This is a genomic window from Pseudoxanthomonas broegbernensis, from assembly GCF_014202435.1.
Lineage (GTDB): Bacteria > Pseudomonadota > Gammaproteobacteria > Xanthomonadales > Xanthomonadaceae > Pseudoxanthomonas > Pseudoxanthomonas broegbernensis.
Genome location: NZ_JACHGU010000004.1, coordinates 57,672 through 113,312, shown reverse-complemented (window position 1 = coordinate 113,312; position 55,641 = coordinate 57,672). Strand labels below are relative to the sequence as shown.

50 protein-coding genes (1 of these 50 cut by a window edge) are annotated in these 55,641 nt (G+C 72.4%); 25 read left to right on the top strand and 25 right to left on the bottom strand.

The annotated features are described in order from the left end of the window. From HNR76_RS09680 to HNR76_RS09670, 3 genes are all read right to left on the bottom strand, one after another. Positions 1 to 441, bottom strand: partial view of a TonB-dependent receptor gene (locus HNR76_RS09680; RefSeq protein WP_162310617.1) — the 5' end (the start) only. 2,565 nt of this gene lie to the left of the window's left edge; 441 of the gene's 3,006 nt are visible here — the first part of the coding sequence; it begins with the start codon at positions 439 to 441; its stop codon lies beyond the left edge, outside the window. 447 nt (positions 442 to 888) lie between these two features. Then, positions 889 to 1,365 carry a tRNA (uridine(34)/cytosine(34)/5-carboxymethylaminomethyluridine(34)-2'-O)-methyltransferase TrmL gene (gene trmL / locus HNR76_RS09675; RefSeq protein ID WP_162310618.1) on the bottom strand — a complete coding sequence of 159 codons (477 nt, stop codon included), beginning with the start codon at positions 1,363 to 1,365 and terminating at the stop codon, positions 889 to 891. Positions 1,366 to 1,447: 82 nt separating this feature from the next. Continuing rightward, a complete protein-coding gene (locus HNR76_RS09670; RefSeq protein WP_162310619.1) occupies positions 1,448 to 1,819 on the bottom strand; it encodes a hypothetical protein in 372 nt (123 codons plus the stop codon). A 240-nt stretch (positions 1,820 to 2,059) separates the two neighbouring features. Here HNR76_RS09670 and HNR76_RS09665 point away from each other — a divergent pair, with 240 nt between their 5' ends. From HNR76_RS09665 to HNR76_RS09650, 4 genes are all read left to right on the top strand, one after another. Continuing rightward, positions 2,060 to 4,921, top strand: coding sequence for a M16 family metallopeptidase (locus HNR76_RS09665; protein ID WP_162310620.1), 2,862 nt, complete (start codon positions 2,060 to 2,062; stop codon positions 4,919 to 4,921). Between the two features lie 217 nt (positions 4,922 to 5,138). Then, on the top strand, positions 5,139 to 5,462 hold the full coding sequence (locus HNR76_RS09660; protein WP_162310621.1) for a DUF4156 domain-containing protein: 324 nt from the start codon (positions 5,139 to 5,141) through the stop codon (positions 5,460 to 5,462). A 96-nt stretch (positions 5,463 to 5,558) separates the two neighbouring features. Further along, positions 5,559 to 6,575 carry a 3-oxoacyl-ACP synthase III gene (locus tag HNR76_RS09655; protein ID WP_162310622.1) on the top strand — a complete coding sequence of 339 codons (1,017 nt, stop codon included), beginning with the start codon at positions 5,559 to 5,561 and terminating at the stop codon, positions 6,573 to 6,575. Positions 6,576 to 6,641: 66 nt separating this feature from the next. Then, positions 6,642 to 7,559 carry an alpha/beta fold hydrolase gene (locus HNR76_RS09650; RefSeq protein WP_162310623.1) on the top strand — a complete coding sequence of 306 codons (918 nt, stop codon included), beginning with the start codon at positions 6,642 to 6,644 and terminating at the stop codon, positions 7,557 to 7,559. 32 nt (positions 7,560 to 7,591) lie between these two features. Here HNR76_RS09650 and HNR76_RS09645 read toward each other — a convergent pair whose 3' ends face one another. Next, positions 7,592 to 8,020 carry a YkgJ family cysteine cluster protein gene (locus HNR76_RS09645; RefSeq protein WP_162310624.1) on the bottom strand — a complete coding sequence of 143 codons (429 nt, stop codon included), beginning with the start codon at positions 8,018 to 8,020 and terminating at the stop codon, positions 7,592 to 7,594. Between the two features lie 259 nt (positions 8,021 to 8,279). On the opposite strand from HNR76_RS09645, the gene oleC reads away from it, so the two are divergent. The 5 genes from oleC to ubiB all read left to right on the top strand — a co-directional run bounded on the left by oleC (position 8,280) and on the right by ubiB (position 13,557). Continuing rightward, positions 8,280 to 9,965: an olefin beta-lactone synthetase gene (oleC, locus tag HNR76_RS09640; RefSeq protein WP_162310625.1), complete on the top strand. Its 1,686-nt coding sequence runs from the start codon at positions 8,280 to 8,282 to the stop codon at positions 9,963 to 9,965. Beyond that, positions 9,962 to 10,969, top strand: coding sequence for a 2-alkyl-3-oxoalkanoate reductase (gene oleD / locus HNR76_RS09635; protein ID WP_162310626.1), 1,008 nt, complete (start codon positions 9,962 to 9,964; stop codon positions 10,967 to 10,969). The genes oleC and oleD overlap by 4 nt, the downstream gene beginning before the upstream one ends. Positions 10,970 to 11,038: 69 nt before the next feature. After that, positions 11,039 to 11,197: a DUF1328 domain-containing protein gene (locus HNR76_RS09630; protein ID WP_162310627.1), complete on the top strand. Its 159-nt coding sequence runs from the start codon at positions 11,039 to 11,041 to the stop codon at positions 11,195 to 11,197. Between the two features lie 72 nt (positions 11,198 to 11,269). Next, complete coding sequence (locus HNR76_RS09625; RefSeq protein WP_162310628.1) at positions 11,270 to 11,902, top strand: ubiquinone biosynthesis accessory factor UbiJ; 633 nt, start codon at positions 11,270 to 11,272, stop codon at positions 11,900 to 11,902. Beyond that, a complete protein-coding gene (ubiB, locus tag HNR76_RS09620) occupies positions 11,899 to 13,557 on the top strand; it encodes a ubiquinone biosynthesis regulatory protein kinase UbiB (RefSeq protein WP_162310629.1) in 1,659 nt (552 codons plus the stop codon). Before HNR76_RS09625 ends, ubiB begins: the two co-directional genes overlap by 4 nt. Positions 13,558 to 13,693: 136 nt before the next feature. Here the strand turns inward: ubiB and HNR76_RS09615 are convergent, their stop codons facing one another. Then, positions 13,694 to 16,480, bottom strand: coding sequence for a M16 family metallopeptidase (locus HNR76_RS09615; RefSeq protein WP_162310630.1), 2,787 nt, complete (start codon positions 16,478 to 16,480; stop codon positions 13,694 to 13,696). An 81-nt stretch (positions 16,481 to 16,561) separates the two neighbouring features. Here HNR76_RS09615 and HNR76_RS09610 point away from each other — a divergent pair, with 81 nt between their 5' ends. From HNR76_RS09610 to HNR76_RS09600, 3 genes are all read left to right on the top strand, one after another. After that, positions 16,562 to 17,263 (top strand): pseudouridine synthase, encoded by a 702-nt coding sequence (locus HNR76_RS09610; RefSeq protein WP_162310631.1) that lies wholly within the window; start codon positions 16,562 to 16,564, stop codon positions 17,261 to 17,263. An 83-nt stretch (positions 17,264 to 17,346) separates the two neighbouring features. Beyond that, complete coding sequence (arfB, locus tag HNR76_RS09605) at positions 17,347 to 17,778, top strand: alternative ribosome rescue aminoacyl-tRNA hydrolase ArfB (RefSeq protein WP_162310632.1); 432 nt, start codon at positions 17,347 to 17,349, stop codon at positions 17,776 to 17,778. A 4-nt stretch (positions 17,779 to 17,782) separates the two neighbouring features. After that, positions 17,783 to 18,388 (top strand): lysophospholipid acyltransferase family protein, encoded by a 606-nt coding sequence (locus HNR76_RS09600; RefSeq protein ID WP_162310633.1) that lies wholly within the window; start codon positions 17,783 to 17,785, stop codon positions 18,386 to 18,388. Between the two features lie 195 nt (positions 18,389 to 18,583). Here the strand turns inward: HNR76_RS09600 and HNR76_RS09595 are convergent, their stop codons facing one another. Both HNR76_RS09595 and HNR76_RS09590 read right to left on the bottom strand, forming a co-directional pair. After that, entirely contained in the window at positions 18,584 to 19,294 is a 711-nt protein-coding gene (locus HNR76_RS09595) for a hypothetical protein (protein ID WP_162310634.1), read from the bottom strand. Positions 19,295 to 19,387: 93 nt separating this feature from the next. Continuing rightward, positions 19,388 to 20,350, bottom strand: coding sequence for a LysR family transcriptional regulator (locus HNR76_RS09590; RefSeq protein ID WP_162310635.1), 963 nt, complete (start codon positions 20,348 to 20,350; stop codon positions 19,388 to 19,390). A 116-nt stretch (positions 20,351 to 20,466) separates the two neighbouring features. Here HNR76_RS09590 and aceB point away from each other — a divergent pair, with 116 nt between their 5' ends. The 3 genes from aceB (at position 20,467) to HNR76_RS09575 (ending at position 24,843) form a co-directional block, all read left to right on the top strand. Further along, the gene (gene aceB, locus HNR76_RS09585; RefSeq protein ID WP_162310636.1) at positions 20,467 to 22,161 is read left to right on the top strand and encodes a malate synthase A; all 1,695 of its coding nucleotides are present in this window, start codon (positions 20,467 to 20,469) and stop codon (positions 22,159 to 22,161) included. Positions 22,162 to 22,283: 122 nt separating this feature from the next. Next, entirely contained in the window at positions 22,284 to 23,591 is a 1,308-nt protein-coding gene (aceA, locus tag HNR76_RS09580) for an isocitrate lyase (protein WP_162310637.1), read from the top strand. 223 nt (positions 23,592 to 23,814) lie between these two features. Continuing rightward, a complete protein-coding gene (locus HNR76_RS09575; protein WP_246429088.1) occupies positions 23,815 to 24,843 on the top strand; it encodes a GGDEF domain-containing protein in 1,029 nt (342 codons plus the stop codon). A gap of 48 nt (positions 24,844 to 24,891) precedes the next feature. Here the strand turns inward: HNR76_RS09575 and HNR76_RS09570 are convergent, their stop codons facing one another. After that, positions 24,892 to 26,400, bottom strand: a complete 1,509-nt coding sequence (locus HNR76_RS09570; RefSeq protein WP_162310639.1) for a YifB family Mg chelatase-like AAA ATPase — start codon at positions 26,398 to 26,400, stop codon at positions 24,892 to 24,894. Between the two features lie 10 nt (positions 26,401 to 26,410). Then, the gene (gene ubiK, locus HNR76_RS09565) at positions 26,411 to 26,692 is read right to left on the bottom strand and encodes a ubiquinone biosynthesis accessory factor UbiK (RefSeq protein ID WP_162310640.1); all 282 of its coding nucleotides are present in this window, start codon (positions 26,690 to 26,692) and stop codon (positions 26,411 to 26,413) included. Positions 26,693 to 26,883: 191 nt separating this feature from the next. On the opposite strand from ubiK, the gene HNR76_RS09560 reads away from it, so the two are divergent. Then, positions 26,884 to 27,222, top strand: coding sequence for a P-II family nitrogen regulator (locus HNR76_RS09560; protein ID WP_162310641.1), 339 nt, complete (start codon positions 26,884 to 26,886; stop codon positions 27,220 to 27,222). Positions 27,223 to 27,249: 27 nt separating this feature from the next. Here the strand turns inward: HNR76_RS09560 and HNR76_RS09555 are convergent, their stop codons facing one another. Then, positions 27,250 to 27,912, bottom strand: a complete 663-nt coding sequence (locus HNR76_RS09555; RefSeq protein WP_162310642.1) for an RIO1 family regulatory kinase/ATPase domain-containing protein — start codon at positions 27,910 to 27,912, stop codon at positions 27,250 to 27,252. 195 nt (positions 27,913 to 28,107) lie between these two features. Further along, a complete protein-coding gene (gene speE / locus HNR76_RS09550) occupies positions 28,108 to 28,974 on the bottom strand; it encodes a polyamine aminopropyltransferase (protein WP_162310643.1) in 867 nt (288 codons plus the stop codon). Between the two features lie 164 nt (positions 28,975 to 29,138). Here speE and speA point away from each other — a divergent pair, with 164 nt between their 5' ends. Continuing rightward, a complete protein-coding gene (gene speA, locus HNR76_RS09545) occupies positions 29,139 to 31,028 on the top strand; it encodes an arginine decarboxylase (protein ID WP_162310644.1) in 1,890 nt (629 codons plus the stop codon). Between the two features lie 147 nt (positions 31,029 to 31,175). On the opposite strand, the gene HNR76_RS09540 is transcribed toward speA, so the two are convergent. From HNR76_RS09540 to HNR76_RS09505, 8 genes are all read right to left on the bottom strand, one after another. After that, entirely contained in the window at positions 31,176 to 31,925 is a 750-nt protein-coding gene (locus HNR76_RS09540; RefSeq protein WP_162310645.1) for an SDR family NAD(P)-dependent oxidoreductase, read from the bottom strand. 79 nt (positions 31,926 to 32,004) lie between these two features. Next, positions 32,005 to 32,748: an SPOR domain-containing protein gene (locus tag HNR76_RS09535; protein ID WP_162310646.1), complete on the bottom strand. Its 744-nt coding sequence runs from the start codon at positions 32,746 to 32,748 to the stop codon at positions 32,005 to 32,007. Positions 32,749 to 32,791: 43 nt separating this feature from the next. Continuing rightward, positions 32,792 to 34,480, bottom strand: coding sequence for an arginine--tRNA ligase (gene argS, locus HNR76_RS09530; protein ID WP_162310647.1), 1,689 nt, complete (start codon positions 34,478 to 34,480; stop codon positions 32,792 to 32,794). Between the two features lie 72 nt (positions 34,481 to 34,552). Next, the gene (radC, locus tag HNR76_RS09525) at positions 34,553 to 35,227 is read right to left on the bottom strand and encodes a RadC family protein (RefSeq protein WP_162310648.1); all 675 of its coding nucleotides are present in this window, start codon (positions 35,225 to 35,227) and stop codon (positions 34,553 to 34,555) included. A 221-nt stretch (positions 35,228 to 35,448) separates the two neighbouring features. Further along, positions 35,449 to 36,159, bottom strand: coding sequence for an RNA polymerase sigma factor (locus tag HNR76_RS09520; protein WP_162310649.1), 711 nt, complete (start codon positions 36,157 to 36,159; stop codon positions 35,449 to 35,451). A 121-nt stretch (positions 36,160 to 36,280) separates the two neighbouring features. Continuing rightward, a complete protein-coding gene (gene folE / locus HNR76_RS09515) occupies positions 36,281 to 37,006 on the bottom strand; it encodes a GTP cyclohydrolase I (RefSeq protein WP_162310650.1) in 726 nt (241 codons plus the stop codon). Between the two features lie 88 nt (positions 37,007 to 37,094). Further along, positions 37,095 to 37,514, bottom strand: coding sequence for a DUF2231 domain-containing protein (locus tag HNR76_RS09510; protein ID WP_162310651.1), 420 nt, complete (start codon positions 37,512 to 37,514; stop codon positions 37,095 to 37,097). 4 nt (positions 37,515 to 37,518) lie between these two features. Further along, on the bottom strand, positions 37,519 to 37,857 hold the full coding sequence (locus HNR76_RS09505) for a hypothetical protein (RefSeq protein ID WP_162310652.1): 339 nt from the start codon (positions 37,855 to 37,857) through the stop codon (positions 37,519 to 37,521). 385 nt (positions 37,858 to 38,242) lie between these two features. Between HNR76_RS09505 and coaBC the strand changes: the two genes are divergently transcribed. Genes coaBC through HNR76_RS09490 form a run of 3 tightly spaced genes read left to right on the top strand, consistent with a single transcriptional unit; the run spans position 38,243 to position 42,309 of the window. After that, on the top strand, positions 38,243 to 39,475 hold the full coding sequence (coaBC, locus tag HNR76_RS09500) for a bifunctional phosphopantothenoylcysteine decarboxylase/phosphopantothenate--cysteine ligase CoaBC (protein ID WP_249065630.1): 1,233 nt from the start codon (positions 38,243 to 38,245) through the stop codon (positions 39,473 to 39,475). Between the two features lie 11 nt (positions 39,476 to 39,486). Beyond that, a complete protein-coding gene (gene dut / locus HNR76_RS09495; RefSeq protein ID WP_183982239.1) occupies positions 39,487 to 39,945 on the top strand; it encodes a dUTP diphosphatase in 459 nt (152 codons plus the stop codon). 15 nt (positions 39,946 to 39,960) lie between these two features. After that, the gene (locus HNR76_RS09490) at positions 39,961 to 42,309 is read left to right on the top strand and encodes a phosphomannomutase/phosphoglucomutase (protein ID WP_162310655.1); all 2,349 of its coding nucleotides are present in this window, start codon (positions 39,961 to 39,963) and stop codon (positions 42,307 to 42,309) included. Between the two features lie 45 nt (positions 42,310 to 42,354). On the opposite strand, the gene HNR76_RS09485 is transcribed toward HNR76_RS09490, so the two are convergent. Next, on the bottom strand, positions 42,355 to 43,011 hold the full coding sequence (locus tag HNR76_RS09485; protein WP_162310686.1) for a hypothetical protein: 657 nt from the start codon (positions 43,009 to 43,011) through the stop codon (positions 42,355 to 42,357). Between the two features lie 58 nt (positions 43,012 to 43,069). Beyond that, complete coding sequence (gene pyrE / locus HNR76_RS09480; RefSeq protein WP_162310656.1) at positions 43,070 to 43,729, bottom strand: orotate phosphoribosyltransferase; 660 nt, start codon at positions 43,727 to 43,729, stop codon at positions 43,070 to 43,072. A gap of 310 nt (positions 43,730 to 44,039) precedes the next feature. Between pyrE and HNR76_RS09475 the strand changes: the two genes are divergently transcribed. From HNR76_RS09475 to HNR76_RS09460, 4 genes are all read left to right on the top strand, one after another. Then, positions 44,040 to 44,279 carry a transcriptional regulator gene (locus HNR76_RS09475; protein WP_162310657.1) on the top strand — a complete coding sequence of 80 codons (240 nt, stop codon included), beginning with the start codon at positions 44,040 to 44,042 and terminating at the stop codon, positions 44,277 to 44,279. A gap of 223 nt (positions 44,280 to 44,502) precedes the next feature. Continuing rightward, positions 44,503 to 45,327 carry an exodeoxyribonuclease III gene (locus tag HNR76_RS09470; RefSeq protein ID WP_162310658.1) on the top strand — a complete coding sequence of 275 codons (825 nt, stop codon included), beginning with the start codon at positions 44,503 to 44,505 and terminating at the stop codon, positions 45,325 to 45,327. Beyond that, entirely contained in the window at positions 45,324 to 46,658 is a 1,335-nt protein-coding gene (locus HNR76_RS09465; protein WP_162310659.1) for an AmpG family muropeptide MFS transporter, read from the top strand. The genes HNR76_RS09470 and HNR76_RS09465 overlap by 4 nt, the downstream gene beginning before the upstream one ends. Before the next feature lie 76 nt (positions 46,659 to 46,734). Next, positions 46,735 to 46,962, top strand: a complete 228-nt coding sequence (locus HNR76_RS09460) for a hypothetical protein (RefSeq protein WP_162310660.1) — start codon at positions 46,735 to 46,737, stop codon at positions 46,960 to 46,962. 117 nt (positions 46,963 to 47,079) lie between these two features. Here the strand turns inward: HNR76_RS09460 and HNR76_RS09455 are convergent, their stop codons facing one another. Next, positions 47,080 to 48,192: an anhydro-N-acetylmuramic acid kinase gene (locus HNR76_RS09455; RefSeq protein WP_162310661.1), complete on the bottom strand. Its 1,113-nt coding sequence runs from the start codon at positions 48,190 to 48,192 to the stop codon at positions 47,080 to 47,082. Positions 48,193 to 48,323: 131 nt separating this feature from the next. Beyond that, positions 48,324 to 49,748: a peptidoglycan DD-metalloendopeptidase family protein gene (locus HNR76_RS09450; protein ID WP_162310662.1), complete on the bottom strand. Its 1,425-nt coding sequence runs from the start codon at positions 49,746 to 49,748 to the stop codon at positions 48,324 to 48,326. A 172-nt stretch (positions 49,749 to 49,920) separates the two neighbouring features. On the opposite strand from HNR76_RS09450, the gene tyrS reads away from it, so the two are divergent. Further along, complete coding sequence (tyrS, locus tag HNR76_RS09445) at positions 49,921 to 51,147, top strand: tyrosine--tRNA ligase (RefSeq protein ID WP_162310663.1); 1,227 nt, start codon at positions 49,921 to 49,923, stop codon at positions 51,145 to 51,147. Positions 51,148 to 51,165: 18 nt separating this feature from the next. Here tyrS and HNR76_RS09440 read toward each other — a convergent pair whose 3' ends face one another. Both HNR76_RS09440 and putA read right to left on the bottom strand, forming a co-directional pair. Continuing rightward, entirely contained in the window at positions 51,166 to 52,338 is a 1,173-nt protein-coding gene (locus tag HNR76_RS09440) for a GGDEF domain-containing protein (RefSeq protein ID WP_162310664.1), read from the bottom strand. 79 nt (positions 52,339 to 52,417) lie between these two features. After that, positions 52,418 to 55,639, bottom strand: a complete 3,222-nt coding sequence (gene putA, locus HNR76_RS09435; RefSeq protein ID WP_183982209.1) for a bifunctional proline dehydrogenase/L-glutamate gamma-semialdehyde dehydrogenase PutA — start codon at positions 55,637 to 55,639, stop codon at positions 52,418 to 52,420. Positions 55,640 to 55,641 lie beyond the last annotated feature (2 nt).

The following is a 55,641-nucleotide window of genomic DNA, read 5'->3' as shown; positions in this document are numbered from 1 at the left end:
CGAGACCGACTCGGAGGCCAGGTTGCTGAACTCGAAGGCGCGGCCGCCGGTGACGGTCGGCATCTGCCGGCCGTTGAGCAGCACCAGGTTGAAGTCCGGGCCGACGCCGCGCACGGTGGCGCGCGAGCCTTCGCCGTTGTTGCGGTCGATCGACACGCCGCTGATGCGCTGCAGCGATTCGGCCAGGTTGGTGTCCGGGAACTTGCCGATGTCCTCGGCCACGATGCCGTCGACCAGGCCCTGGGAATCGCGCTTGAGGTTCATCGACGACTCGAGGCTGGCCCGGATGCCGGTGACCACCACGGTGTCCAGTTCGCTGATCTCGCCTTGCGGGCCGGCGGCCGCGGACGGCTGCTCCTGCGCGATGGCCGGCGATGCCAGTGCCAGCAGCAAGGCGGTCGTCAACAGCCGCTTCTTGGGTATGGCGTGCAACTGCTTCATGAAACGTCCCTCCCCGGGATACACGAATAGAAATTGAGTTGTCATGGCGCGGACCGTTCGTCTCCGCGCGGCCGCATTTGGAAACAACCGTGACAGCGTTGTCAAACGTAAGGAGGGAATACGACGTAGAAACAAACGATGTACCGCTAACATCGATTCAGGATGGTGCGTTGCAGCAGGAATTTTGCGCAAAACCCCCGAAAATTTAATTCAAGTAATTGATTTTTATATATTAAGTGGAACTTCCAATTCCACCATCCGAGCCCCGCGGCGGACCGTTCCCGCTGTCGTCCGAGCCCATTTCCACCGCCAACAGACGCCAAGGTACTGACAGCGCTGGAAGCAAAAAATGATAACGGTATCTTCTGGTGGACAAGCCACGCCCGGCCGCGCTCCGGCAGGCCGGAGCCGGGGGAAGAGACGCATGCCGGGAAGGGAAAGCCGGCGCTACCGGCTGCCGGCGAAGCCGGCCTGCCGCCAGGCCTCGAACACCACCACCGCCACCGCGTTGGAAAGGTTGAGGCTGCGGTTGTCCGGTCGCATCGGCAGGCACAGGCGCTGGGCCTGCGGCACCGCCTCCAGCACGTCGGCCGGCAGGCCGCGGGTCTCCGCGCCGAACAGGAAGGCGTCGCCGTCGGCGTAGCGGGGCCGGTCGAAGCGGACCTGGCCCCGGGTGCTCAGGGCGAACAGGCGCGGCGGCCGGATCGCGTTCAGCGCCGCCGCCAGGCTGGCGTGCACCCGCACCCGGGCGAACTCGTGGTAGTCCAGGCCGGCGCGGCGCAGCCGCTTGTCGTCCATCTGGAAGCCGAGCGGCTCGATCAGGTGCAGCCGCGCGCCGGCGTTGGCGCAGAGCCGGATCGCATTGCCGGTATTGGGCGGGATCTCGGGCTGGTACAGCAGGACGTCGAAGACGGGCGCGTGCATCCGGCCCATTCTAGCCAAGGGCGCCGTGGGAACCCGCCGCCGCCCGTGACGTCCGGCCGGCGGGTGCGGCATCGCGCGATGGCTACGGGCGCGCCTGCCTGGCCAGGTCCGACGCCAGGTGGGTGGTCAGCGTCCCGGCCTGGCGGGCGGCGAGGGTCGCCGCATGTTCGGCCAGTTGCTTGGCGGTGGGCCGTACGTAGACGGTGGCCAGAGTGACCACGCGCTCGCGCACCGACGCCAGCGCGGCGTGCCGCGGGGCATCGGGGCGGACCTGGACGGTCTCCAGGGTGACGATGTGGTCGACCCTGGGCGTGGCGGCGTCCGGCCGGACCTGGACCGCCGGCAGGTCGACCACGTGGTCGACCCGCAGTTCGGCGGCCGAGGCGAGCAGGGAGGGGGCGGCCAGCGACAGGGCCAGCGCGAGGGACAGGATCTTGGCTGCTTGGGCGTTCATTATGCGTTCTCGTGTTCTTGAGAGGTGGTGTTGTAGTAAAGTAAAACACCAGAACATGGTGAGCGCAAGCCCCTCGACCGCTGCCGGGAGTGCGATTGGGGGTTGGTTCAGCCGGCGCATCCGGCCAGCGCACCCGCCGTGGAGGAGACGCCGGCCCGGCGGCATGCCTTGTGGCCTATGCACGAGGCCGCGGGCGCTGGTTAGGATCGGCCCAACCCCTTTCATGCAAGGAGCGCCACCATGACGGTATCCCGCAGGCCACGTCCGGCCGCCCTGGTCCTGGCCATCGCCGCCTCGCTCGGCCTGGCGGCGCTGGCGCCCCCGCCCGCGAAGGCCAAGGACGCCGCTGCCGGCGCCGCGCAGGCGCTGATCCCCTACGAGGAATTCACCCTGCCCAACGGCCTGCGCGTGGTCGTGCATACCGACCGCAAGGCGCCGATCGTGGCGGTGAACGTCTGGTACCACGTGGGCAGCAAGGACGAGCCGGCCGGGCGCAGCGGCTTCGCCCACCTGTTCGAGCACCTGATGTTCAACGGCTCGGAGAACCACCCGGGCGAATACTTCGAGCCGTTCGAGCTGGTCGGCGCGACCGACATGAACGGCACCACCTGGCTGGACCGCACCAACTACTTCCAGAACGTGCCCACCACCGCGCTGGACCTGGCGCTGTGGATGGAGTCGGACCGCATGGGCCACCTGCTGGGCGCGATCGACCAGAAGACCCTGGACGAGCAGCGCGGCGTGGTCCAGAACGAGAAGCGCCAGGGCGAGAACCAGCCCTACGGCCAGGCCGACGACGAGATCTACCGCGCCCTCTACCCCAAGGGCCACCCGTACCACCACAGCACCATCGGCTCGATGAACGACCTCAACGCGGCCTCGCTGGAGGACGTGAAGCAGTGGTTCCGCGCCTGGTACGGCCCCAACAACGCGGTGCTGGTGCTGGCCGGCGACATCGACCTGGCCACGGCCCGGGAGAAGGCCGCCCGCTATTTCGGCGGCATTCCCGCCGGCCCGGCCCTGCCGCGGGTGCAGGCCGGTCCCGCCCGGCGCGATGCCACGCGCGCGACCATGACCGACAAGGTGCCGCAGGCGCGCATCTACCGCGCCTGGAGCGTGGACCGCTACGGCAGTACCGACCTGGAATACCTGACGGTGCTGGCCCGGGTGCTGGGCGGCAGCAAGAGTTCGCGCCTGGACCGGCGCCTGGTGTTCGACGAGAAGCTGGCCGACAAGGTCAGCGCCTACGTGCAGCCGTTCGAGCTGGCCTCCACCTTCTACGTCAGCGCCGACGTCAAGCAGGGCGTGGACCCGGCCCGGGTGGAGGCGATCATCGGCGAGGAGATCGCCCGGCTGCTGGCCGAAGGCCCCACCGCCGCCGAACTGCAGCAGGCGCAGACCGTACTCAAGGCGCAGGTGGTGCGCGGGGTGGAGCGCATCGGCGGCTTCGGCGGCAAGGCCGATGCGCTGGCCGAATGCGCGGTCTATACCGGCAATCCCGGTTGCTACCGCGACAGCCTGGCGGCGATCGAGCGCGCCACCGCGTCCGACCTCCAGCGCGCCGGCCGTGCCTGGCTGGGCGACGGCTCGCACACCCTGGTGGTGCTGCCGGGCGAGCGCACCGTGCTGGAGGAGGAGCCCTCGCCCACGCCGGCGCCGTTCGATCTGCCCAGGCCGGACGCGAAATACGCCACGACCGATGGCAAGGTGGACCGCAGCGGCGGCGTGCCGATGCCCGAGCGCTTCCCGGACCTGAAGTTCCCGGCGCTGGAGCGGGCCACGCTGAGCAACGGCACCGCGGTGATCCTGGCCCGTCGCGACGCGGTGCCGGTGGTGCAGTTCAGCTACGAGTTCAAGGGCGGTTTCGCCGCCGACCGCGGCCGCAAGCTGGGCACCTCCAGCTTCACCATGGCCATGCTCGACGAGGGCGCCGGCGAGCTGGACGCCCTGGGCTTCGCCAACCGCGCCGAGTCGCTGGGCGCCAGCCTTGCCGCCGGCGCCTCGCTGGACGGCGCCAACGCCTCGCTGTCGGCGCTGAAGGAGAACCTGGACGCCTCGCTGGGCCTGTACGCCGACATGCTGCGGCGCCCGCGCTTCGAGCAGAAGGAGATCGACCGCGTGCGCGCCACCTGGCTGGCCGGCATCGCCCAGGAGAAAGCGCGCCCGAACGGCGCCGCCCAGCGCGTGCTGCCGCCGCTGCTGTACGGCGAAGGCCACCCCTATGCGATCCCGTTCAGCGGCAGCGGCACCGAGGCCTCCATCGCCGCGCTGACCCGCGACGACCTGGCCGCCTTCCATCGCCAGTGGGTGCGCCCGGACGGCGCCACCTTGATCGTGGTGGGCGATACCACCCTGGCGGAGGTGGTGCCGCTGCTGGAGAAGCATTTCGGCGACTGGAAGGCCGGCGCCCCGGCCATCGCCGCCGAGGCGATCCCGGCGGTGCAGCGCCCGGCCCGGCCGGCGGTCTACCTGATCGACCAGCCCGGCGCGGTGCAGGCCACCCTCCTCGCCGGCCAGGTGGTGCCCTCGACCAAGGACCCGGGCAGCATCCGCTTCGACGTGGCCAACTCGGTGCTGGGCGGCGAGTTCTCCTCGCGCCTGAACATGAACCTGCGCGAGGACAAGCACTGGGCCTATGGCGCCTACAGCTTCGCCTCCGGCGCGCTGGGCCAACGGCCGTGGATGGCCTTCGCCCCGGTGCAGATCGACCGGACCGCCGAATCGCTGGCCGAGCTGGACCGCGAGGTGCGCCAGTACGCCAGCGGCAAGGCGCCGCCGAGCGCGGCCGAGGTCGCCAAGATCCAGGCCACCGAGATCCGCAGCCTGCCCGGCGCCTACGAGACCGGTCGCGCGGTGATGGGCGCCATCGGCGGCATCGTCCGCTACGACCGCCCGGACGACTACGTGGTCCGGCGCAAGGCCGAGATCGAGAGCCTGACCGTGGACCAGGTGAAGCAGGCCGCCACCGCCCTGGACCCGGACCGGCTGGTCTGGGTGGTGGTGGGCGACCTGAAGCAGGTCGAGCAGCCGGTGCGCGCGCTGGGCCTGGGCGAGGTTCGGGTGGTGGACGCGGACGGCCGGCCGGCGGCCGCGGCGGAATAGGCGCGGCGTCCGCCAGGCCGGCGCTGCGCATCGGCGACGCTGGCCGAGGCGCAGGTTCGCGCAGGAATGCGCCTCCGGCCCGTCGCCGTCGCCGTCGCCGGTGCGACGGTGCGACGGCGCGGCCGGCCTTTGCCACGGGCTTCCCGCTCGGACATCATTCATCCGTCGGCCGGCAGGCTTGCGGCCGACCGCCTCTTCACCGCCCGGGACCCGATCCATGTCGATTTTCCGCCTGCCCGTCCTGCTCCTCCTGGTCGTTCCCCTGGCCGCCTGCACCTGGGTATCGCTCCAGCCCGAGGCCCGGGCGGTGCGCGTGATCCCCGCCGGGGCGGCGCCGGCCGGCTGCGCCAAGCAGGGCGACATCGAGGTTTCGGTCAAGCACAACGTCGCCCTGTACGAGCGCAATGCGGTCAAGGTCCGCGACGAACTGGAGACCCTGGCGCGCAACGAGGCGCCCGGCCTGGGCGCCAACGTCCTGCAGCCGCTGGGCGAGCCGGCCGCGGGCAGCCAGCGTTTCGCCGCCTGGCGCTGCGCCCCCTGAGAGGCCCGCGCCCCGGCGCTTCCGTACTCGAAGGTGCGGTAACCACGGCCAACCGGTAGAATTGTCGGCCCTTTCGCCGATCGGCGCGCCCCTGCCATGCTTTTCAAGAACGTCTCCATCGCGGGACTTGCGCACATCGACGCGCCGCACACGCTGACCTCGCAGGAAATCAACGTACGGCTCAAGCCGACGCTGGACCGGCTGGGCATCCGCATCGACGTGCTCGGCGACATCGCCGGCATCCACGCGCGCCGCATGTGGGACGACGGCCAGCAGGCGTCCGACGTGGCCACCCTGGCCGCGCGCAAGGCCCTGATCGACGCCGGCATCGGCGTGGAGAAGATCGGCCTGCTGGTCAACACCTCGGTCAGCCGCGACTACCTGGAGCCTTCCACCGCGTCCATCGTCTCCGGCAACCTCGGCGTCGGCGACGAGTGCATGACCTTCGACGTCGCCAACGCGTGCCTGGCCTTCATCAACGGCATGGACATCGCCGCGCGCATGCTGGAGCGCGGGGAGATCGACTACGCCCTGGTGGTCGATGGCGAGACCGCCAACCTGGTCTACGAGAAGACCCTGGAGCGCATGGCCTCCCCGGACATGACCGAGCAGCAGTTCCGCGACGAGATGGCCGCCCTGACCCTGGGCAGCGGCGCGGCGGCGATGGTGCTGGCGCGCCGCGAGCTGGTCCCGGACGCGCCGCGCTACAAGGGCGGGGTGACCCGCTCGGCCACCGAGTTCAACCAACTGTGCCGCGGCAACCTGGACCGCATGGTCACCGACACCCGGCTGCTGCTGATCGAGGGCATCAAGCTGGCCACCAAGACCTTCGCCGCGGCCAAGCTGGCGCTGGGCTGGGCGGTGGACGAGCTGGACCAGTTCGTCATCCACCAGGTCAGCCGCCCGCACACCCAGGCCTTCATCAAGTCGCTGGGCGTGGACCCGAAGAAGGTCATGACCATCTTCGGCGAGCACGGCAACATCGGCCCGGCCTCGGTGCCGATCGTGCTGAGCAAGCTCAAGGAGCTGGGCCGCCTGAAGAAGGGCGACCGCATCGCCCTGCTGGGAATCGGCTCCGGGCTGAACTGTTCGATGGCCGAGGTGGAGTGGTGATGCGGGACGCGCGCCGGAAGTGAGCGCGAGGGCCGGCCCGTCCGGCCCTTCGCACAGGTGGAGGCCATGACGGACTTTCCCGGTTACCCCCCCGGCCCGAAGCGCTTCGAGGTGCGTCCGGGCATCGCCATGTCCTACCTGGACGAAGGCCCGCGCGACGGCGAAGCGATCGTCGCCCTGCACGGCAACCCGTCGTGGAGCTACTACTGGCGCACGCTGGTGGCCGGGCTTGCGGACACGTACCGCGTCATCGTCCCCGACCACGTCGGCATGGGCCTGTCCGACAAGCCGGACGACCGGCTCGCCGCCACGCCGCGCTACGACTACACCCTGCGCTCGCGGGTGGACGACCTGGAGGCGCTGCTGCGCCACGCCGGCATCGACGACGCCACCCCGGTGACTCTGGCCGTGCACGACTGGGGCGGGATGATCGGCTTTGGCTGGGCGCTGGCGCACGCCGCGCAGGTGCGGCGGCTGGTGATCCTCAACACCGCCGCGTTCCCGATGCCGGCGGCCAAGGCGATGCCCTGGCAGATCGCGCTGGGCCGCGACTACTTCGTCGGCGAGGTGCTGATCCGCACCTTCAACGCGTTCTCCGCCGGGGCCTCGCACCTGGGCGTGAGGCGGAAGATGCCCCCCGAGGTGCGCCGCGCCTACGTGGCCCCGTACGACTCGTGGAACAACCGCATCTCCACCGTGCGCTTCATGCAGGACATCCCGCTGTCGCCTAAGGATGCGGCCTGGCCGCTGCTGGAGGCGGCGGGCAAGGCGCTGCCGTCCTTCGCCGACCGCCCGGCCTTCATCGGCTGGGGGCTGAAGGATTTCGTGTTCGACCGTCACTTCCTGGAACGCTTCCGCGCCGACCTGCCGCAGGCGCAGGTGCACGCCTTCGACGATGCCGGCCACTACGTGCTGGAGGACAAGCACGAGGTGCTGGTGCCGGCGATCCGCGCGTTCCTCGATGCGCATCCGCCCACGCCGTAGGCCCGGGCGCACGGCCCCGCCCGCCCGCCGGCCTATGCGGCGATCGGGGTGAGCGGCGGCGAGGAAGGGCTGTTGCCGTTGTCGTCGGGATGGCTGTCGTCGTTGCCGGCGTCGTCGCGCCAGCGCCAGTCGCCGGCGTTCAGCACCGGCAGCCCGTGGGCGAGGCGAGCGCGGTCGCACTGCGGGCTGGGCGCGCCGAATTCCCAGGACGCATCCACCTGCCGGCACACCGACGGGCGATGCGGATGGATGCTGCAGCGCGAGCGCACGCCGATCTCCGCGTCTAGGGCCACGCAGCGCACCGGCGCCGAACGGGTACCGCGCATGCACAGCCGGTGCGGGTCCAAGCGCTCGGTCAGCTCCGCCGGCACCCCGCCCTGGGCGAACTCGTCCGATTCCATCCAGTGGAAGGCGACGCGGTACTGCGTGCAGCAGGCGCCGCAGGTCAGGCAGGGGTGCATGGGAGCCGGGCCTTGCGCGGCAGCAGCGGGGGAAGGATCGCGGATTCTTTTCCGGCCCGGCCCGATGCGCAAGAGGCGGGCCGGGCCGGGCCGGGGCGGCCGGGCGCCGGTGCGGCGGACCGGGCCGTGCCTGTGAATGCCGGCCGGGTTCGGCCATGCACGGCCGCCATGCGCGTGCCGCCGCCCGCCGTGCGGCGCATCTTCCTGGCGCCGCCTGCGCGCGCTGCCCGCCGTGGCCGGCGCGGGCGATAATCCGGGCATGAGCGATCCCTGCAACATCGCCGCGGCGCTGCCCCGGCTGGCGGCCGCGGCGCCGGACCGGGTGGCGATGCACTGCCCCGGGCGCGATGGTGGCTACGCCTTGGTGATGACCTACGCCCAATTGGACGCGCGCAGCAACGCCCTCGCCGCTGGCCTGGCCGGCCACGGCATCGGCCGCGGCATGCGCACGGTGGTGATGGTGCGGCCCTCGCCGGAATTCTTCGCGCTGATGTTCGCCCTGTTCAAGGCCGGCGCGGTGCCGGTGCTGGTCGATCCGGGCATCGACCGGCGCGCGCTGAAGCAGTGCCTGGACGAGGCGCGGCCGCAGGCCTTCGTCGGCATCCCGCTGGCGCACGTGGCGCGCCTGGCGCTGGGATGGGCCCGGTCGGCGCGGTGCCTGGTCACGGTCGGCCGCCGTTGGGGCTGGGGCGGGACCACCCTGGCGAGGATCGAGCGCGCCGGCGCGGCCGCGGGCCCGCAACTGGCCGATACCGCGCCGGACGAGGTCGCCGCGATCCTGTTCACCAGCGGCTCCACCGGCGTACCCAAGGGCGTGGTCTACCGCCATCGCCACTTCGTCGCCCAGATCGACATGATGCGCCAGGCCTTCGGCATCCAGGCCGGCGGCGTGGACCTGCCCACCTTCCCGCCGTTCGCGTTGTTCGACCCGGCGCTGGGGCTGACCTCGGTGATCCCGGACATGGACCCCACGCGCCCGGCGCGGGCCGACCCGCGCAAGCTGCATGCGGCCATCGCCCGCTTCGGCGCGACCCAGTTGTTCGGCTCGCCGGCGCTGATGAAGGTGCTGGCCGACCATGGCGCACCGCTGCCGACGCTGCGCCGGGTCACCTCGGCCGGTGCGCCGGTGCCGCCGGAGGTGGTGGCCAGGATGCGCGCGCTGCTGCCGGACGATGCCCAGTTCTGGACGCCCTACGGCGCCACCGAGTGCCTGCCGGTGGCCGTGATCGAGGGCCGCGAGCTGGAGCGGACGCGCGCGGCCACCGAGGCCGGCGCCGGCACCTGCGTGGGCCGCCCGGTGCCGCCGAACGAAGTCCGGATCGTCGCCATCGACGATGCGCCCATCGCCGACTGGTCCGGCGTGCGCGAACTGGCGCCCGGGCAGGTGGGAGAGATCACCGTCGCCGGCCCCACCGCCACCGACGGCTACTTCAACCGCGAGGCGGCCACGCGCGCGGCCAAGATCGCAGAGCGCCGGGCCGACGGCAGCGTGCGCGTGGTCCACCGCATGGGCGATGTCGGCTACTTCGACGCCGAGGGCCGGCTGTGGTTCTGCGGCCGCAAGACCCAGCGGGTGGAGGCGGCCGATGGCCCGCTGTACACCGAACAGGCCGAGCCGGTGTTCAACGTGCATCCGCAGGTGCGCCGCACCGCGCTGGTCGGCGTCGGCGCGCCCGGCGCGCAGGTGCCGGTGCTGTGCGTGGAACTGGCGCCGGGCGTGCGCGCGGCCGGGTTCGCGCGCATCGAGGACGAATTGCGGCAGATCGGCGCGCGCCACCCGCATACCGCGCGCATCGGCCGGTTCCTGCGCCATCCGGGCTTCCCGGTCGACATCCGCCACAACGCCAAGATCGGGCGCGAGGCGCTGGCGCGATGGGCCGCCGCTTCCACCCCCCTCGCGCGCGGCGCCGGGGAGGGAAACAAACAGGAAGGCGAGGCCCGATGAAGATCCTGGTGACCGGCGGCGGCGGTTTCCTCGGCCTGGCGCTGTGCCGCGGACTGCGCGCGCGCGGGCACGAGGTGGTCAGTTTCCAGCGCCGGCACTCGCCGGAACTGGCCGCGCTGGGCGTGGGCCAGGTGCGCGGTGACCTGGCCGACGCCAACGCGGTGGCGCACGCGGCCGACGGCGTCGACGCGGTGTTCCACAATGCCGCCAAGGCCGGCGCCTGGGGCAGCTACGACAGCTATTTCCAGGCCAACGTGGTGGGTACGCGCCACGTGATCGCGGCCTGCCGCGCGCACGGCATCGGCCGCCTGGTCTACACCTCCACCCCCAGCGTCACCCACCGCGCCACGCATCCGGTGGAGGGGCTGGGCGCGGACGAGGTGCCCTATGGCGAGGACTTCCAGGCGCCCTACGCGGCGACCAAGACCCTCGCCGAGCGCGAGGCGCTGGCCGCCAGCGACGCCGCGCTGGCGGTGGTGGCGCTGCGTCCGCGCCTGATCTGGGGGCCGGGCGATGCGCAGATCCTGCCGCGGCTGGTGGAGCGCTCGCGCGCCGGGCGCCTGCGCATCGTCGGCAGCGGCGACAACCTCGTCGACACCACCTACATCGACAACGCCGCGCAGGCGCACCTGGATGCGCTCGAACGCCTGCAGCCTGGCGCGGCCTGCGCCGGCAAGGCGTACTTCATCTCCAACGGCGAGCCGCTGCCGATCCGCGAGGTGCTCGACCGCCTGCTGGCCGCGGCCGGCGCGCCGCCGGTGACCAGGACGATTTCGTTCAAGGCCGCCTACCGGATCGGCGCGGCGTGCGAGCGGCTGTGGCCGCTGCTGCGCCTGCGCGGCGAGCCGCCGATGACCCGCTTCCTGGCCGAGCAGCTCAGCACCGCGCACTGGTACAGCATGGAGCCTGCACGGCGCGACTTCGGCTACGTGCCGCAGGTGTCCTTCGACGAAGGACTCGCCCGGCTGAAGGAAGCGTGGGCGAGGGCGGGCGCCGTCACCTGACGACGACCGCCGTCCCGGCACCATGCATGGCAACCGCCCCGAGCGGCGCTCACCAAGGGATCGCCTCACATGCTGCACTACGCCGTCGTCTTCTTCGTCATCGCCGTCATCGCCGCGCTGCTGGGTTTCAGCGGCATCGCCGGCGCCGCCACCAACATCGCCTGGATCCTGTTCGTGGTGTTCCTGGTCCTGGGCGCGGTTTCGCTGCTGCGCGGCCGCCGGGCCTAGCGCTCGCGGCACCTTCCGGGGGGAGCGTCCCGGCGCAGCGCACCCCCGGTGGCGGCCGGTAGAATGCCGGCCATGTCCACGCCTCTCGATGCCCTCAAGCCGCTGGCCGGCCGTGCCCTGGAAACCGCACTGAACCGGGCGGTGGCGCTCGATCCCGATACCCGGGACGCGCTGTCGGCGATGGATGGCCGGCGTGTGTCGCTGGCACTGGAGGCACCGCCGCTGGCGCTGGACATCAGCGTCCATGGCGGCCACCTGCAGGTCGGCCCGCCGCTGCGCGAGGCGGACCTGGCCGTGCGCGGCACCCTCGGCGGGCTCCTGGGGCAGCTTCCGTTCTTCGCCGATGTAGCGCGCGGGCGCCCGTCCGGACGGCTGCATATGTCCGGCGACGCCGACCTGGCCCGCCGCCTGCAGCGGATGGCCGCCGGTTTCGACCCGGACTGGCAGCAGCCGTTCGTGGCCGCGTTCGGAGAAGTGATCGGCGTACAGGTGGCCAACGCCGCCGCCGCCGCCTTGCGCGGCGCGCGCAGAACCGCCGCCGGGCTGGCCCGCTCCGGTGCCGAGTACCTCACCGAGGAGGCGCGCGAGGTGGTGGCCGCCGCCGAGTTGTCCGCCTTCCACGACGACGTGGACGCGCTGCGCGACGATGTCGAACGGCTGGCCGCGCGCGTGGCCCGGCTGTCCGCCGCGGAGCGCATATCGTGAGGGCCGCGCTGCGCGCCTGGCGCATCGGCCGGGTGGTGTTGCGCTATCGCCTGGACGCGCTGCTCGACGGTACCGCCGCCGGGCGCTGGCTGCGCCTGGGCAAGCCGTTCGTGCCGCGCGCGGCGGCCGACGTGGCCGCGCGCCCGCGTGGCGCGCGCCTGCGCCTGGCGCTGCAGGAACTGGGGCCGATCTTCGTCAAGTTCGGGCAGATCCTTTCCACACGCCGCGACCTGCTGCCGGCGGACATCGCCGACGAGCTGGCCCTGCTGCAGGACCAGGTGGCGCCGTTCGACGGCGACGCGGCGCGCGCCATCGTCGAGCAGGCGCTGGGCCGGCCGGTGGCCGAGGCCTTTGCCGCGTTCGATACCGTGCCGCTGGCTTCGGCCTCGGTCGCCCAGGTGCACGCCGCGCGCCTGCACGGCGGCCGCGAGGTGGTGGTCAAGGTGCTGCGCCCCGGCATCGAGCGGCAGATCGACGCCGACCTTGCCCTGCTGCGTTCGCTGGCCGCCCTGGTCGAGCGCACCCATCCCAACGCCGACAAGATCCGCCCACAGGCGGTGGTGGCCGAGATCCAGGCCACCCTGGCCGCCGAGCTGGACCTGCAGCGCGAGGGCGCCAACGCCAGCGTGATGCGCAGGCTGTGGAAGGACTCCCCGGACTTGTACGTGCCCGAGGTGGTCTGGAGCCACACCGCGCAGCGGGCGCTGACCATGGAGCGGGTCAGTGGCATTCCCTCCGACGACATCGCCGCGCTGGACGCGGCCGGCATCGACCGCCGGGTGCTGGCGGCCAAGGGCGTGCGCGTGTTCTACACGCAGGTGTTCCGCGACAACTTCTTCCACGCCGACGCGCACGCCGGCAACATCTGGGTCGACGACGACCCGGCGCGGCGCGACGACCCGCGCTTCGTCGTGCTCGACTTCGGCATCGTCGGCCAGCTCTCGGCGCGGGACCAGTACTACCTGGCCGAGAACTTCATGGCCATCTTCCAGCAGGACTACCGCCGCATCGCGCAGTTGCACGTGGAGGCCGGCTGGATGCCGGCCACCGTGCGCATCGACGAGCTCGAGGCGGCCGCGCGCGCGGTGTGCGAGCCGTACTTCACCCGGCCGCTGAGCGAGGTCTCGCTGGCGCAGGTGCTGGCCAAGCTGTTCCGCACCGCGCAGCGCTACGAGCTGACCCTGCAGCCGCAACTGATCCTGCTGCAGAAGACCCTGCTCAACATCGAGGGCGTGGGCCGCCAGCTCGACCCGCGCCTGGACATCTGGGCGGTGGCCCGCCCGGTGCTCGAGCGCATCCTGCGCGAGCGCTACAGCCCGCGCCGGCTGCTGCGCGAACTGCGCACGCGCGCCCCGGAACTGATGACCCGCGCCCCGGACATGCCGCGCCTGCTGCACGCCTGGCTGGAACAGCAGGTGCAGGGCCGGCACGCGGTGGAGGTGCGCTCGCACGACCTGGCCGAACTGGCGCATGCGCTCAAGGTGATGCAGCGGCGTTCGGTGGCCGCCATCCTCGGCAGCGGCCTGCTGCTGGTGGCCGCGGTGCTGTACGCGCTGGAGGCCGGCGGCCCGCGGCTGCTGGGCGTGCCGGCATCGGCCTGGATCGCCGGGATCGGCGGCCTGTGGGCGCTGCTGGCGGCGCTGCCGCGGCGCTAGCGCGGGGATACCGCCCCCCTCCGTAGGAGCCGGCTTCAGTCGGCGGCATGCGCCGCATGCACAGGGTCGGCACATCGGCGGCGGTCGCCCGCCCCCCGGCCCCCGCATGGCGGCGCCGCATCGCCGGGCGCGGCCGCTAGGGCGCGGCCACGGCCTCCGGCACGTCCTCCACCGCCGCGGCGAAGTCGCCGGCGGCGATCGCGCTCAGCGCGTCCGGGCGCAGGTGGCGGCGGATGGCGGCATTGACCTGCTCCAGGGTGAGGGCGCGGTACGTGTCGTCCAGGTCGGCGGTGAAGCGCATCGTGCGGCCGAAGAACGACTGGTCGCGCAGCATCGCCGCGACGGTGGCGTCGCTGCCGCGGGCCTGCTCGCGCTCGGTCATCAGGCCGGACACGCCGTCGCGCAACTCCTCGGCGGTGATGCCGTCGGCCACCAGGCGGACCAGTTCCTCGCCGATGGCCGCCTGCACCCGGTCCATGTTCTGCGGCGCGGCGATGGCCTGGATGGCGAAGGCGCCCGCGTCGTCCTGTCCATCCAGGCTGTCGTCGGCGCTGAGCGCGCTGGAGACGCCGTAGCTCAGGCCCTCCTTCTGCCGGATGCGGTCGCCCAGCCGCGACTTCAGCGCGCCGCCGCCGAACACGCGGTTGGCCACGACCATGGCCGGGTAGTCCGCATCGGTGACCCGCAAGGCCAGGTTGTGCCGCGCCAGCAGCACGGCGTTGGGCTTGTCGGGTGCGGGCAGGCGCTCGCGCAGCGGGGCCACGTCGGTGTGGCGCGTGTCGATGGGCGCGTACGGGTGCGCGCTGCGCCAGCCGGCGAACAGCGCCTGCAACTGCGCCTGCATGGCCTCGGCGTCGAAGTCGCCGACGATGGCGATCTCGCCCTGCGCGGTGCCGTAGAAATCGCGGTGGAAGGCGACCAGGTCCTCGCGGGTGAGCGCGCGCACCTTGGCCAGCGATTCGTCCAGCGTGTCCACGTGCAGCGGGTGGCCGGCCGGCCACGGGTCGAAGTGCAGCGCCAGCGCCTGGCCGGCGATGCTGCCCGGTTCCTTGCGCGAGGCTTCCAGGCCGGTGATGGCCTGCAGCCGCAACTGCTCGAACTCGTCCTGCGGGAATGCCGGTTCGCGCAGCAGCGTGGCCATCAGCGCCAGCGCCTCGGGCAGGTGCTCGCGGCGGCTGAGCAGCGACAGGTCCGCACCCTGCAGGCCGCCGCCCACCCCGCCCTTGGTCTGCAGCGCTTCCAGGCGGCGGTCGATCTGCACCCGGTCCATGCCCTGCGAGCCGCGCATCAGCATCGCGCCGACCAGCCCCGCGACGTGGCCGCGCCCGGCCAGCGAGGCCGCGTCCCCGAACCGGAAGCTGCCGGTCGCCACTACCGTGCCGCCACGGGTGCGCTTGGGCAGCAGCGCCACCTTCAGGCCCTCGCCCAGGACGACGCGCCGGGTACGTGCCTCGATGTTGGCGGGGGTGGCCTCGAAGTGCTCGCCCGCATCCACCGCCTCCCGCCCCGCGTAGCCGGCCACCACGTCCGCCGCCGCCGGCGCGGACGGCACTTCCACGCGGTCGGGCGCGTCGGTGGGCACGAAGCGGGCCAGGGTGCGGTTGCTGGCGCGCAGGTAGGCCGACGCGACCCGGTTGACGTCCTCGGCCGTCACCGCGGCGATGGCGTCGCGGCTGGTGAACAGCAGCCGCCAGTCGCCGGCGGCGATGGACTCGGACAAGCCCATGCCCACCGCGTTGACGTCGGTGAAGTACAGCGCGTAGTCGTTGGCCAGGCGTTGCCGCGCCTGGGCCGTCTCCTCCTCGGTGACCGGCTGCGCGGCGATGCCCTCCAGTTGCGCGAGCAGCGCCTCCTGCGCCCGCTGCGGGTCGCCCTCCCTCGGCTGCACCGCCACCGCGGTGAGCAGACCCGGCGCGGCGCGCGCCTCGGCGCTGGCGCCGATGCCGGCGGCGATGTGCGGTTCCACCAGCGCCCGGTGCAGGCGGCCGCCGGGCGTGTGGCCCAGCACCTGGACCAGCACGGCCAAGGCGGCGCTGTCGGCATGGGCGCGGGCGGGAATGTGGTACGCGGCGGCGACCAGGCGCAGGTCGCCGCTGCGGCGCACGGTGACCTCGCGCTCGCCGTCCTGCGCCGGCTCCACGGTCGGCGCCTGCGGCAGCGCGGCGGTGGGTTTGCGCAGCGGCCCGAACGCGGCGCGCACCTGGCCCAGCACGGCCGCCGGGTCGATCCGGCCGGCGATCACCAAGGTGGCGTTGTCGGGGCGGTACCAGGTGCGGTAGAAGGCGCGCAGCCGGCCGATGTCCATGGCCTCCACGTCGGAGCGCGCGCCGATGGTGGAGCGGCCGTAGGCATGCCACAGGAACGCGGTGGAGCGCAGGCGCTGGATGAGCACGGCGGACGGATTGTTCTCGCCGGCTTCCAGTTCGTTGCGGACCACGGTCATCTCGCTGTCCAGGTCGGACTGCGCAAGGCGCGAGTCGACCATGCGGTCGGCCTCCATGCGCAATACCCATGCCAGAGTGTCCTCGCTGGCCGGGAACGAGGCGAAGTAGCTGGTGCGGTCCAGCGAGGTGGTGGCGTTGAAGGCGATGCCGCGGCGCTTCATTTCCCCGCTGATGTCGGCGTGGGCCGGCGTGCCCTTGAACAGCAGGTGTTCGAGCAGGTGGGCCATGCCGGTCTGGCCGTGGTCCTCGTGCGCGGAGCCGACGCCGTAGACCAGGTTGACGGTGACCGCCGGCTTGGTCGGGTCGGGGAACAGCAGCACGCGCAGGCCGTTGTCCAGGGTGTATTCGCTGATGCCCTCGATGCTGGGGCCGGCGGTCATGCCCTTCGGCGGCGCGGGAGCCTGCGCCGCGGCCGGGACGGCCGACAGCGCAAGTGCGAAGGCCAGTGCGAATGCGAGAATCGGTCGGGTGGGAATCATCCGTGGTTTCCATGGGCAGGCATGGGCAAGCCCGTCGCCCGACAGTTTCGCAGATGCCGCCCAGCGGCGCGGAGAGGATGCATGCGGTTGCCGGTGCTGTACGAGGACGCGTGGCTGGCGGTGGTGGACAAGCCCGCCGGGCTGATGGTGCACGACAGCGTGCTGGCCGCCGGCGAGACCGACTTCGCCGCCGACCGCCTGCGCGCGCAGTTCGGCCGTCCGATCCATCTGGTCCACCGCCTGGACCGCGCCACCAGCGGCTGCCTGCTGCTGGCCTTCGACCGCGAGGCCGCCTCGGCACTGGGCAGGGCGGTGATGGCCCAGCGCCTGCACAAGCGCTATCTGGCGGTGTGCCGCGGCTGGCCGGAACAGGACTTCGCCATCGACCACCCGCTCGACGGCGGGCCGGGCAAGCCGCAGAAGAAGGAGGCGGTCACGCGCTTCCGCAGGCTGGCGACCGGCGAGCTGGAGGTGCCCGCCTCCGGCTTCCCCACCTCGCGCTACGCGCTGCTGGAGTGCGCGCCGCAGACCGGCCGCTTCCGCCAGATCCGCCGCCACCTCAAGCACGCCTCCCACCACCTGATCGGCGATACCAGCCACGGCGACGGCCGCCACAACCGCATCTTCCGCATGCGCGGCGTGCACCGGATGCTGCTGCATGCGTGGGTGCTGGGCTTCCCGCATCCGCACGACGGCCGCGCGCTGCGGGTGCAGGCGCCGCTGGACGCCGAGTACGGCAGGGCGCTGGACCTGTTCGGTTGGCAGCCGCCTTCGCCGCTGTAGGAGCGGGCCCGACCGCGACCCGGCGCCCGCGTCCCCGGCGCCCAGGTTCGCCAGCGGGCCGGGCACGTACATACAATCGTTCCATGCCCGCCGACGCACTCATCATCAGCCCCGGCCTGGCGATTCCCGAAGCGGAGATCGTCGAGCGCTTCGTGCGCGCCAGCGGCGCCGGCGGGCAGAACGTCAACAAGGTCTCCAGCGCGGTGGAGCTGCGCTTCGACGTCGCCGGCTCGCCCTCGCTGCCGGAAGCCCTGCGCGCCCGGCTGCTGGCGCGGCGCGATCGCCGCCTCACCGACGAGGGCGTGCTGGTGATCGACGCCCAGCGCTTCCGTACCCAGGACCGCAACCGCCAGGATGCACGCGAGCGGCTGGCCGCCTTCGTCGCCGCCGGGCTGTCGGTGCCCAAGCCGCGCATCCAGACCAAGCCCACGCGCGGCTCCCAGCAGCGCCGCCTGCAGGGCAAGCGCGAGCGCAGCCAGATCAAGCGCGGGCGCAGCACGCGCGGCTGGGACTGACGCCATGGCCGCGCGCGCGCCGCTGCTGCCGGCGATCCCGCCGAGCATGCCGCAGGTCGGGCGCCAGCACCGCCTCTCCCGCTGGATCGGTCGCAGCGTGCTGCGCGTGGGCGGCTGGCGCGTGGCCGGCACCCTGCCGGATGTGCCCAGGCTGGTGCTGATCGCCGCGCCGCATTCGTCCAATTGGGACGGGGTGTGGGGCATGGCCGCCAAGCTGGCGCTGGGCTTCGACGTGCGCGTGCTGGGCAAGGACTCGCTGTTCTGGTGGCCGCTGTCGCCGCTGCTGCACCGGCTTGGGGTGATCCCGGTGGACCGCAGCCGGCCGCAGGGCGTGGTGGAGCAGGCGGTGGAGATGATCCGCGACTCGCCGCGGATGTGGTTCGCGCTCACGCCCGAGGGCACGCGCAGCCGGGTCGCGCGGTGGAAGAGCGGCTTCTGGAAGATCGCCGACGCGGCGCAGGTGCCGGTGCTGATGGCGTACTTCCATTATCCGGAGAGGACCATCGGCATCGGCCCGCTGTTCCGCACCACCGGCGACATGCAGGCCGACATGGCGGCTATCCGCGCGTGGTACCGGCCGTGGATGGGCAGGAACCGCGGCACGGTCTGAACGTGCGCGTCGCCGCGATCGCGGGGCGGATTGGCCGCAGGCGCCGGCCGGCTGCATGCCGCGGCGCCTGGCGGGCGAGGGCGCCGGAAGCCCCGGGTCTCTTTTTCGCCTGCCTGCCGGTGACCGGGGCCGCCTGTGCCGGCACACGCCGGGTGCCGCAGCGGCCGTCTTCCCCCGCTGAGCCGTACGAGGAGGCTATGGGTCGGCCGGGTCGGGATCGGCGGATGCCCCGGACGCACCCCTGCGGCCCAGGGACATGCCTGCACCCGCACCGGCGCCCGCGGCCATTCCTCCTCCGCCACCGCCACCGCGTCCACCGCCACCGCCCTTGTCGCCCTCGCCCTTCTTGCCGCCGCCGGCGACCACCACCCGCAGCGGGCCCTGGTTGGGAACGGAAAGGTCCGGCGGGATCGGCTCCAGGTCCAGCGCCTGGCGGATGAAGCCGCGCAGGGACGCCACCAGCGCCGCGGTCTGGATGCTGCGCCCGGCGACCATGTCGTCGGCGGCCCGCGCGGCCAGGCGCACCTGTTCCTCGGTGCCGAGCAGGATCACGTCCGACAGCGCGGCCTCGACCGCGTCGCGGATGCGGCGCCGGCGTTCGGCGCCGGTGCCCGCCGGCTCTTCGTCGTCGGCGGGCGCTTGCGCCGTGTCGGTACCGCGCAGCCGGTCGCGCAGGTGGCGGGGATCGACCCCCAGTTCGCCGGTGAACGAGCCGCCCAGGGTCTTGTAGGCGGCGATCAGTGTCTTCAGGCGTTCGTTGATCTGGCGGTTCTCACGCTCGCGCCGGCGCTGCAGGGTCTGCATGAACACCAGGCGGATGCCGATCGCCACCAGCGATACCAGCACCAGCCCGAGCACGGTGGTGAGCAGGGAGGACCAGGAGCTGAAGTCGAGGAAGCTGCGCATGCGGGCCGCTGCGAGGGGCGAGGCCGCCACGATAGCGCGCGCGCATGCAACGGGCCGCCGGGCCGGCTCCCGAGGACGGTGCGGCCCGGCGGTTCAGCGCTCCGAATGCCCGCTCTGGTCGTACTCGCGCGGCGCCAGCAGGTCCGGCTTGATCAGGGCGATGAAGGCGCGCGCCTGCGGCGAGAGCACCCGGCCCTTGCGCACCACCACGCCGTAGGTGCGCGAGGGGAAGAAGGCGGCCAGCGAGCGCGAGGCCAGGCGGTCGCGGTCAGCCTCGCCCAGGCAGATGGACGGCACGATCGACACGCCCATGCCCATGGCCACGTACTGCTTGATCACGTCCCAGCCGCTGACTTCCAGCGCCGCGGTGTACGGCACCCGGTTCTGCTGCAGCACCAGGTCCACCAGGCGCCAGGTGATCTGCCGCTTGGGCGGCAGGATCAGCGGGTGCTCGGCCAGGTCCTGCAGGGACAGGCGCGGCTTCCGCAGCAGCGGGTGGCCGGGCGGGGCGATCAGCAACTGCTCGAAGCGGTAGGCCGCCTCGTAGCTCAGGTCCGCGGGCACGTCCAGCAGGGTGCCCACCACCAGTTCCACCGCATCCTCGCGCAGCAGGTCGGTGCCCTCGCTGGTGACCACGTTGTGCAGGGCCAGGCGCACCTCCGGGTGCCTGGCGCGGAACGCCTCCACGATTCTGGGCAGCAGGTAGAGGATGGTCGATCCGTTGGCGGCGATCCTCAGCTCGCCCGCGTCCAGGCCGCGGACCCGGTCGCGGAAGGCCGCTTCCAGCCCGTCGAGCTGCTCCACGAGCGGCAGCGCCATCTCGTACAGCACCTCGCCCTGGCGGGTGGGCGCCAGGCGGCGTCCGTTGCGCTCCAGCAGCGGCACGCCCAGGTCGCGCTCCAGCGCCTGCAACTGCAGGCTGATGGCCGGCTGGCTGACGAAAAGCGCTTCCGCGGCCCGCGATACCGAGCCCAGGCGCACCGTCTGGCAGAACGCCCGCAACGGCTTGAGCCGGTCGGATTTATAGGAAAAACGGGGGCTTGCGGGCGCCGGCACGGGAGTTGTGCCTATATATTAGTGAAACTTATGCAATACATTGACAAAACTGTTTTGTCAAATAGTTTGCCGCACTGCAGCGTGGGCTCCCGAACCAAGCCGCTCAGGAGCCTGCCATGTCCCCCACCGCCGCCGCCGCGACTTCCATCCCGCCGCCCCGTCCCGCCGGCCGCTTCGCCGCCGTGGCCGCCGTCCCGCGTCCTTCGGTCGGGCTTGCGCTGACCGAGCGCGTCGCCGGCCAGGAGCGGTTGCTGCCGGCGCCGCTGCTGGGCCTGCTGGTGTCCCTGCACCGCGCCATCGAACCGGAGCGCCGTGCCTGCCTGGCCGCGCGCCGCGAGCGCCAGGCCTTCTTCGACGCCGGCGGCCTGCCGGACTTCCGCGCCGACACCGCCGCCATCCGCCAGGACGACTGGAAGGTCGCGCCGATCCCGCGCGCGCTGCGCGACCGTCGCGTGGAGATCACCGGGCCGACCGACCCGAAGATGGTGATCAACGCGCTGAACTCCGGCGCGCAGTGCTACATGGCCGACTTCGAGGATTCCACCGCGCCGACCTGGCGCAACCTGCTGGCCGGCCAGCGCGCCCTGGCCGCGGCGGTGGACGGCACCCTGGCGTACACCGCCGGCGACGGCCGCCAATACCGCCTGCGCCCGTACGACGATCGCGCGGTGCTGATCGTGCGCCCGCGCGGCTGGCACCTGGACGAGAAGCACGTGCGGGTGGATGGCGAGCCGATCGCCGCGGGCCTGTTCGACATGGCCGTGTTCGCCTGGCACAACGCGCGCACGCTGACGGCCAACGACCGCGGCCCGTACTTCTACCTGCCCAAGCTGCAGAGCATGGAGGAGGCGGCGCTGTGGGAGGCCGCGCTGGCGCACGCCGAGGCGATGCTGGGCCTGCCGCACGGGCAGATGAAGGTCACCGTGCTGGTCGAGACCCTGCCGGCGGTCTTCGAGATGGACGAGATCCTGCACGCACTGAAGGACCGCGTCGTCGGCCTGAACTGCGGGCGCTGGGACTACATCTTCTCCTACCTGAAGACCTTCCGCGCCCATGCCGACAAGGTGCTGCCCGAGCGCGGCCAGGTGACCATGGCCCAGCCGTTCCTGAAGGCCTATTCGGAACTGCTGATCCGCACCTGCCACCATCGCGGTGCGCACGCCATGGGCGGCATGGCCGCGCAGATCCCGATCGCCGGCGACGAGACGGCCAACGCCCGGGCGATGGCGCGGGTGAGCGCGGACAAGCTGCGCGAGGTCGCCGCCGGCCACGACGGCACCTGGGTGGCACACCCGGCGCTGATCCCGGTGGCGCGGTCGATCTTCGACGCGCACATGCCCACGCCCAACCAGCACCACGTGCTGCGGCAGGACGTGCACGTCACCCGCGACGACCTGATCCGTCCCAGCGAGGGCACCATCACCCGCGCCGGGTTCGAGAACAACGTCGAGGTCTGCGTGCGCTACCTGGCCGCGTGGCTGGACGGCAACGGCTGCGTGCCGATCCACGGGATGATGGAGGACGCGGCCACCGCCGAGATCGCCCGCGCCCAGTTGTGGCAGTGGCTGCACCTGTCCGACCCGCGCGGCCGCCACGCCGAGGGCCGCCCGGTGCACCTGGACGACGGCACGGCGATCGACTTCGCCCTGTTCGAGCAGGCCCTGGCCGCGCTGCCGGGCCGGCTGGGCGATACCGCCGCGCTGCCGGGCGGCGCGCGCATCGCCGAGGCCACCGCCCTGCTCGACGCGCTGACCCGCGCCTGCCACCTGGTCGAGTTCCTGACCCTGCCGGCCTACGCGCGGATCGATTGACCGACCGTCGCGATCCCGTCCCTCCGGGATCGCGGTGGAAGGCCCTTGCAGGAGTCGGCTGAAGCCGGCTCCTACGGAAGAACCCCCTCTTCGCCACGACCCCCGCCCCATGGAGAACCGCCATGACCCCGCTGAAGACCGCCGAGCAGATCCAGCACGAATGGAACACCGACCCGCGCTGGGCCGGCATCGCCCGCACCTACACCGCCGCCGACGTGGTGCGCCTGCGCGGCACCGTCCCGGTCGAGCATTCCATCGCCCGGCTGGGCGCGCAGAAGCTGTGGAAGTCCCTGCACACCGAGGACTTCGTCAACGCCCTGGGCGCGCTGACCGGCAACCAGGCCATGCAGCAGGTCAAGGCCGGGCTGAAGGCGATCTACCTGTCCGGCTGGCAGGTGGCCGCCGACGCCAACCTGGCCGGTCAGATGTACCCGGACCAGTCGCTGTACCCGGCCGACTCGGTGCCGGCGGTGGTCCGCCGGATCAACAATGCGCTGCTGCGCGCCGACCAGTTGCAGCATGCGGAAACGAAGGCGAGCGGGAGCGGCGAACCGATCGACTTCCTGCAGCCGATCGTGGCCGACGCCGAGGCCGGCTTCGGCGGCGTGCTCAACGCCTTCGAGCTGATGAAGGCGATGATCGAGGCCGGCGCGGCCGGCGTGCACTTCGAGGACCAACTGGCCTCGGTGAAGAAGTGCGGGCACATGGGCGGCAAGGTGCTGGTGCCGACCCGCGAGGCGGTGGAGAAGCTCAACGCCGCGCGCCTGGCGAGCGACGTGATGGGCGTGCCGACGATCCTGGTCGCGCGCACCGACGCCGAGGCCGCCGACCTGCTGACCTCGGACATCGACGACAACGACCGGCCGTTCGCCACCGGCGAGCGCACCGTCGAAGGCTTCTACAAGGTCCGCAACGGCCTGGAGCAGTCGATCAGCCGCGGCCTGGCCTACGCGCCCTACGCCGACCTGGTCTGGTGCGAGACCGGCAGGCCGGACCTGGAGTTCGCCCGCAAGTTCGCCGAGGCGATCCATGCCAAGTACCCGGGCAAGCTGCTGGCCTACAACTGCTCGCCCAGCTTCAACTGGAAGAAGAACCTGGACGACGCGGCCATCGCCAGGTTCCAGAAGGAGATCGCGGCCTACGGCTACCGGTTCCAGTTCATCACCCTGGCCGGCTTCCACGCGCTGAACTACTCCATGTTCAACCTGGCCCACGGCTACGCGCGCCGCCAAATGAGCGCCTTCGTCGAGCTGCAGGAGGCCGAGTTCGCCGCCGCCGGCAAGGGCTTCACCGCGGTCAAGCACCAGCGCGAGGTCGGCACCGGCTACTTCGACGCGGTGACCCAGGCCATCCAGCAAGGCCAGTCCTCGACCACCGCCCTGGCCGGCTCGACCGAGGAAGCGCAGTTCCACGACCGCGCCGCGGCCTGACGCGGGTGGAGGCCCTCCACCGGCGCATGCGCCGGCGGGGGGAGGGGGCGGAGTTCCCGCTTCGGCGCCGTCCGCCACCGGACGTCCGGTGTCCGCCCAAGGGGCGGAAGGGACCGTTCATCGCATGTTGGCTGAGATGCCGGTCACAAAACGAAGGGAATGGTATCGTTGGCGATTGGCCTGGAAGGGGACCAGGCAGGGGTGCGGGATGGAAATCGACGCCATGCAGCGCGGTGTCCGGGACGGAGCCGGCCAGGACGCCGGCGGCAGCGGCGCGGCGGAGGTGCTGGCCGCGCGCGAGTTCGACCTGTTCGCCACGGTCGGACGCGAGCGCGTGGTCCACGCCGGCGAGCGCATCTTCCGGCGCGGCGATCTCGGCGAGGTCATGTACCTGGTCGCCGAAGGCCGGATCGAGCTGGACTCCGGCGGCGACCTGCCGGTCAAGCACCTCGGCCCGCAGGAGTTCTTCGGCGAACTGGGCCTGCTGATCGGCGAGCACACCCGCGGCGCCGACGCGGTGGCCGTCGGCGACGGCCGCCTGGTGGAACTGGGCCAGGCCGGTTTCCAGCGCCTGCTGGAGCGCGACCCGGTGCTGGTGGCGCAGTTCCTGCGCCGCTCGATCACCCGGGTGGTGCTCAACGAGCAGAACCTCATCCGCCAGTTGCGGCGCCGCAACCAGGACCTGGAGGCGGCCCTGGACAACCTCCACGTCACCACCCACCAGCTCAGCCGCACCGAGGCGCTGATCCGCATCGACGAGCTCACCGGCCTGTACAACCGCCGCGGCCTGGCCCTGCACCTGCAGGAGCGCCGCGCGCTCGCGGCCGGCGCCGGCATGGGCCTGCTGCTGGTGGACTGCGACCGCTTCAAGCAAGTCAACGACGACCACGGCCACCTGGTGGGCGACCGCGTGCTGCAGAACATCGCCGGCATCCTGCGCTCGGTCGCCGGCACCGACGACTTCCCCTGCCGCCTGGGCGGCGACGAGTTCTGCCTGCTGGTCAGTGCCCAGCAGCGCGAGGACGTCATGCGCTACGCGGAATTCGTCATCGCCACCACCCGCAGCCTGCTGCGGCTGCAACAGGCGGTGCCGACCATCTGCGCGGTCAGCGTGGGCGCCTGCCTGGTCGATCCGGAAGGCGACTGGAACGACTGGTACGCGCGCGCCGACGCGGCCCTGTACGAGGCCAAGCGCCAGGGCGGCAACCGCGTGCACTGGGTCGACGAGGCCGATGCGCCGCCGGCGGACTGAAAGCGGCCACGGCGCCCGCCCGGTGCGCCGCCGGCATGCGCGGCCCGCCTATGTTCCGGGGCTGGGCGCCGGCATCCGGTAGCCCAGCGCCTCGGCCAGGTGCGCGGTGGCGATGGCGGGGCTGGCGTCCAGGTCGGCGATGGTGCGGGCCACGCGCAGTACCCGGTGCAGGCTGCGCGCGGTCAACTGCAGGCGTTCGCCGGCCTGTTCGAGCAGGCCCAGGTCGGCGGCGTCCAGGCGGCAGGCCTCGGCCAGCCCGGCCTGTTCGAGCTGGGCATTGAGGCGGCCGCCGCGGTCGCGCTGGCGTCGGCGGGCCGCCTGTACCCGGGCGCGGATGGCCCGGCTGGATTCGCCGGGCGGCGCGTCGGGCCGCAGCAGGGCCGGCGGCAGCCGGGCCATGGCCAGATGCAGGTCGATCCGGTCCAGCAGCGGCCCGGACAGCCGGCCCCAGTAGCGGCGGACCATGTCCGGGGAGCAGCGGCAGCGGCCCGACGGGTCGCCGGCCCAGCCGCAGGGGCAGGGGTTCATCGCCGCGACGAGCTGGAAGCGCGCGGGGAACTCGGCGCTGCGCGCGGCCCGGGAGACGGTGATGCGGCCCGATTCCAGCGGCTCGCGCAGCACTTCCAGCGCGGCGCGGCTCCATTCGGGCAGTTCGTCCAGGAACAGCACACCGTTGTGCGCCAGCGAGATCTCCCCCGGCCGCGGCGGGCTGCCGCCGCCGGCCAGGGCCACGGCGCTGGCGCCATGATGCGGGCTGCGCCAGGGGCGCTGGCGCCAGCGGGCCGGGTCCAGCCCGCGGCCGCTGATGGAGGCCACCGCCGCCGTCTCCAGCGCCTCGGCCTCGGAAGCCTCCGGCAACAGGCCGGGCAGACGCGTGGCCAGCAGGGTCTTGCCGCAGCCGGGCGGGCCGCTCATCAGCAGGTGGTGGCCGCCGGCCGCGGCCACCTCCAGCGCGCGCCGTGCCTGGGCCTGGCCGCGCACGTCGGCCATGTCGGGGGCGTCGGGCGGCGCGGTGGCGGCATGCGCCCGGGCGCGCGGCAGCGCGGTGCGCCCGCCCAGGCCGGCGCAGGCTTCCAGCAGGGTGCGGGCGACATAGGCCTCGGCCCCGCCCGCCAGCCCGGCCTCGGCGCCGCTGCCGGCCGGGACCACCAGGCGGCGGCCGTCGCGCGCGGCGGCCAGCACCGCCGGCAGCACGCCGTCGACCGGGCGCAGCTCGCCGGTCAGGCCCAGTTCGCCGAGGAACTCGCAACCGGCCAGGGCGTCGCGGTCGATCTGGCCGCTGGCGGCGAGGATGCCCAGGGCGATGGGCAGGTCGAAGCGGCCGCCGTCCTTGGGCAGGTCGGCCGGGGCCAGGTTGATGGTGATGCGCCGCTGCGGGTACTCGAACCGCGCGCACAGGATGGCCGCGCGCACGCGGTCGCGCGATTCGCGTACCGCCGCGGCCGGCAGGCCGACGATCTGGGTGCTGGGCAGGCCGCCGGAGAGGTGGACCTCGACCTGGACCGGCGGGGCCTGGATGCCGGACCGGGCGCGGCTGTGCACCAGCGCCAGGCTCATGGCCGGCCGGTCAGTGCGGGTCGCGGTCGTGCGGCCGGACGCCGGGCTCGCCGGGCCGCGCCTCCCATGCCTGCATCGCGCGCTCCAGCGCTTCGAGCTTCTCGCGGGTGCGCAGCAGCACCGCGCGCTGCACCTCGAACTCCTCGCGGGTCACCAGGTCCAGCCGGGCCAGACCGGCCTGCAGCACGGCGCGGAAGCCGGCCTGGAGTTCCTCGCCCGATTCGCGCAGCCCCGGCGGGACCAGGTCGCTCAGGCGGCGGGCGAGGTCGTCGATATGGTTGAGGTCGATCATGGGCATTCCTCCGGCGGAACGGGCAGTCTGCGCCGGCGGCAGGGCGCGCCGGCATCGGGACAGGCCGCCCCGCGCCGTCGGGAAAATCCGATCTCGGCGCGCGCATTGAACCGGAGCGGGAGGGGCCTGACAAGCGCGCCTCGCGTTATCCTGTGCGTCCCGCAACCACCGCATCGTTGGAGACCCGCCGGATGAAGATGATCATGGCCGTGATCAAGCCGTTCAAGCTGGACGACGTGCGCGAAGCACTGGCCAGCCAGGGCATCGCCGGCATCACCGTCACCGAGGTCAAGGGCTTCGGCCGGCAGAAGGGCCATACTGAGCTGTACCGCGGCGCCGAGTACGTGGTCGACTTCCTGCCCAAGGTGAAGGTCGAGGTGGCGGTGACCGACGATCAGGTCGAAGGCGTGGTCGAGGCCATCGTCAAGTCGGCCGGCACCGGCAAGATCGGCGACGGCAAGGTGTTCGTGTACGACCTGGGCCGGGTGGTGCGCATCCGCACCGGGGAAGTGGACGCCGACGCGCTCTGAGCGCGCGGCGCTCCCGCCGGGCGGCCGTCAGCGGCTGCGCAGCCGGCGGTACAGGCGCTTCCAGCCGTCGCGCACGGCCGTCACCCAGCGCGGGTCGGCCAGCACCGTGGACAGGTATTCGCCGGGCGCGCGCCCGGTCAGGCGCTGCTCGATCTTGAAGGCGTTGGCCAGGTCGCCGCGGCGCAGTTCGCGCAGCAGCGGCGCGTTGCGCATCCAGCGCGGCAGCCGCAGCGAGGCGGTGAAGTCCAGCAGCACCACCCGGTCGCCGTCCACCATGACGTTGGCCGGGTGCAGGTCGTTGTGGGTGATGCCGTTGGCGTGCAGGTGCGCCACCGCGCCGCGCAGGCGGCGGAAGGTTTCATCGTCGACTTGCGCCTCGGTGCCCAGCGGCTGGCCGGGGACGAACTCCATGGCCAGCGCCAGCCCGCCGACGATGCCCAGCAGCACCGGCGCGTGCGCCCAGCCGCGCAGGCGGCGCAGCGTGCGCGCCTCGCGCCGCACCAGCAGCCGCGCCACCGGGGCCAGCATCGTGCGCCGGTAGCGGCCGTAGTCCTTCATCACGGTGGGGACGTCGTGCAGGCAGGTGACGTAGACGTCGGGCTCGAGCAGGCGTTCGCCGCGCTTGAGCAGCCGCGCATTGTCGGGGGATGCGGCCGGGAGCCGGCCGGCCAGGGTCAGGGGCAGATGCATTGGCGAATGGGTTCCGGCGTGGCGACGAGCCGCGGCCGGAAACGGATGACGTAGGGGAGGAAAGCCTACGGCCCGCGGCGGCGCCGATTGACGCCACCCGGCCGTTGGTGTGTTGCACGGCGGCAACACTTGTTGAATTTTCGTGAATCCGGGCCGTCTTGGGCCCGCATCGCCGGCTCGCCAGTCGACTGGCGTTCAGCCTCGGGCGCAGGTTTCGCCCAGCGCCTGCGCCACGAACGGCGGGGCCACCAGCACGCCGTGGTGCAGGTGCGCGCTGTAGTAGTGGGTGGGAAAGCCCTTGGCCGCCGCGTCGCCGTCGCGGAAGGCGAAGTCCCGGCCCTTGCGGGCCATCGTCACGCTCCACCAGCCGGTGGGATAGCACGGCTGCGGGAACGGCAGGGTCTTGAAGGTGGAGAAGCCCGCCTTGCCCATTTCCGAGCGCATGGCCTTGATCAGTTCGAGCTGGGCCAGCGGCGATTCGGATTGCTGCACCAGGATGCCGTCGTCCTTCAGCGCGCGGTAGCAGCTTTCGTAGAACGACCGGTTGAACAGGCCCTCGGCCGGGCCGACCGGATCGGTGGAGTCCACGATCACCACGTCCACGCTGCCGGCCGGGCACTGGGCCATGTAGGCCACGCCGTCGTCGAACAGCAGCTCGGCGCGCGGATCGCCGTTGGATTGGCACAGTTCGGGGAAGTGCTTCTCGGCCATGCGCGTGACCTGCTCGTCGATGTCGCACTGGGTCGCGCGCTCCACGCCCGGGTGCCTGAGCACTTCGCGCAGGGTGCCGCAGTCGCCGCCGCCGATGATCACCACCCGCTTCGGGTCGGCGTGGGTGAACAGCGCGGGGTGGGCGATCATCTCGTGGTACAGGAAGTTGTCGCGGCTGGTGAGCATCACCGCGCCGTCGATCAGCATCAGGTTGCCCCAGTCGGTGGTCCGGTACACCTCGATCTTCTGGAACGGCGAGCGCACCTCGTCCAGCTTGGCCTCCACGCGGTAGCCGATGGCCGATCCGGTCGGCTCGAAACGCTCGATGTACCAGTTGTCCAGGGGGGTCATGGCTGTCCTCGGTGGGGCTCGGGGGGCGGCGCGGGCGGCCTTCGCGGCACGCGCCGGTCTTCGCCGTGGCCCAAGGCCGGCGGCGGAGGGCGCGCATTGTAACGGAGCATCGTGAACCGCAGCGGTAGAATGCGCGTCCTTTCCGCCTCCCGAGCCGCATGCCGATGAGCGACTGGTCCGCCGACCACGCCCGCAAGACCTGGTCCATCCCGCACTGGTCCGACGGCTATTTCGACGTGGCCGACGGCCGCATGCAGGTGCTGCCGCGCGGCGCGGAAGGTCCCTCGCTGGCGCTGCCGGCGCTGGTGGAGGCCGCGCGCGCGCAGGGCATGCAACTGCCGCTGCTGCTGCGCTTCCCCGACATCCTCGGCGACCGCCTGGGCCGGCTGCAGGCCGCCTTCGCCCAGGCCATGGCCGAGTGGGACTACGCCGGCGGCTATACCGCGGTGTACCCGATCAAGGTCAACCAGCATCGCAGCGTCGCCGGCACCCTGGCCGGCCACCATGGCGAGGGCTTCGGCCTGGAGGCGGGCAGCAAGCCGGAACTGATGGCGGTGCTGGCGCTGTCGCGCCCGGGCGGCCTGATCGTCTGCAACGGCTACAAGGACCGCGAGTACATCCGCCTGGCCCTGATCGGCCGCAAGCTCGGGCTGGAGACCTTCATCGTCATCGAGAAGCCCTCCGAGCTGGCCCTGGTGCTGGAGGAGGCGCGCGCCCTCGGCGTACAGCCGGGCCTGGGCGTGCGCATGCGCCTGGCCTCGCTGGGCGCGGGCAAGTGGCAGAACAGCGGCGGCGACAAGGCCAAGTTCGGCCTGTCCCCGCGCCAGTTGCTGGACCTGTGGAAGGCGCTGCGCGAAATCGGCATGACCGACTGCCTGCAACTGCTGCACTTCCACATGGGCTCGCAGATCTCCAACGTGCGCGACATCGCCAACGGCATGCGCGAGGCGGTGCGCTACTTCAGCGAACTCTCGCGCCTGGGCGCGAAGGTGCGCTACATGGACGTGGGCGGCGGCCTGGGCATCGACTACGAGGGCACCCGCTCGCGCAGCGAGTGCTCGATCAACTACGGCCTGAGCCAGTACGCGTCCAACATCGTCCAGCCCCTGGCCGAGGCCTGCGCGCAGCAGGGCCTGGTGCCGCCGCGCATCGTCACCGAGTGCGGCCGCGCCATGACCGCCCACCACGCCGTGCTGGTGGCCAACACCATCGAGGTGGAGGCCGCGCCGGAGGGCCGCGTGCCCGATGCCCACGACGACGAGCCGGCCGCCATCCGCCACCTGCGCGAGCTGCACGCCGACCTGGACCGGCGCCCGGCGCTGGAGCTGTACCACGAGGCCCTGCACTTCCACGCCGAGGGCCTGGCCGCCTACGCCCTGGGCCAGATCGACCTGCCGCAGCGCGCCCGCGTGGACGACCTGTTCTACGCCCTGGCCCATGGCGTGCGCGTGCGCCTGGACATGAGCGAGCGCAACCACCGCGCGGTGCTGGACGAACTCAACGACCGCCTGGTGGACAAGTATTTCGTCAACTTCAGCGTGTTCGAGTCCATCCCCGACGCCTGGGCGATCGGCCAGGTGTTCCCGATCGTGCCGATCGAGCGCCTGGACGAGGCGCCGGACCGGCGCGGCGTGATCGCCGACATGACCTGCGACTCCGACGGCACGGTCAAGACCTACGTGGAGAACGGCGGCCTGGACACCTCGCTGCCGCTGCATTCGGTGCGCCACGGCGAGGGCTACCGGATCGGCATCTTCCTGATCGGCGCCTACCAGGAGATCCTGGGCGACATCCACAATCTGTTCGGCGACACCGACGCGGTGGAAGTGCGGCTCACCGCCGGCGGCGGCTACGCGCTGGCCCAGCAGCGTCGCGGCGACACCACCGACGTGATGCTGGACTACGTGGGCTACCGCCTGGACGACCTGCGCACGATCTACGCCCAACGCGTGCGCGAGGCCGGGCTGCCGCAGGAGCAGGCGCAGGCCATCGCCGCGACGCTGGAGGCGGGGCTGACCGGCTATACCTATCTTTCGGATGCGACGCCGGACTGAGCGCGCGCGGCCAGCGCGTGCGGATGGCTTGCGACCGCTTTGCTGGAGGCCGGCTTCAGCCGGCGACCGCCATGCATGCGCGTCGGCACCCCCGCGTATGCCGCACATGCCGCCGGCCGAAGCCGGCTCCCGCCGAGGGAAGCGTCCTTAGCCGCGGTGGACCTGGAACCCGGCGAAGCTCTGGCTCACCGGCATGATCTCCAGGCGGTTGATGTTCAAGTGCGGCGGCAGGGTGGCCACGTAGTGGATCTGCTCGGCGATGTCCTCGGCGGTCATCGGCGAGGCGTCCCTGTACAGCGCGTCGGAGGCGGCCTGGTTGCCGTGGGTGCGCACCACGGTGAACTCGGTTTCGGCCATGCCCGGCTCGATCGTGGTCACCCGCACGCCGGTGCCGTGCAGGTCGGTGCGCAGGTTCAGCGAGAACTGGCTGACGAAGGCCTTGGTGCCGCCGTACACGTTGCCGCCGGGATACGGATACACGCCGGCCACCGAGCTGACGTTGACGATCGCGCCCTTGCGCGCGACCAGCGCCGGCAGCAGGCGATGGGTCAGGGTCACCAGCGCGGTGATGTTGGTGTCGATCATCGTGCGCCAGTCGTCCAGGCTGGCCTGCTGCGCCGGCGCGGTGCCCAGGGCCAGGCCGGCGTTGTTGACCAGCACGTCGATGCCGGCGAAGCCTTCCGGCAACGCCGCCAGCGCCGCTTCCATCGCCGCCGTGTCGCGCACGTCGAACGCGGCCGGGTGCACGTTCGCCGCGCCCAGTTCCTCGACCAGCGCCTGCAGGCGCTCGGCGCGGCGGCCGGTGGCCACGACCTTCCAGCCCGCGGCGACGAAGCGGCGCGCGGCCGCCAGGCCGAAGCCGGAGGTGGCGCCGGTGATGAAGGCGGTGTGGGTCATGCGTGCTGCGCTCCTGTAGGGGACGGTGCGGAGGTCCGCCGGCGTCGGTACCGGGTGGACGTGGCCGGGCGCGCGGGCGTCACTGGGCCCGGATCGCCATCGCCTGGAGGCCGCCGTCGGCCAGCTTGCGCTTGGCCTCGGCCAGTTCGCTGGCGGTGCCGTAGGGCCCCATGCGCACGCGGTAGACGGCCCTGCCGTCGGCCTGGCCGGATTCGACCCGGGCGCTGAGGCCGAGCAGGGCGATCCGGGCCTTGACCTGTTCGGCATCGCCCGAGGCGCCGAAGGCGCCGGCCTGGAGGATGTAGCGCGCACCGTCGGTGGATGCCGCGGCGGTGGCCGACGGTGTCGCGGCCACGGCCGCCGCGCCGGCCTGGACCGCCGCCGCGGTTCCGGTTCCGGCATCGGCCGGCGCCGGGGCGGTGCCCGTGCGGCCCTCCAGGGCGTCGCGCGCGCGCCGGGCCTCGGCCTGCTCGCGGCGGGCCTGTTCCTCGCGCGCGCTGGCGGCCAGCTCGGCGTCGGACATGCGTACCTCGTTGCCCGGCAGCACCGTGTAGAAATCGTATTGGGGCACCGCCGGCGCCGGCGCGTCGGCCGCGGGCGTCTCGGCGATGGCCTCGCTGTCGGCGATGGGCGCGGGCTGCGCGTCCGGGTTGGCGCGCGGGCCGAAACGGACGAAGCCGTCGCCGCTGCCGCCCTTGAACAGCCCCGGCACCGCCAGGAACACCACCGCGCCGATGGCCAGCCCGGCCACCAGCCAGATCCACGCCGGGCGGCCGCCGTTGCCGTTGCGCCGCGCCTGGCTCCTGCCCCGTCTTGCCGCCATTCCAGCCTTCTCCGTCGTTTTCAGTGCGCGATCGCGCGGCGCGTCACATCCGCTCCGGCGCGCTCACGCCGAGCAGGTCCAGGCCGTTGGCCAGCACCTGGCGCACCGCCAGGGCCAGGCCCAGGCGCGCGTCGCGCAGGTCGGCCCCTTCCACCAGCACCGGCGTGTTGCCGTACCACGTGTGGAAAGCATAGGCCAGTTCGCGCAGGTACTGGGCCACCTGGTGCGGTTCCAGCGACTGACCGGCCATCTCGACCGTCTCCGGCCAGCGCGACAGCTCCACCATCAGCGCCAGCGAGCCTTCGTCGTCCAGCCTGGCCAGGTTCGCCAGCGCGTTGGCCGGGTCGTGGGCGTAGCCCTTCTCGGCGGCCTGGCGCAGCAGGCTGGCCACGCGGGCGTGCGCGTACTGCACGTAGAACACCGGGTTGTCGTTGCTCTGCTGGCGGGCCAGGTCGATGTCGAACACCAACTGCGAGTCGGGCTTGCGCGCGATCAGGAACCAGCGCGTCGCGTCGCGGCCGGCCTCCTCGATCAGGTCGCGCAGGGTCAGGTAGCTGCCGGCGCGCTTGGACAGCTTCACTTCCTCGCCGCCGCGCATGACCGTGACCATCTGGTGCAGCACGTATTCCGGCCAGCCCCGGGGGATGCCGACGTCCAGCGCCTGCAGGCCGGCCCTCACCCGGGCCAGGCTGCCGTGGTGGTCGGCGCCCAGCTCGGTGATCGCGCGCTCGTAGCCGCGCTGCCACTTGCTCAGGTGGTAGGCCACGTCCGGCACGAAGTAGGTGTAGCTGCCGTCGGACTTGCGCATGACGCGGTCCTTGTCGTCGCCGAAGTCGGTGGACTTCAGCCACAGCGCGCCGCCTTCCTCGTAGGTGTGGCCCTTGGCGGCGAGCTCGCGCACGGTCTCCTCCACCTTGCCCTCGGTGTACAGCGAGCTTTCGAGGAAGTAGATGTCGAAGTCCACGCCGAAGGCGGCCAGGTCGCGGTTCTGCTCGTCGCGCAGCCAGGCCACCGCGAAGCGGCGGATCGCGTCCAGGTCCTGCGCATCGCCGGCGCCGACGATGGTGTGGCCCTCGATCCGCACCGCCTCGCCGCCCAGGTAGGCGTCGGCCACGTCCTGGATGTAGTCGCCGTTGTAGGCCTCCGCCGGCCAGTCGGCGTCGCCGGGCTTGAGCCCGCGCGCGCGCGCCTGGGTCGAGCGGGCCAGGTTGTCGATCTGCACGCCGGCGTCGTTGTAGTAGAACTCGCGCTTGACGCTCCAGCCGTTGGCGTCCAGCAGGCGCGCGATGCAGTCGCCGATGGCCGCGGCACGGCCGTGGCCCACGTGCAGCGGGCCGGTCGGGTTGGCCGAGACGTACTCCACGCCGGCGGTGCGGCCCTGGCCGGAGGTGTTGCGGCCGTACTCGGCGCCGTGGCGCAGCGCGGCGGCGACCTCGCGCTGCCAGGCGGCCGGGGCCAGGTGGAAGTTGATGAAGCCCGGCCCGGCGATCTCCACCCGGGCCACGTCCTCGCTGGCCGGCAGCGCCGCGACCAGCGCCTGGGCCAGTGCGCGCGGGTTGCTGCGCGCGGCCTTGGCCAGCAGCATCGCCGCGTTGGTGGCGAAGTCGCCGTGCTCGCGGGTCTTGGGCCGCTCGACGACGAAATCGGGGACGGCCGCGTCGGCGGGCAGGGTGCCGGCGGCACGCAGCGCTTCGATGCCCTGGGCGACCAGGGCGCTGAGGAGGGTTTTCACTCGGGGGGGTGGATTCGTGCGATCGGGCCGGGCATTTTAACCGCTCCGCCCGGCCCGGGCCGGAAGGGGCCGTCAGACCAGGCCCTGGGCGGCCATCGACACCGGCTCGCCGTCGCCGACCACGAAGTGGTCCAGCAGCCGCACCTCCACCAGCGACAGCGCTTGCTTGAGCCGCAGGGTGACGGCGCGGTCGGCGGCGGAAGGGGCGCTGCAGCCGGACGGGTGGTTGTGGCCCACGATCACCGCCGCGGCGTTGTGCGCCAGCGCGCGGCGCACGATCTCGCGCGGATGCACCTCGGCGCTGTCGATGGTGCCGTGGAACACTTCCTCGAAGGCCAGCGCGCGATGCCGCGTGTCCAGGAACAGCGCCGCGAACACCTCGTGCGCGTGGGGACGCAGGCGGCGGGCGAAATAGCGGCCGGCGGCCACCGGGTCGGTCAACGCATCGCCGCGCTCCAGCGCCGCCGCCAGGTGCCGGTTGCCCAGTTCCAGCGCGGCGGCCAGCAGGCAGGCGCGGGCCGGGCCCAGGCCGGGCAGGCGCGCGAGGTCGGCGGGGCGGAGGTCCAGCAGGGTGCGCAGCGGGCCGTGGCCGGCGAGCAGGTCGCGCGAGGTGCGCACCGCGTCGCGGCCCTTGGTGCCCGAACCGAGGAAGATCGCCAGGAGCTCGGCATCGGACAGCACGCCGGCGCCGCGGGCCAGCAGTTTCTCGCGGGGACGCTCGGTGCTGGGCCAGTCGCGGATGTGCATGGCCGCAGGATGCAGGGCCGTGGCCGGCGCGGGGATCGGAGCATCGCGGCGCGGGGAGTAGGCTCGGCGGCCACTCCCGGGTAGGAAGTTCCCCACGCGGGCCCCACGGCCCGCCCTGCGCTGGTGGACAGTGCGTGGTGGTGGGCTGCCGCTTGCACGTCCTGTCAATGTTTCGGGCCGGCGCGGCGTGCCTTGCCCGCCGGATCGTGCCCCGTTCGCCATCAGGCGCCCCTGCAAAGGCCTTCCGTACGGGCCCACGCCATGACGTTGGCGACGATGCGGTCGCAACGTTCGCCGTCGAAGCTGAAGACGTCGCCGATCGCGATGTCGATCTCCTTCTCGAGGCTCTCGCGCAACAACGCGCGGGCGCGGAAATACCGTGTCCGCACCGTGGCTGCGGGGACGTCCAGGGCTTCCGCCACCTCGTCCACGCTCATTTCCTCGACCGCGCGCAGCATGAAGACGCTGCGGAACGCCTCTGGCAGCAGGCCGATGCGGGCCTCGATGAGGGCCCGGAGCTGCGACCGCTCGGCCGATTGTTCCGGTCCGCGGTCCGGAGCTTCGGTGAGCGCCGACTGCGTGTCGTTGGGCGACACCATGGCTGTCTCCAGAGGGATGATCTGCGCGCTCTTCCGGCGCAAGCGGCCAAGCGCCTCGTTCACTGCGATCCGGACCAGCCAGGTGGACAGCTTGCTCTCGGCGCGGAAATCGGAAAGCCTCCGCCAGGCCCTCATCCAGGCCTCCTGTGCGACCTCCTCGGCTTCGCCGTCACTTCGCACGATGCCGCGCGCGGTGCGGAACAGGAGCCGGTTATGGCGCCGCATGATCGCCTCGAAGGCGGCGCCGTCCCCCTGCGCCGCGAGTTTCGCCAACTCGGCATCCAGGACATCCCGGGAGTACAGGGCGGGAGCCGGACATTCGACCTTTTGCATCAACTCCTCCCGTGCTTCCGGAAATGCCGCCGGCCCCGGCCATTGTGCGCCCGGCCCGGCGGCTGGATCGCGGCCGCCAACGGCGCGCCCAGGGATTCGGGGCCTCTTGCGCATGCGGCCTTCAAGCGCATCGATGTTCCCGGGCACGCAGTTCAATGAACTCGCGCCGCAGAGCATCGTTTTCCAGGAAGGCGCCACGCATGACCGATGTGGTCATCACGGGTTGCCCATCCTCGATCCCGCGCCAGTGCATGCAGAAGTGGTTCGCATCCATCACCACGGCCAGGCCGTCGGGCCGGATGCGCCGCTCCAGTTCGTCGGCCAGCATGATCACGGCCTCTTCCTGGATCTGCGGCCGGCGCATGATCCAGTCACAGAGTCGCGCGAATTTCGAAAGCCCGATCAGCTCCGCGCCGGCATTGGGCAACACGCCGATCCATATCCTTCCCATGATCGGGCACAAGTGGTGCGAGCAGGCGCTGCGCACGGTGATCGGACCGACGATCATCAGCTCATCGAGCCGCGACACGTTCGGGAAGCTGGTGATCGGCGGCGCTGCGCGATACCGGCCCGCGAATACCTCCTCGACGAACATCTTCGCCACGCGGTGCGCGGTACGGATGGTGTTGTGATCGCTGCCGGTGTCGATCACCAGGGCGTTCAGTACTTCACTCATCCGGTTCTCGACCTCCAGGCGCAGCTCGTCCAGTTCGCCTTCCTCGATGAAGGCCGCGATGTTGTCGTTGGCCCGGAACATCTGTCCGGCCTTCCTGAGCCGTGCCCGGATCCGGCTGGATGTGGAGGTGTGTTCACAGGCAAGGGCCGGGGCGCGCAAGGCGTTGGGCATGGTCAGACTCCTGGTCGGCCGCGACGCGGCGCGGGCAGTGCCACGTTGCGGGTGGCCGGCCGATGCCGGGGACGTTGGGGGACGGCGTTCATCCGGACCGGCCACGCCCGATGCCGTGGCCATAGACCAGCTTCCCGCCAAACCAGCCGCCGATGGTCAGGGCGATGAACCCGCATGCGTCGAGCAGCAGCGAACATGCATCCGGCGCGACCGGCCGCAAGTGATCGAGCCGGAGGAGCAGCCGCGCCAGGAACAATGTGAAGGCGGCCAGCATCGCACCCATGTGCATCCAGGCGTCCCGCATTGGTGCGCCCTCGGGTACTAGGGGCAACTCCACCAGGCCTGCCAGCATGGCGATCAGGGCAGTCGAGCAACCGACGGCGAGCAGGCCGCCCGACCAGCGCCAGGCGGCTTCTCCCAGCCAGAGGCTGGCGAAGTCGGCGGCGACCGCAAGCGACCAGCAGGCCACCGGGAAGTGCACAAGCGCCGGATGCAGGGGATGGCGCATGGCATCAGAAGACCTGGGAGAGAACGGTCAGGAACCCGGCCACCGCGACGCCGGCATGAACCACGACAATGGCCCTGGGCGGCAGGCGCCTGCGCAGATGGAACGAGGCGAGGAGGAATCCGCCAAGGGCCGCGACCAGCAAGATCCCGAAACCGATCAGGACCGCTCGCGAGGCCTCCCCTTGGACCAACGCCACGATCAGCAGGATGAGCCCCAGCGCTCCAAGGCCGGCGTGCAGGAGCGAGACAGCCCAGGGGGGCAGTCGGCCGCGGAACACATGCCCGGCAAGATAGAGACCCCCGAGGGCGGCGATTGCGAATACGGTAACGGCGTAGTTGAGCATGTCGATCTCCTTGCGGTCGGAGTTGGCCGATGGTGAAAAGCCGCAAAGGGCGTCGTCGCCACCGCCGCTTTGCCCATCGTCGTTGTGTCTGACCATTCGATGCGGCCACGGGCCGTTGCGTTCCCGGATCGACGTTGCCGGCCCGGGCTGCAGTCGAAATCCCTGTCGTCCTGGGTGTCCCGGCGCCGCGGCTACCGATGGCCCGCTGGAGGGCTGCGAACGCCGGCCGGACCGTCACAGGCCCTTCCGTCGACACGTGCCGATGGTGCATCGCGTCAATGCCGCGCAACGGCTCGTGCAACGGGCCATGGCAGGCGCCGGGGATCGGAGCATCGCGGCGCTTGGAGTAAGCTTGGCGGCCAATCTCAGGGTAGGAAGTTCCCACGTGAGTGCTTCGGCCACCGCACTGGCGGGACAGCGGATACTGTTGTGCGTGGGCGGCGGCATCGCCGCCTACAAGTCGCTGGAGCTGGTCCGGCGCCTGCGCGACGCCGGCGCTGCGGTGCAGGTGGCCATGACCGCCGGCGCGCAGCAGTTCGTCACCCCGCTCAGCTTCCAGGCCCTGTCCGGCCACCCCACCCGGACCACCCTGTGGGACGGCGCCGCCGAGCAGGCGATGGGCCACCTGGAACTGGCGCGCTGGGCCGAGCGGGTGGTCGTCGCCCCGGCCACCGCCGACCTGCTGGCGCGGCTGGCCCATGGCCTGGCCGACGACCTGGTCGCGACCCTGTGCCTGGCCACCGAGGCGCCGCTGGCGGTGGTCCCGGCGATGAACCACCGCATGTGGCGGCACCCGGCCACCGAGGCCAACGTCGCCGCGCTGCGCGCGCGCGGGGTGCAGGTGATCGGCCCGGACGACGGCCCACTGGCCGAGGGCGAGTCCGGCCCCGGCCGGCTGAGCGAGCCGGAGGCCATCGTCGCCGCGCTGGCCGGCACCGCCGGCCCGGCGGTAGTCGCTTCCGGCCTACTGCAGGGCCTGAAGGTGGTGGTCAGCGCCGGCCCGACCTACGAGGACCTGGACCCGGTGCGCTACCTGGGCAACCGCAGCAGCGGCAAGATGGGCTTCGCCGTGGCCGACGCCGCCGCGCGCCAGGGCGCGCAGGTGGTGCTGGTGTCCGGCCCGGTGCAACTGGAAACCCCGCGCGGGGTGCGCCGCATGGACGTGCGCTCGGCCGCGCAGATGCGCCAGGCGGTGGCCGACGCCCTGCCGGCGGACATCTACGTCGGCGCCGCGGCGGTGGCCGACTACACCGCGCGCGCGTTCTCGCCCAGCAAGATCAAGAAGACCGGCACCGGCCAGTCCCTGGTCCTGGACCTGGTGCGCACCCCGGACATCCTGGCCGAGGTGGCCCAGCGCGCGGACGCCGGCCTGAAGCTGGTGGTCGGCTTCGCCGCCGAGACCGACAACGTGGCCGACTACGCGCGTCAGAAACTGACCGCCAAGCGCCTGGACCTGATCGTGGCCAACCGGGTGGGCGTACCCGGCAGCGGGTTCGAGAGCGACGACAACGCCATGACCGCCTACTGGCCCGGCGGCGAACGCGACTTCCCGCCCGCGCCCAAGGTGCGCCTGGCCGACGGCCTGGTCGAGCTGATCGCCGAGCGGCTGCGCGCATGATGGGGGCCGCCATGACCTGCCAGTTGGAGGTGAAGCTGCTGGACCCGCGCTTCGGCGATGCCTGGCCGATGCCGGAGTACGCCACCGCGGCCAGCGCCGGCATGGATCTGCGCGCGGCGCTGGATGCCGACCTGGCGCTGCAGCCGGGCGACGCGGCGCTGGTGCCCAGCGGGCTGGCCATCCACATCGCCGACCCCGGCCTGTGCGCGCTGGTGCTGCCGCGCTCGGGCCTGGGCCACCGCCATGGCATCGTGCTGGGCAACGGCACCGGCCTGATCGATGCCGATTACCAGGGCCCGCTGTTGATCAGCGTCTGGAACCGCGGCCGCGAGGCGTTCACGATCCGGCCGGGCGACCGCATCGCCCAACTGGTGCTGGCACCGATCGTGCGAGCGACACTCAAGGTGGTCGACACCTTCGCCGCCAGCGCGCGCGGCGCGGGCGGGTTCGGCCACACCGGCGTACGCTGAGACAGGGGAAGAGGCATGACCGAGATGGATGCAGGCAGGCGCGGATCGGGGCAGACCAAGCGGGCGGGGTTGCTGCTGGCGCTGCTGCTGATCCTGCTGGCCGCCTGGTTCGGCTGGAGCGGCGCGAACCTGTGGCGCGCCGATGCGCGCGAACAGCAACTGGCCGATGCCCGCGACCAGGCGGCCGCGGCGACGGCCGCGGCGGTGGGCGCCCAGGAGCGCGGCCTGGCCGAACGGCTGCAGGCGCCGGAGGTGCAGTCGGCCCTGGCGCAAGGCGATGCCGCGGCCGCCGCGGCGGCGCTGCGCGCGGCCTGGGAACAGGTGGAGGAGGTCGCGTTCTGGCGCGCGGGGCTGGGCGCGGCCTATGCCGAGGCCGCCGGCTTCGGCTATGCGCGGCTGGCGCTGCTGGAGCGTGCGCTCAGCAGCGGCGGGCCGGTGGCCGCGGTGGTCCGCGACGACGAACAGGCCCGCCTGGGCGTGGCCGCGCCGGTCGAGCTGGCCGGCGAGTCGGCGGTGGCCTACGCGCGCCTGCCGCTGCGCACGCTGACCGCCGGCTTCCAGCAGGTGCCGTTGCCCGAAGGCACCTACCTGGCGCTGCGCCAGGGCAACTACAACGTGTCCGAGCGCGGCGCCGGCTCGCTGTCGGGCAGCGCCGACGCGCTCTCGCGCGAGGTCGGCAAGACCGGCCTGCGCGCGGCGGCGGCGGTGCCCGACGCCGACGCGGCGCCGTTCCAGCTCGGCGCGACGGCCTGCCTGGCGGTGGCCGGCGTGCTGGCGTTCCTGGCGATCGTGGCCCTGCTGCTGGGCAGCGGGCGCCTGCAGCGCCTGCGCCGCCGCCGCGGCAACGCCGAGGCGACGCCGGACGAGCAGCCCACCTTCGGCCAGACCCTCGAGCGCGAGGCCGGCGACGCGCCCGCATCCGCCGCATCGGCGCAGCGTTCCGCGCCGGCGGAGCCGCCGTCGATGCCGGACGTGGCCCTGGACCCGGGCATCTTCCGCGCCTACGACATCCGCGGCGTGGTCGGCAAGCAGCTCACCCCGCAGGTGGCCGCGCGCATCGGCCAGGCCATCGGCAGCGTGATGGCCGAGCAGGGCCTGACCGACATCGTGGTCGGCCGCGACGGCCGCCTGTCCGGGCCGGAGCTCGTCGGCGGCCTGATCGAGGGCCTGCGCCGCGCCGGCCGCAACGTGATCGACGTGGGCATGGTGCCCACCCCGGTGGTGTACTTCGCCGCCTACCACCTGCGCGCCGGCAGCGGCGTGGCGGTGACCGGCAGCCACAACCCGCCCGACTACAACGGCTTCAAGATCGTGGTCGGCGGCGAGACCCTGTCCGGCGAGGCGATCACCGACCTGTACGCGCGCATCGCCGAGGGTCGCCTGCACCAGGCCGACCCGGGCGCGCTCAGCCAGCAGGACGTGGCCGAGGACTACATCCAGCGCATCGCCGACGACGTGCAGTTGGAGCGCCCGCTCAAGGTGGTGGCCGACGCCGGGAATGGTGTCGCCGGCGAGATCGCCCCGCGCCTGCTGGAGGCCATCGGCGCCGAGGTGATCCCGCTGTACTGCGACATCGACGGGACCTTCCCCAACCACCACCCGGACCCGAGCGAGCCGCACAACCTCGAGGACCTGATCCAGACGGTCAAGCAGTTCGACGCCGACATCGGCCTGGCCTTCGACGGCGACGGCGACCGCCTGGGCGTGGTGACCAAGGAAGGCAGGATCATCTTTCCCGACCGCCTGCTGATGCTCTACGCGGCCGACGTGCTGCAGCGCAACCCGGGCGCGATGGTGATCTACGACGTCAAGTGCACCGGCAAGCTGTCCGACTACATCCTGCGCCATGGCGGCAGCCCGCTGATGTGGAAGACCGGGCACTCGCTGATCAAGTCCAAGATGCGCGAGACCGAGGCCGAGCTGGCCGGCGAGATGAGCGGCCACTTCTTCTTCAAGGAGCGCTGGTACGGCTTCGACGACGGCCTGTACTCGGCCGCGCGGCTGCTGGAGATCCTGGCCGGCCGCATGGAGGCCCCCTCGGAGGTGCTGGACGAATTGCCCGACGGGGTGTCCACGCCGGAGATCAAGGTGCCGGTGGACGGCGACCCGCACGCGATCGTGGCGCGGTTCGCCGCGGCCGCGCAGGTCGAGGACGCCCCGTTCGCGGGCGCGCGCCTGACCACCATCGACGGCCTGCGCGCGGACTGGAACGACGGCTGGGGGCTGCTGCGCGCCTCCAACACCACGCCGGTCCTGGTGCTGCGCTTCGAGGCCGACGACGAGGCCACGCTGTCGCGCATCCGCGACCTGTACCGCGAGCAGTTGCGCACCCTGTTGCCGGAGGATGCACCGCTGGAGTTCTGACCGTGGCCGGCGCGGCGCGTCTTCTCGCGGCACGGCCGCGCCGCGCTACCCCCCGGACACGGCCGGCGGGTCGAACGCGCCGCGCGCGCCCGGCGCATCGTTGCTCTTGAGGGTGCGGAAGCGTTCCACGATCTCGTCGATCTCCGCATCCAGCGCCCCGCGCTGGCGTTCGAAGCTGCGTTGCAGCGACTGGTGGTAGATCAACTGCGCATGGCGGTGGCGGATGTCGTCGGCCAGCTTGTCCGGCACCGGCTTGCCGCCCAGCTCGCGCTCGCCGGCCACGCGCAGCAGGGTGACCAGGCCCTCGCGCAGGCTGGTCACGTTGTAGCGCGCGGTCTGGATGCTGTTGTCGACCAGGGTGAGGCGCTCGGTGAAGACCCGGCGCAGCTCGTCCTCGTCCTGGAAGGTGGTGAGGATCGCCTGGTCGGTACGGCGGCGGGTCTCGGCCGCCAGCGCCTCGGTGCGGCGCCGCGCCTCCTCCTCGGCCCGGGCGGCGCGCTCCTCGTCGGTCAGCGCGCGCTGCACCTCGCCGGTGCGCATGCCGCTGTGCAGGCTGATCTCCTCGCGCGCGGCGGCCATGGCCTCCGGCGGCAGCGAATCGGCGCAGACGCGCTGGCCGTTCTGGTCCCAGCAGTAGAGCTTCTTGGCGCTGGCCGGCTTCTGCTGGGCGGTGGCCAGGATCGGTACCAGGGCCACGCACATCGCCCACGGCGCCAGCGATCGGGAATGGATCGGCATCACGGCAGCCCCCTGCTGTCAGTCAGCCCGTCGGATCGCACCCGTAGCGGGCCCGGTAGGCCAGGAGCGGGGCATGGTGTGCCACAAGTTTGTCGTTTCCGGCGGCGAATGCAAGCAGGTCGGCCAGGCCGGCCACCGCGTGGACCGGCACCCCGGCCTGCGCGGCCACCGCCTGCGCGGCCGAGCGGCGGTCGCCGTCGGCGGCGATCTCCTGCCGATCCAGGGCCACGACGATCCCGGCGACGGTACCGCCTGCGCCGGAGATGATGTCCAGCGCCTGGCGGATGGCGGTGCCGGCGGTGATCACGTCGTCCACCACCAATACCCGGCGCCCGGCCAGCGCCGCGCCGATCAGGCTGCCGCCCTCGCCGTGGGCCTTGGCCTCCTTGCGGTTGAACGCCAGCGGCAGGTCGCGGCCGCGGCGCGCGTACTCGCAGGCCAGCGCGGTGGCCAGGGGGATGCCCTTGTAGGCCGGGCCGAACAGCAGGTCGAACTCCAGCCCGGCGGCGTCGATCGCGTCGGCGTAGCAGGCGGCCAGCGCCGCCAGGCGGGCGCCGCGGTCGAAGCGCCCGGCGTTGAAGAAGTAGGGCGAGACCCGGCCGGACTTGAGGGTGAACTCGCCGAAGCGCAGGGCGTCGGCGTCCAGGGCCAGTTGCAGGAAGCGGGTGCGGTGGTCGGACATGGGCGGAAAGACGGAGCGGGGTGGCAAAGCATACCCGGCGGGTCGCGGACCATGTACTGGCTGGTGGCTAGCGTGCGGACGCGCTTGCGGAGCCAGTCCACCATCGCACCGCGCGATGAAAGCTCGTAGGCATCCTTCTCGGCGAGATCGGGGCATTCTGCCGCCAGCACGCCAATGATCGACTGTGTGATCGCCGATGCACCGCATCGCAGGCAGCGCACGCCGATATCGCTGTGGTTGAGGCGGATATGGATTCTGTCATGCCGGTTACCGCCGGTCCTGGCCCACGACCGTGCCGCCGGCGAACCCGATGACGGGCCGCGAGACGCCCGGCTTCCGGTGGTTGCCGGCGCGGCGCGCGGCGCTGGGGCGTTCCCTGGATGAACTGATCGTCGGTCCGGTGTCTTCGCAGGCGCCCCGGGACGTGGTCCGGGAGGCGTCGGAGCTGTACATCGGAAACGCCGAAGAAAGGAACCTGCTGGTCCGCTATCGGACGCTGCCGCCCATGCGGCGCCAGGCCTTGCTGGCGTTGATCAAGCCAGCGAAGTGAGGACGGGGGCGCTTCCCCGGCGGAGGGACCGCCGGCCGGTGGCTGCCATCGGAATCTTGCAGGGCAAGGCGGCTCTCGAGGTTCGCGCGCCCTCGCGTCGCCGTCTGAAGTCGGTGCCTACAAGGATGGCGACGGGTCGGCCGCCGCAGGCGATGGCGAAAGGAGGCGGCGTGCGTGGGGATTGGTTAGGCTAACGGCGAATTTTCGTCTCCGTATCGACCGCATGCGCATCATCAGCTTCAACGCCAACGGCCTGCGCTCGGCCGCCAGCAAGGGTTTCTTCGATTGGTTCGCCGCGCAGGACGCGGACGCGCTGTGCGTGCAGGAAACCAAGGCGCAGGAACACCAGTTGGCCGGCCCCGGGTTCCTGCCCGCCGGCTACCGGGCGTGGTTCCGCGACGCCACCACCAAGAAGGGCTACAGCGGCGTGGCCATCTACGCCCGGCGCGAGCCGGACGAGGTGCGCACCGCGCTGGGCTGGCCGGAGTTCGACGAGGAAGGCCGCTACATCGAGGCGCGCTTCGGCAACCTGAGCGTGGTGTCGTTCTACATCCCGTCCGGCTCCTCGGGCGAGCTGCGCCAGGGCTACAAGTTCCAGGTCATGGAGTGGCTCAAGCCAATCCTGGACCAGTGGCTGGCCAGCGGCCGCGACTACGTGTTGTGCGGGGACTGGAACATCGTCCGCACCGAGCGCGACATCCGCAACTGGAGGTCGAACCAGAAGAACTCCGGCTGCCTGCCGCCGGAGCGCGACTGGCTCAACGGCCTGTGCGCCGACACGGCCGAGGAGGCCGACGCGAACGCCGGCCGCGGCTGGGTCGACGCCTACCGCGCGCTGCATCCGCAGGGACAGGACTACACTTGGTGGAGCAACCGCGGCGCGGCCCGGGCCAACAACGTGGGCTGGCGGATCGACTACCAGTTCGTCACCCCCTCGCTGCGCGAGCGGCTGCGCGCCTGCTCGATCCACCGTGCCGACCGCTTCTCCGACCACGCGCCGTTCACCGTGGACTACGCCACCGCGGGCCCTGCGGGCGCCGGCCGGTGAGCCAGGCCGTACGGCCCGAGGCCCGGGCGGGCGATGCGGCGGCGAAGAAGCCGCCGTACAGGGGCTGGGCCGGCATCCGCCGCGCCTTCGGCACGCCCTCGGCGCTGACCATGGCGGTGCTGGGCTTCGGCTGCGGCCTGCCGTTCCTGCCGATCGCCTCGATGACGCTGTCCACGCGCCTGCGCGATTCCGGGCTGGACCTGGGCAGCATCGGCCTGATCAGCCTGGCCAGCTTCTTCTACCTGCTCAAGTTCCTGTGGGCGCCGCTGATCGATCGCTACGTGTTCGCGCCGCTGGGGCCGCTGGGCCGGCGCCGCTCCTGGCTGCTGGCCGCGCAACTGGGCGTGGCCGCGGGCCTGGCGGCGCTGGCCTTCACCCGGCCGGAGCTGGGCGTGGCGCCGCTGGTGGGCTGGGTGCTGTTCACCTCCTTCGCCGGGGCGACCCAGGATTCGGTGGTGGACGCCTACCGCATCGAGATCGCCCCGGTGCAGGCCCAGGCCGCGCTGGCGGCGACCTACACCCTGGGCTACCGCATCGGCCTGATCCTGGGCGGCGCCGGCGCGCTGTACCTGGCCGAGTTCGCCGACTGGAAGGCCGCCTACCTGGGCATGGCCGCGCTTATGGCGCTGCCGCTGCTGGCCACGCTGCTGTCGCGCGAGCCGGCCGCGCCGGAAGCCACGGTGCAGCGGCGGATCGATTTCATCGGCGCGTTCTGGCAGCCGTTCTCCAGCTTCTTCGCCAGCAACGGCTGGGCGCTGGGGCTGGCGCTGCTGGTGTTCGTGGGGCTGTTCAAGTTCCCCGACCAGGTGATCGGGGTGATGGCCGGGCCGTTCTACCTGGATTCGGGCTACACCAAGGCCGACATCGCCACCGTGTCCAAGCTGTACGGCATCTGGGCCGGCATCGGCGGGGCGTTCCTGGGCGGGCTGTGCGTGGCCGCGTTCGGTTTCCGGAAGATGCTGTTCGTGGCCGCGCTCGGGGTGGCGCTGTCCAACCTGGCGTTCCTGCTGATGGCGCAGTATCCCTCGCAGATCTGGGCGTTCTACGCGGCCATCACCGCCGACAACGTGTCGCAGGGCTTCGCCGGCACGGTGCTGGTGGCGTTCATGTCCTCGCTGACCGACCGCAACTTCACCGCCACCCAGTTCGCGCTGCTGGTGTCGCTGGCCAACCTGCCGGGCAAGTTCGCCGGCGGCGTGTCGGGGTACGTGGTCCAGGCCAGCTCCTATTCGGCCTTCTTCGTGCTCAGCGCGCTGACCGTGGTGCCCACCCTGCTGCTGCTGGCCTGGCTGTGGCCGCGCATCCGCGAGGCGCCGCCGCCCACCGGCTAGCGACGCCGGGGCGATTCCCCGCCACCGTCAATCCGTGGCAGTCTTCGCCGCAATCCTCCGCAAGGCTGTCGACGCCATGACCGACCTGGTGCTGCGCGACATCGATCCGATCCTGGCCGAACGCATCCGCCGCGTGGCCGCGGCCCGTGGCTGGAGCGTGGACGAGACCCTCCTGCGCCTGCTCGAGCAGGGCCTGTTCGCCTCCGAGCAGGAAGTGCGCGGCGGCTTCGAGAACGTCGAGGTGGTCGCCCTGTCCGATGCGATCGCCGCGCTGAAGATGCTGCCGGCCGGCAAGGGTTTCTGAGCGCGGCGTATCGCCGGTTGCCGCATCCGCCGGTGGAGGCGGCTTGGCCGGCGACCCCCGGCAGGAACCGGCGGCCAACGGCCCGCCAGCCATGCGTAGGCCGCTGTGCGGCCCCCTTCAGGCCGGATGCACCACGCCCAGCACCCGCGGCCCGCGCGCGCCGGTGACCGCCGGCAGGTTGCCCGGCCGCCCGGCCAAAGCCTCGCGCGCCAGCCAGGCGAAGGCCATGGCCTCCACGAAATCCGGGTCCAGGCCGTGCGCGGCGGTGGACTCCACCGCCACCCCGGGCAGGCGCGCGGCGATGCGCCGCATCAGCGGCCCGTTGCGCACGCCGCCGCCGCAGGCGAGTACCCGCGCGGTGCCGGGCTGGTGCGCTCGCAGCGCGTCGGCCAGGGTGGCCGCGCTCAGTTCCAGCAAGGTGGCCTGGACGTCGGCCGGCGACTCGCCGCCGCGCAGGCCGGCCTGCACCCAGTCCAGGTGGAACTGCTCGCGGCCGGTGCTCTTGGGCGGCGGCTGCGCGAACCACGGTTCGCCGAGCAGGCGCGCGAGCAGGGCGTCGTCGACCGTGCCGCTGGCGGCGAAGGCGCCGTCGGCATCGTACGCGGCGCCGGTGTGGCGCAGGCACCAGGCATCGAGCAGGGCGTTGGCCGGCCCGGTGTCGAAGCCGCGCACCTGTCCCGTGCGCGGCAGCAGGGTGTAGTTGCCGATGCCGCCGAGGTTGAGCACGGCGCGGTCCTCGTGCGGCGCGTGCAGCAGCGCGGCGTGGAAGGCCGGCACCAGCGGCGCGCCCTGGCCGCCGGCGGCCACGTCGCGGCGGCGGAAGTCGGCCACGGTGGCGATGCCGGTGCGCTCGGCGATCACGCTGCCGTCGCCGAGTTGCATCGTGAACGGGGCATCGCCATGCGGGCGGTGGCGCGCGGTCTGCCCGTGCGAACCGATCGCCGCGACCCGGGCCGAAGCGACGCCCGCGTCTTCCAGCAAGGCCAGGGCGGCCGTGGCGAAGGCCTGGGCCACCTGCACGTCCAGCCGGCCCAGTTCGTCCAGCGAGGCCGGCTCGCCGCCCTGGCCCAGCGCAACCAGGCGCTCGCGCAACGCCGGCGCCCAGGCATGCACGCGCGCGGCATGCAGGCGCAGGCCCTCGGTTGCGTTGGCGCCGGGGAACTCGACCAAGGCCGCGTCGATGCCGTCGGCGCTGGTGCCGGAGATCAGTCCGATGAACAGGTGCGACATGCGGCCATTGTAGGAGCCGGCTCCGGCCAGCGACATGATGCCGGCTCAGCGGGGGCTGCCGCCGCGCCGGCCTGGCCGCTGCCGCATCCGGCGTTTGCGATGGCGACAAGCGTGGCCGCGCGGGCGCCGGCTCAGCCGCGCTTGTCGCGGGGCTTGTCCTGGGGCGCCGCCGCGGCGGTGGCGAACATCAGCTTTTCCATCGACTCGATCCGGGCCAGGGCCGGTGCGGCCTGGGCGCGGAAGGCGGCCAGCTCGGCGCCCTTGAGCGGCTCGGGCGGCGGCATGGTCACCGACAGCGGGTTGCGGTGCGCGCCGTTGACCCGGAACTCGTAGTGCAGGTGCGGGCCGGTGGCCATGCCGGTGGAGCCGACGTAGCCGATCACCGAGCCCTGCGCCACCTGCTGGCCGCGCTTGATCTTGCCGAAGCGCGACATGTGCGCGTACAGCGTGGTGTGGCCGCGGCCGTGGTCCAGGATCACCACGTTGCCGTAGCCGCGCTGCTGGCCGACGAACTGCACGCGCGCGTCGCCGGCGGCCATGATCGGGGTACCGGAGGCGGCGGCGTAGTCCACGCCCTTGTGCATGCGCATGCTGCCCAGCACCGGGTGCCGGCGCGCGCCGAACTTGGAGGACAGGCGCGCATAGGGGATCGGCATGCGGATGAAGCTCTTCTTCAGCGGGCGGCCGTCCTGGGTGAAGAACTGGGCCTTGCCGTCGCGCTCGAAGCGGAAGCCGGTGTAGGTCTTGCCGCCGGTGGTGAAGGTGGCCGCGAGGATGCGGCCGGAGCCGATCCGCTCGCCGTCGCGCCAGGTCTCCTCCACCACCGCGCTGAAGCGGTCGCCCGGCTGCACGTCCTTGAAGTCGATGTCGTAGGAGAAGATCTCGTCGGTCATCACCGCGATGGCGGCGGGGCTCAGGCCGGCCTTGCGCCCGGCCGCGTACAGCGAGTGGTCGATCTCGGCGCCGGCCACGGCCACGCGGGTGGTGGTGGCCCGCTCCAGCACCTTCTCGCGGACCTTGCCGCCGGCCAGGCTCAGCTCCACGCGCTGGGTCGGGCTGCGGTCGAAGCGGAAGCCCAGCAGCGCACCGTCCTCGCCGCGGGCGAAGGCCAGCTCGGCGCCGGGGCGCAACCGGGTCAGCGTCTCGCGGTTGCCCGGCTGTTCGAGGATGCGGTGCATGGTCTCGGCGGGCACGCCCATGGACTGGAACAGGCCGCCCAGGGTCTGGCCCGGCTGCACCTGGAGCACGTCCCACGGCTGGCCGGGCTGGCTGGCGAGTGGCGGCCGCACGGTCTGCGGCGGCAGGCTCAGCGGCAGGGTGGCGTGCAGCGGCAGGGCCGGCTGCAGTTGCGAGGAGAAGCCCGGGACGATGGTGGCCAGCAGCGCGCCCACGGTGGCGAACAGGCTGGCATGCAGCCAGTGGCGGCGGGTCCAGCGGGTGTTGAAGGCGGCCGGGAAGCGTTCCTTGAGGGTGCGGTGCAGGTGGTTGCCGTGGAGGACGCCGAGGCGTTCGTGGAACTGGTGCCGGCGGACGGAGCCGTGGTCGGTCAGGGGCATGCGGTCGGCTTCCTTCACGGGACCCCGGAATGCGGCCCATGGGGCGGTAAAATAGTCAGCTCAAATCTGTGCGTCAAACCATTGAAGAACCTGGCCTTTTCGCTGGCGTTCCGGTTAACGCGCACTTAACATCGCATTCAACTTTGTAGACCCCCGCAACGTGGAGCCGCCTGTGCCGTCCGTCGAACAATCCCTTGCCCTGATCGGCCGCGGCGCCGACGAGATCCTCAAGCGCGACGAGCTGGAGGCGCGGCTGACCGCTTCGATGAAGGCGGGGGGCCGTCCGCTGCGGGTCAAGGCCGGCTTCGACCCCACCGCGCCGGACCTGCACCTGGGGCACACGGTGCTGCTGAACAAGATGCGCCAGTTCCAGGACCTGGGGCACCAGGCGATCTTCCTGATCGGCGACTTCACCGGGATGATCGGCGACCCTTCCGGCAAGAGCGCCACCCGCAAGCCGCTGACCCGCGAGGACGTGCTGGCCAACGCGCAGACCTATGCCGACCAGGTGTTCAAGGTACTGGACCGGGAGCGCACCGAGGTGCGCTTCAACAGCGAGTGGTTCGGCAACATGAGCGCGGCCGACATGATCCGCCTGGCCGGCCAGCACACGGTGGCGCGCATGCTCGAGCGCGACGACTTCGCCAAGCGCTACGCGGCGCAGCAGTCCATCGCCATCCACGAGTTCCTCTACCCGCTGGTGCAGGGCTACGACTCGGTGGCCCTGCGCGCGGACGTGGAGCTGGGCGGCACCGACCAGAAGTTCAACCTGCTGATGGGCCGCGGCCTGCAGGAGCACCACGGCCAGGCCCCGCAGATCGTGCTGACCATGCCGCTGCTGGAAGGCCTGGACGGGGTCAACAAGATGAGCAAGTCGCTGGGCAACTACATCGGCATCGCCGAGCCGGCGATCGACATCGTGACCAAGACGATGAAGGTCGGCGACGAGCTGACCTGGCGCTGGATCGAACTGCTCAGCTTCGACATCTCCGCCGCCGAGGCGGCCGGGCTGCGCGCGGACGTGGCATCGGGCGCGCTCAACCCGCGCGAGGTCAAGCTGCGCCTGGCGCGCGAGCTGGCCACCCGCTTCCATGGCGCCGCCGCGGCCGAGCAGGCCGTCGCCGGCTGGCAGGCGGTGGTCACCGGCCAGGGCGACACCTCGGCCGTGCCGCTGCAGGACGTGCCGGTGCCGGCCGAGGGGCTGCGCATCGCCGCGCTGCTCACCGCCGCCGGCATCACCCCCTCCAACTCCGAGGCCAACCGCAAGCTCAAGGAGCGCGCGGTGAAGGTCGACGGCGCGGTGGTCGAGGACCCCGGCGCCACCTTCGCGCCCGGCTTCCAGGGCGTGCTGCAGGTGGGCAAGCGCAACTTCGCCCGGGTGCGCCTGGTCGCCGGCTAGCCGGGCAGGGCGAGCGACTCAGGCCATGGCCGGCTGCTCGCCGGCATGCAGGACCACCCGGTTGCGGCCGCCGCGCTTGGCCGCGTACAAGGCCTCGTCGGCGCGGCGCTGCAGCTCGGCCAGGTCGGCGGCGGCCGTGTCCAGGCACACCCCGAAGCTGGCGGTCACCAGCAGCCCGTCCGGCGCCGGCGCGGCCATGCGCATGTCCTCCACGGCGCCCCGGATGCGCTCGGCCAGTTGCGCCGCGCCGCACGACTCCGGTCCGGTGAGCACCACCAGGAACTCCTCGCCGCCCATGCGCGCGAACAGGTCGGTCTCGCGGATGCAGGCGCGCACCGCCTCGCTGAGCCGCTGCAGGACCAGGTCGCCGATGTCGTGGCCGTGGCCGTCGTTGATCCGCTTGAAGTGGTCCACGTCCAGGGCGATCACGGCCATCGAGGCGCCGCGGTCCAGTTGCTGCAGTTGCGGCTCCAGGCGGGCGTACAGGCCGCGGCGGTTGAGCGTGCCGGTGAGCGGGTCCTCCATCGCGCTGGCCTGCAGCGCCTCGGCGGCGCGGAAGCTGGCCAGCATCAGCATGCAGAAGTTGAACAGGAACCACATCGACAGGTCGATGTTGACCCAGGCCTCGTTGGCGCCGTAGTGGCCGCCGAGCGCATGCACCAGGTCGCGGCCGTACAGCGCGCCCAGGACCAGGCTGCCGGCCAGCATCAGCCGCGCCGGCAGCCGCGCCGGCGGCGTGTCCAGGCGGCGCAGTTGGAACAGCATCACCCCCAGCAGGACCAGCTCGACCGCGCTCATCGCCGCGCCCTGCGAGCGCAGCGGGTCGCCATGCAGCCAGGCCGCCAGCGGCAGCAGCAGCAGCAGCGCCAGCAGCGCCCGCTCGTGCGCGTGCAGCGAGCGCCGGCCGGCGAACTTGATCACCGCCCCGGCCATGACCGCAAGGCCGGCGCAGGCCATGGCCGAACCGGCCGCGGCGATGGCCGCGGAGAAGTCGCCGGCGGCCTGCCGGTCCAGCGCCTGGGCCGAGCCGTCGAGCATGGCCGCGCCCAGCGAGAACAGGTAGTGGCCCACGCCCCACGACGCGATGCCGTGGACCCCGCGCGCCACGCGCGCGACATAGGCGAACAGGCCCAGCAGGATCAGCGCCAGGACGCAGTCGCTGAGCAGCAAGTGGTAGAAATCGGTGGTCATCCTTCCTCCCCCAGGCGATGGCCGGGGAGGAATATGCCTCATCCCGGTGCGCCGCGCTCGCCCGCGGCGTCCGCCGCCGTCAGTCGCCCAGGGTCAGCAGCGAGGCGTTGCCGCCGGCGGCGGCGGTGTTGACCGTCACCGTCTTCTCGGTGGCGAAGCGCGCCAGGTAGTGCGGGCCGCCGGCCTTGGGGCCGGTGCCGGACAGACCCTGGCCGCCGAACGGCTGCACCCCGACCACCGCGCCGATCTGGTTGCGGTTGACGTAGATGTTGCCCACCTTCGCCCGCGAGACGATGCGCTCCACGGTGCCGTCGATGCGCGAGTGGATGCCCAGGGTCAGGCCGTAGCCGGTGGCGTTGATCTGGTCGATCACCGCGTCGAGCCGGTCGGCGTTCCAGCGGATCACGTGCAGCACCGGGCCGAACACCTCGCGCTGCAACTGCGACAGCGAGGCCAGTTCGTAGGCGCGCGGGGCGAAGAAGGTGCCCAGCGCCAGGTCCGAATCCAGCGGTGCGGTGGCGATGGGGGCGGCCTCGCGGTCCATCCGCTGGGTGTGCGCCTTCAGCGCCTCCAGGGCGTCGGCGTCGATCACCGGGCCCACGTCGGTGGACAGCAGGGCCGGGTCGCCGACCTTCAGCTCGGCCATCGCCCCGGCCAGCATCGACACCACCTTGTCGGCGATGTCGGCCTGCACGAACAGCACCCGCGCCGCCGAGCAGCGCTGGCCGGCGGAGGTGAAGGCGCTGGCCACCGCGTCCTTGACCAGTTGCTCGGGCAGGGCCGAGGAGTCGGCGATCAGCGCGTTCTGGCCGCCGGTCTCGGCGATCAGCGCCGCGATGGGCGCCTGCTCGCGCGCGGCCAGGGCGCGGTTGATCGCGCGCGCGGTCTCGGTGGAGCCGGTGAAGGCCACGCCGGCCACGCGCGCGTCGCCGGTCAGCGCCGCGCCGACCGTGGCGCCGTCGCCCGGCACGAACTGCAGCGCCTTCTCCGGCACGCCCGCCTCGTGCAGCAGCTTCACCGCCGCGTATCCCACCAGCCCGGTCTGCTCGGCCGGCTTGGCGATGGCGCTGTTGCCGGCGGCCAGCGCCGCGGCCACCTGGCCCAGGAAGATCGCCAGCGGGAAGTTCCACGGGCTGATGCAGACGAACACGCCGCGGCCCTGCAACTGCAGTTCGTTGGATTCCCCGGTCGGCCCGGGCATGCGCTCGGGCGCCGCGAACAGCGCGCGCGCCTGGGCGGCGTAGTAGCGCAGGAAGTCCACCGCCTCGCGCACCTCGGCCACCGCGTCGGGCAGGGTCTTGCCCGCCTCGCGCACGCACAGCGCCATGAACTGCGGCATGCGCTGTTCCAGCAGGTCGGCGGCACGTTCGAGGATGGCGGCGCGGCGCCCGGCCGGGGTGCGGTCCCAGGCCGGCTGCGCGGCCACGGCATTGGCCAGGGCGGTGTCGACGGTGGCCGCGTCGGCCGGCTGCCACTGGCCGACGACCTGGCGGCGGTCGGCCGGGTTGCGCACCGGCAGCGGTTCGCCGGCCGGGGCCGCGCCGGGCACCAGCGGCGCGGCGCGCCAGGGGCCGGCGTGTTCGTCCAGGCGCGCGGCCAGGGCCTTGAGTGCGTCGTCGTCGGCGAGGTTGGCGCCCATGGAGTTGTCCCTGTCGTGGCCCTGCGGGCGGTAGAGGTCGCGCGGCAGCGGGATGCGCGGGTGGGGGATGGAATCGAAGCCGGCCACGGCGGCCACCGGGTCCTGGACCAGGTCGGCCACGGCCACGTCCTCGTCGGTGATGCGGTTGACGAAGCTGGAGTTGGCGCCGTTCTCCAGCAGCCGGCGCACCAGGTAGGGCAGCAGGTCCTCGTGGCTGCCCACCGGCGCGTAGACGCGGCAGGGCACGTCCAGGCGGTCGGCGGGCACCACCTCGGCGTAGAGGTCGTCGCCCATGCCGTGCAGCTTCTGGTGCTCGTAGGGGCGGCCGTCGGCGAGCGCGCGGACCGCGGCGATGGTCTGCGCGTTGTGGGTGGCGAACATCGGGTAGAGCGCGTCGCCGTGGTCGAGCATGCGCCTGGCGCAGGCCAGGTAGGACACGTCGGTGTTCTGCTTGCGGGTGAACACCGGGTAGCCGGGCAGGCCCTCGACCTGGGCGCGCTTGACCTCCGCGTCCCAGTACGCGCCCTTGACCAGCCGCACCGGCATGCGCCGGCCCGCCCGGCGCGCCAGGTCGGCCAGGAAGTCGATCACGTACGGCGCCCGCTTCTGGTAGGCCTGCACCGCCAGGCCGTAGCCCTCCCAGCCGTCCAGGGAAGGGTCGGGGAAGGTCGCCTCGACGATGTCCAGCGACAGCTCCAGGCGCTCGCTCTCCTCGGCGTCCACCGTGTAGCCGATGCCGTGGGACCTGGCCAGTTGCGCCAGCTCCAGCACCGCCGGCGCCAGCTCGGCCATCGCCCGCGCGCGCTTGGCGTGCTCGTAGCGCGGGAACAGCGCCGAGAGCTTGATCGAGATGCCGGGCGCGGCGAGGACATCGGCGCCCTGGCGCTGCGGAGCATGGTGTATCCCGATGGCGTGGATCGCATCGCGGTAGGCCTGCAGGTAGCGCCTGGCGTCGGCCATCGTCAGCGCGCCCTCGCCGAGCATGTCGAACGAATAGCGGTAGGCGGCGTTGCCCCCCTTCCGGGCGCGGGCCAGGGCCTCGGAGATCGTGCGCCCCATGACGAACTGGTGGCCCATGATCCGCATCGCCTGGCGCACGGCCACGCGCACCACCGGCTCGCCGACCCGGCCGACCAGGCGCTTGAGCGCGCCGCGCACGTCGTGGCGGGTGAGGTCGTTGAGCTGGACCAGCCGGCCGGTGAGCATCAGCCCCCAGGTCGAGGCGTTGACCAGCACCGACTCGCTCCGGCCCAGGTGCTTCTCCCAGTCGGCCTCGCCGAGCTTGTCGCGGATCAGCTTGTCGGCGGTTTCCTGGTCGGGGATGCGCAGCAGGGCCTCGGCCACGCACATCAGCAGCACGCCTTCCTCGCTGCCCAGGTCGTACTGGTGCATGAAGGCCTCGATCGCGCCCTGGTCCCGGGCGCGGGCGCGGACCCGCAGCACCAGGTCGGTGGCCAGGGCGTCGGCCTGGGCCTGCGCGGCCGGCGCCAGCCGCGCCTGGTCCAGCAGCCCGGCCACGTGCCCGGCCTCGTCGCGCAGCCAGGCGGCGGTGATCGCCGCGCGCAGCGGCGGCGCAGGCGCCCGGGGAGCGTCCAGCAGCGGGAACCGGCCGCCGGCGGGGGGAAGGGCGCTGCCGGGGCGGGGATCGGGCGTGGCGGTCATGG

Excerpts from the sequence above, each read along its gene's own strand:
- trmL (WP_162310618.1), bottom strand. The coding sequence starts at position 1,365 with ATGCACGCGCCCGTCTTCGACGTCCTGCTGTACCAGCCCGAGATCCCG.
- HNR76_RS09670 (WP_162310619.1), bottom strand. The coding sequence starts at position 1,819 with ATGAACGCCCAAGCAGCCAAGATCCTGTCCCTCGCGCTGGCCCTGTCG.
- HNR76_RS09665 (WP_162310620.1), top strand. The coding sequence starts at position 2,060 with ATGACGGTATCCCGCAGGCCACGTCCGGCCGCCCTGGTCCTGGCCATC.
- HNR76_RS09660 (WP_162310621.1), top strand. The coding sequence starts at position 5,139 with ATGTCGATTTTCCGCCTGCCCGTCCTGCTCCTCCTGGTCGTTCCCCTG.
- HNR76_RS09655 (WP_162310622.1), top strand. The coding sequence starts at position 5,559 with ATGCTTTTCAAGAACGTCTCCATCGCGGGACTTGCGCACATCGACGCG.
- HNR76_RS09650 (WP_162310623.1), top strand. The coding sequence starts at position 6,642 with ATGACGGACTTTCCCGGTTACCCCCCCGGCCCGAAGCGCTTCGAGGTG.
- HNR76_RS09645 (WP_162310624.1), bottom strand. The coding sequence starts at position 8,020 with ATGCACCCCTGCCTGACCTGCGGCGCCTGCTGCACGCAGTACCGCGTC.
- oleC (WP_162310625.1), top strand. The coding sequence starts at position 8,280 with ATGAGCGATCCCTGCAACATCGCCGCGGCGCTGCCCCGGCTGGCGGCC.
- oleD (WP_162310626.1), top strand. The coding sequence starts at position 9,962 with ATGAAGATCCTGGTGACCGGCGGCGGCGGTTTCCTCGGCCTGGCGCTG.
- HNR76_RS09630 (WP_162310627.1), top strand. The coding sequence starts at position 11,039 with ATGCTGCACTACGCCGTCGTCTTCTTCGTCATCGCCGTCATCGCCGCG.
- HNR76_RS09625 (WP_162310628.1), top strand. The coding sequence starts at position 11,270 with ATGTCCACGCCTCTCGATGCCCTCAAGCCGCTGGCCGGCCGTGCCCTG.
- HNR76_RS09615 (WP_162310630.1), bottom strand. The coding sequence starts at position 16,480 with ATGATTCCCACCCGACCGATTCTCGCATTCGCACTGGCCTTCGCACTT.
- HNR76_RS09610 (WP_162310631.1), top strand. The coding sequence starts at position 16,562 with ATGCGGTTGCCGGTGCTGTACGAGGACGCGTGGCTGGCGGTGGTGGAC.
- arfB (WP_162310632.1), top strand. The coding sequence starts at position 17,347 with ATGCCCGCCGACGCACTCATCATCAGCCCCGGCCTGGCGATTCCCGAA.
- HNR76_RS09600 (WP_162310633.1), top strand. The coding sequence starts at position 17,783 with ATGGCCGCGCGCGCGCCGCTGCTGCCGGCGATCCCGCCGAGCATGCCG.
- HNR76_RS09595 (WP_162310634.1), bottom strand. The coding sequence starts at position 19,294 with ATGCGCAGCTTCCTCGACTTCAGCTCCTGGTCCTCCCTGCTCACCACC.
- aceB (WP_162310636.1), top strand. The coding sequence starts at position 20,467 with ATGTCCCCCACCGCCGCCGCCGCGACTTCCATCCCGCCGCCCCGTCCC.
- aceA (WP_162310637.1), top strand. The coding sequence starts at position 22,284 with ATGACCCCGCTGAAGACCGCCGAGCAGATCCAGCACGAATGGAACACC.
- HNR76_RS09575 (WP_246429088.1), top strand. The coding sequence starts at position 23,815 with ATGCAGCGCGGTGTCCGGGACGGAGCCGGCCAGGACGCCGGCGGCAGC.
- HNR76_RS09570 (WP_162310639.1), bottom strand. The coding sequence starts at position 26,400 with ATGAGCCTGGCGCTGGTGCACAGCCGCGCCCGGTCCGGCATCCAGGCC.
- ubiK (WP_162310640.1), bottom strand. The coding sequence starts at position 26,692 with ATGATCGACCTCAACCATATCGACGACCTCGCCCGCCGCCTGAGCGAC.
- HNR76_RS09560 (WP_162310641.1), top strand. The coding sequence starts at position 26,884 with ATGAAGATGATCATGGCCGTGATCAAGCCGTTCAAGCTGGACGACGTG.
- HNR76_RS09555 (WP_162310642.1), bottom strand. The coding sequence starts at position 27,912 with ATGCATCTGCCCCTGACCCTGGCCGGCCGGCTCCCGGCCGCATCCCCC.
- speE (WP_162310643.1), bottom strand. The coding sequence starts at position 28,974 with ATGACCCCCCTGGACAACTGGTACATCGAGCGTTTCGAGCCGACCGGA.
- speA (WP_162310644.1), top strand. The coding sequence starts at position 29,139 with ATGAGCGACTGGTCCGCCGACCACGCCCGCAAGACCTGGTCCATCCCG.
- HNR76_RS09540 (WP_162310645.1), bottom strand. The coding sequence starts at position 31,925 with ATGACCCACACCGCCTTCATCACCGGCGCCACCTCCGGCTTCGGCCTG.
- HNR76_RS09535 (WP_162310646.1), bottom strand. The coding sequence starts at position 32,748 with ATGGCGGCAAGACGGGGCAGGAGCCAGGCGCGGCGCAACGGCAACGGC.
- radC (WP_162310648.1), bottom strand. The coding sequence starts at position 35,227 with ATGCACATCCGCGACTGGCCCAGCACCGAGCGTCCCCGCGAGAAACTG.
- HNR76_RS09520 (WP_162310649.1), bottom strand. The coding sequence starts at position 36,159 with ATGCAAAAGGTCGAATGTCCGGCTCCCGCCCTGTACTCCCGGGATGTC.
- folE (WP_162310650.1), bottom strand. The coding sequence starts at position 37,006 with ATGCCCAACGCCTTGCGCGCCCCGGCCCTTGCCTGTGAACACACCTCC.
- HNR76_RS09510 (WP_162310651.1), bottom strand. The coding sequence starts at position 37,514 with ATGCGCCATCCCCTGCATCCGGCGCTTGTGCACTTCCCGGTGGCCTGC.
- HNR76_RS09505 (WP_162310652.1), bottom strand. The coding sequence starts at position 37,857 with ATGCTCAACTACGCCGTTACCGTATTCGCAATCGCCGCCCTCGGGGGT.
- dut (WP_183982239.1), top strand. The coding sequence starts at position 39,487 with ATGACCTGCCAGTTGGAGGTGAAGCTGCTGGACCCGCGCTTCGGCGAT.
- HNR76_RS09490 (WP_162310655.1), top strand. The coding sequence starts at position 39,961 with ATGACCGAGATGGATGCAGGCAGGCGCGGATCGGGGCAGACCAAGCGG.
- HNR76_RS09485 (WP_162310686.1), bottom strand. The coding sequence starts at position 43,011 with ATGTGCGTGGCCCTGGTACCGATCCTGGCCACCGCCCAGCAGAAGCCG.
- pyrE (WP_162310656.1), bottom strand. The coding sequence starts at position 43,729 with ATGTCCGACCACCGCACCCGCTTCCTGCAACTGGCCCTGGACGCCGAC.
- HNR76_RS09475 (WP_162310657.1), top strand. The coding sequence starts at position 44,040 with ATGACGGGCCGCGAGACGCCCGGCTTCCGGTGGTTGCCGGCGCGGCGC.
- HNR76_RS09470 (WP_162310658.1), top strand. The coding sequence starts at position 44,503 with ATGCGCATCATCAGCTTCAACGCCAACGGCCTGCGCTCGGCCGCCAGC.
- HNR76_RS09460 (WP_162310660.1), top strand. The coding sequence starts at position 46,735 with ATGACCGACCTGGTGCTGCGCGACATCGATCCGATCCTGGCCGAACGC.
- HNR76_RS09455 (WP_162310661.1), bottom strand. The coding sequence starts at position 48,192 with ATGTCGCACCTGTTCATCGGACTGATCTCCGGCACCAGCGCCGACGGC.
- HNR76_RS09450 (WP_162310662.1), bottom strand. The coding sequence starts at position 49,748 with ATGCCCCTGACCGACCACGGCTCCGTCCGCCGGCACCAGTTCCACGAA.
- HNR76_RS09440 (WP_162310664.1), bottom strand. The coding sequence starts at position 52,338 with ATGACCACCGATTTCTACCACTTGCTGCTCAGCGACTGCGTCCTGGCG.
- putA (WP_183982209.1), bottom strand. The coding sequence starts at position 55,639 with ATGACCGCCACGCCCGATCCCCGCCCCGGCAGCGCCCTTCCCCCCGCC.